The following is a 57,671-nucleotide window of genomic DNA, read 5'->3' on the forward strand; positions in this document are numbered from 1 at the left end:
TTATAACTTCCTTTCTATTTTTCATTTAAACTCCAATTATTTACCTGCGGAATTGTATGGTGGGCGGTAAGGTCAAATTGTGTTGGTACAACAGAAACATAGCCCTGAGCCAACGCCCATTCATCTGTGTCCTCACCTTTATCCAGTAATTCAAATTCTCCAGTTAACCAATAATAATCTTTTCCTGTAGGACTTATACGCTTATCAAATTTCTCCTTCCAATTGGCTCTTGCCTGTCTGCAAACTTTTATCCCTTTAGGCTCATCATCCGTTTTGGGAATATTTACATTGAGCACTATACCTTTTGGAATACCATGAAGCAACGCTTCGGTCACTATAGTTTTTATGGATTTGGAAGCATGGCTAAAATCAGCTTCCCAAGAATAATCACAAAGCGAAAAACCAATTGCAGGAATACCCTCGATACCCGCTTCAATTGCTGCACTCATGGTTCCTGAGTAAATCACATTTATTGATGCATTGGAGCCATGATTGATTCCGCTAACACAGATGTCAGGTTTTCTATCCAATATTTCTTGCAGGCCCAATTTTACACAGTCGGCAGGGGTTCCGCTACAACTGTACTCACTTGGAGCGCCCTCTTCTTGATCTATGATTACTTTTTTTGAATATAATGTATTGTCTATAGTTATTGCATGCCCCATACCAGATTGCGGACTGTCAGGAGCCACAACAATGACCTCACCAATTTCCTTCATTATCCGTATTAATTCTCTAAGTCCCGGGGCAGTTATCCCATCATCGTTAGTAACTAGGATGAGTGGTTTTTTCATTTTGCATAATTAATGGCATAAAAATACGTTTTTCATAAGGATATGATGCTCTGATCGTTTAACAAAAAATTAAAAGCCCTGCACTAAACTGGCACGGTTTTTTCAGTATCTTAGGGAATTCATATCAATTGAAACGGAGGATGACGTAATGAAGGTTTGACAAAAACTGTCAAATGATTTCGCTCCCAATAAAAACCCATTTATGAAAAAGAATTTCACCTTGGCGCTTTTGGTAATTCTTGTTGCTGTAGCCTCATGTAGTTTTACAAATAAGTCTTTTGAAAACGATGATAAGGATAAGCTGTTGTTAGATTTAATAACATATGTCCTGGAACGTGGTCATTATGAGCCCAAAGATTTAAATGATGATTTTTCTTCAAACGTTTTTGATGATTTTATAGATATTCTAGATCCTACAAAAAGATACTTTTTATCTAGTGATATTAGAGAATTTGAAAAATATAGATTTCAGATTGACGATGAAATCAAGAATACGGACATCACTTTCTTCAATATTGTATACCAACGTTTAATGAAGCGAATGGATGAAGCTCAGGATTTATATGCCGAAGTGCTCTCACAACCATTTGATTATGCAATTGAGGAAAATATCAATATTGATTATAAAGATCAGGAATTTGCTTCAAACAAAAAGCAGCTTAAAGAACGGTGGAGAAAACAACTTAAATACAATACACTTGGTGTTTTTGACAATAAGATTGACAACAAACTTATGGAAGGCACCAACGCAGCCATAGGTGAAGGAGGTGATATCGCTTCCACTAACATAAATTTAAATCTGAAAAATGCCAATGGAGTTTTAAAGGATGTAACCATTGAGGAGATAGAAATTGCCTCTAGGGAGAACACTAAAAACACTCTGGATGAATTTTTCGACTTTATTGATGATTTGGAACGCAAAGATTGGTTTGTACAATATATCAATACCATTGTAGATGAATTTGATCCACATACATTCTATTTTGCTCCGGACGACAAAGAGAAATTTGATATTGGTATGTCTGGTAAGTTCGAAGGAATTGGGGCTAGACTACAAAAGAAACCAGAAGGAGCCAGAATTATGGAAATTATTTCTGGAGGCCCAGTTTGGAAAGAGCAAAGCTTGGAAGTTGGCGATGAGATATTAAAAGTTGGGCAAGATGGAGCAGAACCTACTGATATTGTGGGCATGCGTTTAGATGATGCCATTAAATTGATAAAAGGACCAAAGGGAACAATAGTTGACTTAACGGTTAGAAGAGTGGATGGCACTGTTGAAGAAGTTTCCATAAAAAGAGATGTGGTTTTATTGGAGGAATCCTATGCAAAATCTGCTACAGTTAAGAGTGAGGAAAATAAATACGGACTTATTAACCTTCCTAAGTTTTATGTGGACTTTGAGGATTATACGGAGCGCAATGCTGCAACAGATGTTGCCAAAGAAGTAGAGCGTCTAAAACAAGAAGGAGTTGAAGGTATTGTTTTGGATTTAAGAGACAATGGAGGAGGATCCCTAAAAACAGTAGTAGAAATGGCTGGTCTGTTTATTAAAGATGGGCCAATTGTTCAGGTTCGTTCCTCAGGCCAAAGAAAAGAAGTACATGAAGATAAAGATGAACGTATTCAATGGGATGGCCCATTGGTTATTTTGGTGAATGAATTATCCGCTTCTGCCTCTGAAATTTTGGCAGCGGCTATGCAGGATTATAAGCGAGCTGTTGTTATCGGTAGCAAACAAACCTTTGGTAAAGGAACCGTTCAAAATGTAATTCCTTTGGATAATATAGTAAGAAGCAATGAGCACGGAGATTTAGGTGCCATTAAGCTTACCACCCAAAAGTTTTATAGAATCAACGGAGGTTCAACACAGTTGGAAGGTGTTAAAAGTGATATTGTAGTTCCGGATAGATATAGTTATATTGATTTAGGGGAAAGAGATCAAGAAAACCCATTGGGTTGGGATAAGATCACCCCAGCAGAATATAAGATTTGGGATGGTTACATCGATTTTGAAACTACGGTTGCCAATAGTAAAAAAAGAATGGAAGGCAATCAGCAAATCAAGTTGATAGAAGACAATGCCAAATGGCTTAAAGAGCAACAAGATGAAACTATTGTTTCTTTAAGTTACGATGCCTACAAAAAAAGGGAAGAACAAGCCAAAAAACGTTCGGATCAATTTAAGAGTCTAAGAGAATACGATTCAAAATTGACATTTGAATCTTTAAAGTATGAAACCGAGCTGTTTACACAAGATTCTGTGCTAAGAGAGAAAAGAAATAGATGGCACAAGAATTTGGCAAAAGACATCTATGTAGAAGAAGCTGTGAATGTATTAAGGGATTTGAAGTTAAACAATATTAAGAACAGTGAAAGAAAATTGGCAAGCGTAAAAGGATAGATAATTTTCAATTATAAAATAGAAAGCCGACTTCTTAGGAGTCGGCTTTTTTATTGCATAATCTGAACGTTCTGAACAAATACCAACCTAGGCATTGGTTACCTTTTCTTTCTTCGGAAACCAGGATTTTGAGAACCTCTTTTTTTGTTGCGATTGGCAAAAAATTCTTGCTTCTGTCGTTGCTTTTCCTTCTGTAATGCCTTCTTTTCAGTGGCATTCATAGGTCTGTCTGTCTGCGGAAAGGGATTGTCACTCACAACTTCGATTTTTTGTTTGATGAGCTTTTCAATATCCCTTATATATGCGTTTTCTTCTGGCTCACAGATTGAAATGGAAGTGCCTTCCTCACCAGCACGTCCACAGCGCCCAATTCTATGCACATACGTTTCAGGCTCATTGGGTATATCATAGTTGATCACGTAACGAAGCTTGTCTATGTCAATACCACGAGCTGCAATATCAGTAGCCACCAATACTCTGATGCTATCAGCTTTGAAGTTTTTTAGTGCTTTTTGCCGTTGGTTTTGAGACTTGTCGCCATGAATGGCTGCACATTCAATTTTTTTCTTCTGGAGATTGCGCACAATACGATTTGCCCCGTGCTTCGTCCTTGAAAAAAGCAGCACTTGCTCCAATTCAGGATTCTCTAGAATATGCAAAAGCAGTTTGCCTTTGTCTTGTTTGTTGGTGGTATATAAAAACTGTTGAATTGTATCTGCTGTAGAAGAAACAGGGTTTACGGCAACCTTCTTTGGATTGATCAAGATTTGTTGGGACAGGCTCAAAATATTTTTGGGCATGGTGGCCGAGAAAAATAAGGACTGTCTTTGTTTGGGTAATTTGGCCAAGATTTTTTTAATGTCGTGTATAAAGCCCATATCCAGCATACGGTCAGCTTCATCCAGTACAAAATACTTGACATCCCGTAAAGAGATATATCCTTGGTTCATTAAATCCAGTAGACGGCCAGGAGTGGCAATTAAGACATCTACACCTTGTTTCAATACATTGGTTTGAGCCCTTTGATTTACGCCTCCAAATATGACTGTATTGGTGATTGTGGTGTATTTGCCATAGGCTGTAAAGCTTTCTCCAATTTGTATGGCAAGCTCACGGGTAGGAGTAATCACCAGTGTGGAAATCCTTCGTTTACCATTTTTATTTTGTTGATCATTCACCAAGTGTTGAATAATGGGAATGGCAAAAGCCGCAGTCTTTCCTGTACCAGTTTGAGCACTGCCCAAGACATCTTCTTTGTTTAAAACCAGTGGAATGGATTTAGCTTGAATAGATGTGGGCTCTGTATAGTTTTCATCTCTCAAAGCTTTGAGTAAGGAAGGAATCAATTTTAAATCTTGGAATGTCATGTTGTTTTCAATGGGTTACAGCGGCTAGTGGGTAATTGGAATTGAAAGCCCTTACTGTTTTTTAATATGGACCAAAGGTAATTGAATACAAGGGTTTCTTGTTCAGAAATCTATGAGCAATTGTTTATGAGCAGTGTTGTAAAATATTTTATTTGTCAATTCGGTATTTCTTATATTTAATAATTAATCCTTCGGCTGCTCTTATCATCATGGGTTCCGCTGAAGTAGTCCAATTGAGGGCACCATCTTTCTTGAAATCTGAATGCCTTTCGGTGTCTATTCCATTTGCGTTTGAAGAAGATATTATTACGCCATTTTTCAAATCATATATTTTGATTGAGACAGAGGATCTGTTGCTGGTATTATAATTAGAGGCTTGATTGTTGGTGTAAAGGTTGCTTGCACTATTTGATACAATTTGTCCTTTAAGGTTGATTAAAAAATCACAATTAGAATTTTCGTACAACTTTTTTAGTTCTGACTGAGAAGGTTCAAACTTTATTTCTGGTTCTATCAATGCAATATTTCTCAATGAACCTAGGGTGATTAAAGAATCTCCGAGTATTTTTTTAAATTCCTCGTAGGTTTCCTCATAAAGCCTTTTATGGTTTCTGAGTTTTGAATTAGAACGAACGTCATTAAGAATCCATTTGCCATTGCCAAAGTCCAAATTCTTTCCAGTATCGAATTCATAGGTATATTTCCCGCCAACACAAGAAAAACTAAGGATAACAATTGAAATATAGAGTAGATTCTTAAAGTTTCGAGTTCCCATTTCAAAATGTTGTATAATAAATGTAAATAGTTTAATAACCAATATAAGAATATATAGACAATGATTATATATTTCACTAAACTTGAAAAAGAAAGCTGCAGCTAAATGAAAAACAAAACCATTTATACGCTTCTCTTTATTGTTTGTGTGGTGGGTTTTTGGGTATTTGAGAATTTTTATACCCCAGATACGTATTCCAATCCAAACAGTAAGGCTGATTCAGCATTAAAGGATTCAAGATTACTGCCAGGCTCAACGACTGGAGCGATTGTGCAACATGAACATTTTATGCTTTCTTACAATGAGCCTTATGAGCAGGCGGAATGGGTGGCATATGAACTTAAAAAAAGTCATTTAACACAAGATGATAGAAGAAGACCCTACTTTATTGAAGACCCAAAAGTAAAAACCAAATCTGCGGATTGGAGGAATTATAAAGGCTCTGGTTATGACAGGGGTCATCTTTGCCCAGCGGGAGATAGGCGATTTTCAGAATATGCGTACAATGAGACTTTTTACACGAGCAATATAAGTCCCCAGGACAGGGAATTCAACGCCGGAGTGTGGAACCGACTGGAACAACAAGTACGCTATTGGTGTAAAAAAAATGGAAACCTTGTTGTGATTACTGGAGGTGTTTTAGAAAATGGATTGGAAGAAATTGGGGAAGAAGATGTGGATGTTCCAGATGCATTCTATAAAGTGGTTTTCAAGAAAAATGGAGATTCTGTGGACGTTCTTGCTTTTTTAATGCCAAATAAAGAAAGTAAGGCGAAGTTGGACAGTTTTTTGGTTCCCATTGATGAATTGGAAAGAATAACATCCATCGATTTTTTTGAAAAGCAGTCCAAAGCTTGGCAAGAAAAGGTGGAAGGAAAAGTAAATGTTTCTGGTTGGCAGTTTTAAATACCATCTTTTAGACGATTGGAGTCTAGCTTTAAAAAAATAAAAAGTAGCATCGTAAAGAATATCAATCCAGAACCTCCATAACTAAAAAATGGCAGTGGAACTCCAATGGTAGGGAGCAACCCAATCACCATTCCAATATTGATAAAATAATGGATTAACAATATGGAAATAACTCCATAACCGAACATTCGGCTAAAATCATTTTTCTGTCTTTCCGCAATAAAAATCAACCGTAAAAAGAAAAAGGAAAAAAGCAGAATTACGGTAACCGTTCCCATAAAGCCCCATTCTTCCCCCACAGAACTAAAAATATAATCCGTATGTTGTTCTGGAACAAAGTCTCCTTTGGTCCGCGTACCTTCCAAAAACCCTTTTCCAAAGAATCCACCAGATTCTATTGCCTTTTCAGATTGATACGTATTATAACCAATAGTTTTTCTAATTTCTTCTAATTTCTTCTCGTCTTTTTCCAAGCTAAGCCATAGAGCAAAACGATCACGGTGTCGTTGTTCAAAAACATTTTCATAAACAAAGCCAACAGACAATGAAAATAGAACAGAAGCTACAATGCCCCCTACTAGTGGCAAAATGGGAATCTTTGTGGACTTTCTTTTAAAAATAAAGATTAAGATGGTCAGTGTTACCAGCCCAATGGCCACCCAAACCGTTCCAAACATTAATGTAGCGGCAAACAAAATGACAATGGTCAACAAAATCCCAAAATAGTACAATGGAAACCCTTCTCTAAAAAGCACAAAAAAGAGAGAGAAATAGATGAGGGAGCTTCCAGGATCTGGTTGAGGTAAAATAAGAAGTGCCGGTAATAAAATGATTAGCAATGCGTATAATTGATGCTTTCTATTCTTTATATCTGTCTGAATATCACTTAGATATTTGGCCAATGCCAGCGCAGTGGCAACCTTTGCCAGCTCCGAAGGTTGCAGGTTAAAGAACCCCAAATCATACCAAGATGTAGCTCCCGCAATGGTTTTCCCAAAGACAAAAAGTCCTAGTAGCAAGACCATTGATATAATGTAGAAAATGGATGAGAAACGTTCAAAAAAATTGGTTTCGATAAAAAGGACGAGAACAACTCCTGCAAGGGCCAATCCTATGAAGAATAGTTGTTTTCCATAAAGCGTGGAAAAATCAAAAATTGAAGCGTTGGGGTCACTTAGTGTTGTGGAATAAATATTGATCCAACCAATAAGAACCAAACACGCATAAAGAAAAACCGTAAGCCAATCTATTCTACCAAAAAGCCCTTTACCAGACATATTCATTTATCTTGAAAGGTTCTCCACTATATGGCTTTGCATATTCGTGTTCCAATGTCTTTTCTAGCATGCGTTTTTCTAAATCTTTTCTGGTGATTTCACCTTTTATGTATTTCTCAATGAGCAGGGAAGCAATGTGGCCGGCGTATCTAGAACCATAATATCCGTTTTCAATATACACAGCTAAAGCTATTTTTGGGTTTTCAACAGGAGCGAAAGCTACAAAAACAGAATGATCCGTAAGTTGCATACGTTCTCCATTAACTCTCACAAAATTTTCAACAGTACCTGTTTTTCCAGCTATTTCAATTCCTGGTATTTGTACCCATCTTCCAGTTCCATATTTATAAACATTGGCCATACCTTTAATTACTGGCTCAAAATGTTCCTTGTCTATTGTAGTTTGATGTGGCTCTGTATACTTGGGGTCTATGGCTACAGTGTTTCCTATATTTTTAATGATGTGTGGGGTATAAAAATATCCTCTATTTGCAATTGCAGCGGTCATGTTGGCCAATTGTAAAGGGGTTGCGGCAACTTCACCTTGACCAATAGCATTGGAGATAATTGTTGAAGAGGCCCAGCTTCCATTACCATACCATTTATCATAAAAAGCTTTACCAGGAATTCTGCCCGGTGCTCCCGTAGGAATATCGGTGCCTAAGTAACTCCCAAGTCCAAAACTTTTCATATGTTTTTCCCAAACATCCATACCTTCATCCGTGGTTGGATATTTTTCATAAATTTTTCTGAAAGTACCCGCAAAATAGGCGTTGCAGGATTGATAGATACCTGAATTCATATCACGCACACCGCCTCCACAGTGACATCCTTTCTTTTGGCTGCCTACATAAAAACCGTTGTAGCATCTAAATTTTGTGCTTGGATCAATAACACCTTCTTGCAGGGCAACTAAGGCATTCATCGTTTTAAAAGGAGAGCCGGGGGAAGGTTGGGCTAGTATAGAACGATCCCAAGTGGGTTTGGAAATAGTATCATAATGTAGCTTACTGTAGTTTTTAGAACGTTCTCTTCCGACCAATAAGGCAGGATCATATGTGGGACCTGATATCATGGCCAAAATTTCACCAGATTTAGGGTCAAGGGCCACAATTCCTCCTCTTTTTCCATGCATTAACCTTTCTCCATATTCCTGTAGCTTTTTGTCCAAGGTGATATGGATTTCTTTCCCTTGTTCAGGTAGCGTATCCAACTTACCGTTTTTGTAAGGCCCTATATCTCTATTAAAACGGTCTTTCTGGATAAACTTGACCCCTTTTCTTCCTCTAAGGATTTCTTCGTACTGTTTTTCAATACCTGTGCGCCCTTTTAATTCTCCGGCTACGTAATAAGGGTTGTTTTGCAAATCTCCTTCATTTACCTCACTTATATACCCCAATACATTTGCTGCGCTGTTTGTAGTGTAATAACGCAAAGATCTCTTTTGAATATAAAAACCAACGTAGTGCCTCATCTTTTCTTGAAGTCTTGCATAATCTTCTTTTGAAAGTTGGGGTACAAGAACAGATGGGAGTCTCGGTGAGTATATTCTGGCCCTCCTCATCTTCTCAATAAAAGCTGGTTTGTCAATACCAAGGAGATTACAGAATTCCAAAGTGTCTAATGGTTTAACTTCACGAGGTATGAACATAACGTCATAAGCTGGTTGGTTTCCCACCATAAGTTCACCGTTTCTATCGTATACGTAACCCCTTTCCGGGTAATCATAAATTGCTTTAATTGCCGGGTCTTCCAAAGTTTGATCAGGAGAAAAACTAAAAAGTTGTAAATAGGAAAGCCTGCCTATAAAGGTGAATCCTATCACGACAATAATGGAAGATAACAGCAGTTTTTTCATAGACGATAAAATTAGACAAGCGTAGTCTTATGTATTTCAACGAAATAGTAGTCTTTTTATTCGCTTTGCGGGCTAAAAAGTGAACTAAACAACGTACATAGAATCAAAGTTACAACACCAGTGGCAAAAACCTTTTTCAAAATTAAAAGGAAGTGTGATATACTTAAAATTTCCAATGAAAAGAAAACCACTTGATGTATTAATACTAAAAGGCCCAAAAACGTGATGCGCTGTACTTTGGTGGTATTCTTAAAGCTAAAGTTTTGAAATTCATAATTTACTCCAAAACAAAAACGCATTATCACTGGCCTTATGTAGGCTACGGTCAATGAGGCAATGGCGTGTAATGCCAAGGAATCCGAAAAAATATCAATCATAAACCCTAGGAAAAATGCAGCTAGCATAAAAACAGCCCTATTTCCTTTAATGGGAAACCAGTAAAGAAAAATAACATAGACCAAAGGGTTTATAAAGCCAAGGAAGTTTAAGGTGTTAAAAATTAATACTTGGGTAAGGACAAGTAATATAAATCGAAAACCGTTTAAGATCAAGCTGCTATTCATCCGTCGTTTTTGCCTCCAATTCTTTAATCTCTTCCTTGTTCATATTCTTTATGAGATAGACATTTTTAATATTGGCCATATCGTTGAATAACTCAACATCAATATTATAAAAGCTTCTGGAAGCATTTAGGTCATATTTTTTGATAACACCAATAGGAATGTTTTCAGGGAAAATACTGGACATTGCCCCTGTAACAATAGTATCACCAACAACCAAAGGAACCAGTCTAGGGATATCAATGAGCTGTACAACCCTATAATCTTGCACGTCCCAAATTAGTGAACCAAAGTAATTAGTGTTCTTTATCTTGGCGTTAATATTGGATTTTGTATTGAGTACGCTCTGTACTGTAGCAAATTTTGAAGAAGTATTTTCAACAATGCCCAAAATTCCTTTAGTGGTAATTACACCCATATCCTGCGCTATACCATGTATTTCTCCTTTGTCTATGGTGACGTAGTTCCTTGGAGAGGAAAAACTATTTTTTATTAGATTGGCAGTAATTACTTCATAGTTTTTGAAAATACTGTCTTTCTCTTGAACGGATTCTTCAGAAGGATTAAAAAGTAATTTTCGCAGTTGTTCATTTTCTTCAACAAGCCTATTGTTTTCTTCTCGTAATCCAAAGTAAGATGAAATATTAGCAGATGTGCCATACACATTGCCCATTACCCATTTTGAAGAATTGAAAAACTTGGATTGATGATATGAATGGGTTCTAATGGTTAGTGTAAGGGAAATAACCATAAGAAAGCCATAGAGAAATGCATTTCTGTAACTTAGAATAAAATTGATGATGCGCTGCATGCAATCGTATCATTAGGAAAGTTAATAAACTTTCAAATGGCCATTAAACGGTATAAAAACCGAACTACTTTATTAATATACTTTTATATCGCTCTAAATTTTTGAGGGCTATACCCGTACCTCTTACAACAGCCCTTAATGGGTCTTCAGCAATATAAACAGGTAAATCAGTTTTTTGCGAAAGTCTTCTGTCCAAGCCTCTTAACATAGATCCTCCACCAGCTAAGTAAATACCGGTATTGTATATATCCGCAGCCAATTCAGGAGGCGTTTGTGATAAGGTTTCCATTACGGCATCTTCTACCCTTAAAATACTTTTGTCAAGTGCTTTAGCAATTTCTCTGTATGAAACTTGAACTTGCTTTGGTTTTCCGGTTAATAAGTCTCTTCCTTGGATTGACTTGTCGTCTGGCGGAGATTTTAAATCTTCTGTTGCGGAACCAATTTCAATTTTTATAGCTTCTGCTGTGCTTTCTCCAACATACAAATTGTGTTGGGTTCTCATGTAATAGATAATATCATTGGTGAAAACATCACCTGCAATCTTAACGGATTTATCACAAACAATTCCTCCAAGTGCAATCACCGCAATTTCTGTGGTACCACCACCTATATCCACAATCATGTTTCCTTTGGGCTGCATAATATCCAATCCAATACCAATAGCTGCTGCCATAGGTTCATGGATTAAATAAACTTCCTTGCCATTTACCCTTTCAGCTGACTCTCTTACGGCCCGCATTTCCACTTCGGTAATACCGGAAGGAATACAGATGACCATTCTAAGGGCAGGCGGGAACCATTTTTTCTTTAAAGCCGGAATATTTTTGATGAACATGTTGATCATCTTTTCCGAAGCGTCAAAGTCGGCAATTACGCCATCTTTTAGAGGTCGTATGGTCTTAATGTTCTCATGGGTTTTCCCCTGCATCATATTGGCTTCCCTACCAACTGCTATAATTTTTCCAGAGACTCGGTCTCGGGCAACAATGGACGGGCTGTCAACTACTACTTTGTCTAAATGAATTATCAGGGTGTTTGCAGTACCAAGGTCGATGGCGATTTCCTCGGTCATGAAATCAAAAAATCCCATAAAAAGTGTCGGTTTTTTGGATTAAAAGTAAATTTTATCGGCTAAAGTACTAAAATTAATGCTTAAAATGTCTAGTGCCAGTCATTACCATAGCCAGCCCATTTTCATTGCAATAATCTATGCTCAGTTGGTCTTTTATGGAACCTCCTGGTTGTATCACACTTTTTACACCCGCTTTATCCGCAATTTCTACGCAATCTGGAAAAGGAAAAAAGGCATCACTGGCCATTACAGCACCATCCAATTCAAAATTAAAAGACCTGGCTTTGTTTATAGCTTGGTTTAAAGCATCTACTCTGGAAGTCTGCCCTGTGCCACTGGCACAAAGCTGCTTGTTTTTTGCCAGGACAATGGTGTTACTTTTAGTATGCTTACATAGTTTGGAGGCAAATATTAAATCTTCTATTTCTTCAGAAGAAGGTTTTTTATCTGTTACAGGGGTCAAGCCATCAGATGTATCGGTCTTAAAATCCTTGTCTTGAACCAAAACTCCGTTAAGACAGGTTCTTACCAAAGTATCAGGCAGATCCACTTCATTTTGAATAAGTATGATTCTATTCTTTTTGCCTTTAAGGATCTCCAAAGCATCAGCAGAGTAACTAGGGGCTATTACTACTTCACAGAATAATTTATGAATCTCTTCCGCTGTTGATGCATCAATTTCAACATTGGAAATAAGAATGCCCCCAAAGGCAGAAACTGGGTCACCAGCAAGGGCATCAACATACGCCTGGCTTATAGTATCTCTTGTTGCCAGACCACAAGCATTGTTATGTTTTAAAATGGCGAAAGTGGGCGCATCATTTTTAAACTCTCCCATTAAATTTACCGCAGCATCAACATCCAAAAGATTATTATAGGATAGTTCTTTTCCGTGAAGTTTGGTAAACATAGCTTCAAAATCTCCAAAGAAAAAACCTTTTTGGTGTGGGTTTTCACCATAACGAAGCACTCTCCCTTTTTGTTCGCTTATCTTCAATACGGCCTCATCATGATTTTGATTGAAGTAGTTAAAGATAGCGGTATCATAGTGAGAGGAGACATTGAATGCTTTAGAAGCAAAGCGTTTGCGGTCTTCAAGTGTGGTTATACCATCACTTTCAGAAATAACATTAAGGAAATCTCCATAATCTTCCATTGATGAAACACACAACACATCTTTAAAGTTTTTGGCGGCAGCACGTATCAATGATATGCCACCAATATCTATTTTTTCAATGATATCTTGTTCAGAAGCACCACTGGCAACAGTTTTTTCAAAAGGGTACAGATCTACGATGACAATATCTAGTTGAGGTATTTCAAATTCCTCCATTTGGGCAACATCACTATCATTGTCCTGTCTATTTAAGATTCCCCCAAAAACCTTGGGATGTAATGTTTTTACACGACCTCCCAAAATAGAAGGGTAGCTGGTTACATCTTCGACCGGGACTACGTTTATTCCCAAATCTCGAATGAATTTTTCTGTTCCCCCTGTGGAATACAAGGTTACTCCAAGTTCGTCTAGTTTTTTAACAATAGGTTCCAGTCCGTCTTTGTGGAAAACCGAAATAAGTGCAGCCGAGGCTTTTTTGGCAGTGTTCATTTTGTGTCTTAAAAATCAATTTCTTAAGCACACAAAAGTAAATTTTTTGTTACTAAAAAGTTAGAAGGGTTATCAACAAAATGGCACTAGTTTTAAAGAATTTCAGCCACTTTTTCATTTACAAATTCCAAAAAGCGTTCATCTTCTTCCGTGAACGGATCAGGAGTATTGGAATCTATATCGATTTGGCCTATATTTTTGCCATCTTTAAATAATGGGACAACGATTTCAGACTTGACGGTAATACTGCAAGCAATGTAATTGTCTTGAGCTGCAACATCCGGTACAACAAAATTCTCATTGCTTACGGCTACTTGGCCACAAATACCTTTTCCAAACGGAATAATTGTGTGGTCTGTAGGTGCACCTACATATGGGCCAAGCTTCAATTCGTCCTTATCGCCATTTTTAAAATAGAACCCTACCCAATTGTAATACGTTATGGAGTCTTTTAGCAATTGACAAACTTCGGTTAAACGGGTTTCTATGCTTTTTTCTTTTTCCGCTAGGATGGAAGTTACTTTGGGTTTTAGGGACAATAACATGAAATTATTTTTTTACAAATTTATTTTAATTGAAAGTTTTTTGTCTTCTTAAAAGACTAAAAATTACACAATAAGGTAACCTAAAGTTTAGTTAATGAAAAGGGGTTAAAATCCTTTAAAGTGAAATAAATCGTAATTTTGCTCTTGTGAAAACAGTTTTTCATCATACCGTTTCAGTGTTACTTGCCATCATGGTATTGCTTTCCACCCTTTCATGGACCGTGGACAAGCATTTTTGCATGGGGAGGGTTATGGACATTTCACTGTTTGTTGCTGCAGAGGAATGTGGTATGGAGGCCGCAATGTCCTTAATGAAAGACAAAGTGGCGGAAAACCATTGTTGCGACGATGAGTCCTTTACTTTTTTTGGTCAGGATGACCTTAAATTTTCGTTGGATGATTTGGAGCTAGAGCATCAACAGTTTCTAGTTGCTTTTACATGTTCTTATCTTGATAGATTTGTTCCGGTTGATAAGCTTCCGGTTCCTAACGAAAAATACCCGCCACCTCTTTTGGTCAAAGACATAACTGTTTTGGACCAGGTCTTTTTGATTTGATGTTTTTGAATTTTTGGAATGAAGTCCCAAATGGACTGAAATCGACACATCGTACTGTGTCAAGTCAAAATTCAATACATATCAATGAAACAAATAATATTATTACTTTTTTGCCTTCCAATGATGGTGGGCGCCCAAAAGAAAATTCAGGGTATGGTCATGGAGGCCAATACCGAAAATAAACATATAGGACTTGGTGGTGCCAACGTCTATTGGTTAAATTCTCAAACAGGTACCATTACTAAAAATGATGGGACTTTCAGTATACCTTATCTGGAAGAATACAATAAACTGATCATAAGTTTTGTAGGTTTTAGAACAGATACCTTGATTATAGATGAACCAAAAATGGTGCATCATTGGTTACAACCTTCCAATCAGTTGGATGAGGTGGTAGTGCGTAAAGAGAGAGATGCCGTACAAAAGACATTTTTTGCCACGCAAAACGTAATTACGGTCAATAGTGCTGAACTTTTGAAGGCGGCATGCTGTAATCTATCTGAAAGTTTTGAAACTAATCCGGCAATAGATGTCAATTTCAATGATGCGCTTACTGGAACAAAACAAATTCAGATGTTGGGGCTTACCAGTCCTTATTTATTAATTACCCAAGAGAACATTCCAATGGTAAGAGGCGCCTCCCAAACATATGGGCTCACTTTTACCCCTGGTACTTGGGTAGAAAGCATTCAAATTACCAAAGGAGGCGGGAGTGTGGTGAATGGATACGAGAGCATTTCAGGTCAAATCAATACCGAGTTACAAAAACCGATGACAGATAACCCGGTATTTGTTAATGGGTATGGAAATTTAAATGGGCGTTTGGAATTGAATACCCATTTAAATACCAAATTGTCTGATAAATGGAGCACTGGATTATTTATCCATGGCAATAGAAGGGATATTGAAGTGGATAATAATGACGATGGATTTTTGGATACGCCTCTGGCCAATCAAATTAATATCATGAACCGATGGCAGTATCAAAACCCAGAGAAAGGATGGGTGACCTTCTTTAACCTTAGATTCCTTAATGATGAAAAACAAGTAGGGGAGACTAATTTCAATCCGGATACAGATCGTTTCACTACGAATGCCTGGGGTAGCGAAATTGATACACAAAGATTTGATGGCTCAGTAAAATTAGGATATGTTTTCCCGGAATTACCATTTCAAAGCTTCGGTTTTCAAGCTTCCTATAGCAGTCATCAACAGGATTCTTATTATGGCTTCAATGTGTACGATATAGACCACGAAAGTATCTATTCAAACTTTTTGTTCAATTCAATTATAGGGAATACAAAGAACAAATTTAAAACTGGATTGACCTTTGCATATGATGGCTATGATGAACTGGTAAATAATCAGGATTTTGAAAGAGTGGACAGGTCTGTTGGTGCTTTTTTTGAATACAGTTATACCAGTTTGGAGAAGGTGAGCTTAACAGCTGGTCTAAGATTGGATTCTCATAACCGATTGGGAACTTTTTTTACACCAAGATTCCATATTCGATATACTCCTTGGGAAAAAGCCAGTATAAGAGGGTCTTTTGGCATAGGAAGAAGGGCTGCGAATATTTTTGCTGAGAACCAAAGGTTGTTTGCTTCGGCAAGAACTATTCAACTTAATGGCAATGGTGGTGATATTTATGGTTTTGATGCAGAAAAGGCGATGAATTTTGGCATAAGCTTTTTACAGGGGTTTACATGGTTGGAAAGGCCAGGGAACTTTTCTGTGGACTTTTACAGGACCGATTTTGACAATCAAATTGTAGTTGATTGGGAAAACCCGGGAGAAGTCAGTTTTTCAAACTTGGAAGGAAAGAGTTTCGCGAATAGTTTACAGGTAGAATTGAACCATGAAATACTTCCCAATTTAGAAGTTAGGACCGCCTATAAGTTTTATGATGTAAAAACAGATTTTCAGACAGGGCTCTTGCAAAAACCCTTACAGGCTCGCCACAGGTATTTTGCCAATGTTGGTTACAATACAACAGAAACAGAGAATGGCGGTCAATGGCGATTTGATTATACACTTCACGCTTTGGGTGAGCAACGCTTGCCAAATACTTCTGCAAATCCTGTAGGTTTTCAACTTGGTGATTTTGCGGAAGGTTACAGCTTAATGAATGCCCAAATTACTAAAGTGTTTTCAAAAAAGTTTGAAGTATATGTAGGAGGTGAGAATTTGACTAATTTTAGACAAAACAACCCAGTTTTGGGAGCAGAAGACCCATTTGGTACAAATTTTGACACAACAATTATATACGCTCCCATTTTTGGAAGAATGCTCTATGCGGGCTTTAGATTTAAATCGTAACACCTAAAAAATAGATAAAAATGAGAAACATAGTATTGACCATAACGTGCATATTGATTTCGGCAATTGGTTTTGCGCAGGACAAAAATAAAAAGGTCGCTTTTGAGGTAGATGGCAAATGTGAAATGTGCAAAATGCGGATAGAAAAAGCGGCCTTGAATGTTACGGGGGTCAAATATGCCACATGGGATATTCCCTCGCACCAGTTGTCTTTAGTGGTAGATGAAAGAAAGACAGATCCTATGAAGATTAAAACGGCTTTGGTTGCAGCTGGGCATGATACCAAAGAACTTAAGGCAACAGAAGAAGCCTATGATAAGATTCATCCTTGTTGCAAATACAGGGAAGATAATTCAGACGACAGTGATAAGCATTAAATGGAACAAACGTATTCAATCATTGGAATGACCTGCGAAGGTTGTGTTGCTTCAGTGTCAAATAAGCTTTCTAAAACAAAGGGAGTTAAAGGAGTTAAGGTAAGCTTAGAAGATGCGCAGGCAAGAATTGTGTCCAGACACCACCTTTCTACCAGTGCATTGCAGGCCGCTTTGGGAGGTAAATATGCTATTGAGGAAGAACATTCAGTTATTTCGATGGTAACGGTAGAGGAAAAGTCGAAATGGGTGCAATTAAAGCCTTTGTTCTTGATTTTTGCTTATTTGTTTGGAGGCTCCATTCTTTTGCATTTTAAAAACTGGGATACTGGTGAGGCAATGTTGGATTTTATGGGCTTGTTCTATGTAGTCTTCAGCTTTTTTAAATTCTTGGATTTGAAAGGTTTTCCAGAAAGTTTTGCAATGTACGATCCTTTGGCAAAACTAATTCCAGCCTATGGTTGGCTATATCCTTTTATAGAGTTGGGATTGGGATTACTTTTCTTAATGCGATTGAAGATAACCTTTGCACTAATTGTGACCATCGTTATTCTGGGAATTACAACTATTGGTGTTACCAAAACCTTGTTGGACAAAAAAAGTATTAGATGCGCGTGTTTGGGCACGGCTCTAAAACTGCCAATGACAGAAGCAACGTTTATCGAAAATGCCATTATGTTGGTTATGGCTGGTTTGATGCTTGCGGGCTAAATAAAAATGGAATTAACCCTTTTTCATGTTCTTTGTTTTAAGTCTTGAAAAAGGGTTTCTTGTTTATTTCAATTTTATCACAAAAGCATTTGTACCCAATAGTTTTGGTTTTAGATTGTTGGGTATTTTTATGGTTAATCCATCCTTGGAAGATGTGCATTTTAATTTTGTATTAAAACCAAGAATTCTTGCTCTAACATTTTTTTGAGGAACGTATCCTGAAAACTTTATCTCAGAAGGCAGGTCGTTCTGACCCTTTTCTGTGAGGTAGATAAGATAAATGGAACCATCGGGTTTAGACGTAATACAGATATTATCAAACTTATAAGGTGCCATAGATCTAGTGCCATAAATTGCTTCGTTGTTTATGTTCATCCAATCTGCCATTTCTTGGAGTAATTGATAAGCACCATCGTCCCATTCTCCTTCTGGACTTGGGGCAATGTTTAATAACAAATTACCTCCTTTGGCCACAATATCCACAAGAGTATGCACAGCTTCGCGACCAGACATATACTTTGCATTAAAAGAATATGACCAGGAACCACCAGCAATAATACATGACTCCCATGGGTAGGGCAATGGTTTTTCAGGAACTCTATTTTCCGGAGTTAAATAGTTTTGGTTAATACCGTGAACTGCGCGGTCTACAACAATTAACCCCGGTTGTTTGATTCTGGCCTTTTTGACCAATGCATCCATTTTAATGTCTTGGTTGATGATTCTATGTTTTAGATAACCATTTTCGTTGTCTTTCAATTGCTGATCGTACCAGCTGGTTATTGAAGATTTGGGGGTTTTAGCGACCCAACCGCCATCCAGCCAAAGAATATCCACTTTACCATAGTCTGTAAGTAATTCTAAAATTTGATTATGGGTGAAATCAACAAATTCCTGCCATTTTTTTGGATTGGCCTCAGGTTCATAATTTACATTACGGTCTCTAGGAGGGTAATAAGGGTCCCAATAAGATGGCTCGTGCCAGTCCGGTTTTGAAAAATATGCCCCTGCCCAAAAACCTTCCGCTCTAAAAGAATCAAAAATCTCCTTTGTTATATTCGCTTTGGGATGTGTTGAAAATGGAGTTTCCGAATCTGTTATTTTGTAGTCCGTATATTTTGAATCGAACATAGAAAAACCATCATGATGTTTGGTTGTAAAAACCACATATTTCATTCCTGCATTCTTTGCTGCGTTTGCCCATTTATCTGGATTGAATTTAGTTGGATTAAATGTTTTCTTTAGATCCTCATATTCCTGCTTATAAGTATAATAATCCATGGGGTTAGATCCCTTCGTGCGTTCACACCATCCATATTCTTCAGGACAGAGTGACCATGATTCCACAATTCCCCATTGGCTGTAGGTTCCCCAGTGCATTAATAACCCAAATTTTAAATCTTGCCATTGCTCCAGCTTCTTCAGTACCAAGGGGTCTGTTTCGGGAACGTAGCGCTCATCTTCATAAATAGCCTGGGCATTTAAAACACCAATGTTTATAATTAATAAGAATAGGCACCATTCTAATTGTTTTTTTATTGATTGATTTACTCTCATTACTGTTTTATTAAAATTAGATATTGATAATTGAGTTGGTTTATTCTATTACACTGAATTGAGAAGATATAGATGCTTCGGAGTTTCCACCTACCATAACCTCAAATACACCCGGTTCTACCGTTCTTTTCATCTCACGGTTCCATATGGCTAGTTCATCTTTGGTAAGTTCAAATTTCAGCTTTTTCTTTTGTCCTTTTTTGAGCATGACCCGTTTGAACCCTTTTAATGTTTTGTTGGGAGTGGTAACACTTCCATGTAAATCATTTAAATATAATTGTACCACTTCTTCACCATCTTGCTTTCCAATGTTTTCAACTTCTACAGTAACTATAATTCTTTCACCTGGTCTAATTGTTTCCGAGGATACTTCAATACTATTGTAAGCAAAGTGTGTATAGCTAAGACCAAATCCGAATGGATAAAGAGGATCTTGACTTTCACTCACGTACCTGTGTATTGCAGAGGGCTTTTGATTGTAATAAATGGGTAGCTGTCCAGTTGATTTTGGAAAGGTAATTGGAATTCTTCCTGCAGGATTATAGTCGCCGAACAGAACATCTGCTACAGCTCTACCTCCAAGTTCACCTGGAAACCATGCCTCAATGATTCCATCTACATTATCATTGATCCAATTAATAGACAGAGGTCTTCCGTTTACTAGCACACATACCACGGGAGTTCCTGTGTTCACAATAGATTTCACCAGTTTTCTTTGGGCTCCATATAAATCCAAACTGGCTACATCTCTGTTTTCTTCAACCAATTGACTGGATTCGCCAACTACAACAATGGCTATATCAGAGCTCTTGGCCAATTCGATGGCTGGCGCAAGGTCAATTTTTTTTAAATTCCACCTTAGATGAGCTCTGGCTCCCCAGCCTCCTTCCCACATTTCGATCCGTATTTTGTACTTTTTTGCAGCATTTAAAACAACGGGATATGTAACTATGTTGGTTGACCCCTTTGACCAGTTGTCAATAACAAGTTGGTCATCTATCCACATTCGTATTCCGTCATCAGAGCTTAAGCCTAACCATCCATCAAAATTTTGATTCGTTTTTAGATATCCCGTCCATCGAATTGAAAAATTGTCATCATTTATGCCAGGTCCAGGGAACCAAGGCCAATCAAACTCTAATTCTTCATCAATTCTTTTAAGTACTGCTTTTCCTTCAAGATTTCTATTGTTGAAATACTCTCCAATAAGCCCATTTTGCTTTTCATCTGGGGTAAAAAGATTTTGTTTTTGTATTATCTGACCTTTATTGATAAGGGGTACACCTTCTTCATATGCAATGGTGGCTTTATTGCCAACTACCTGTTTTATGCCCTCCAAAACTGTTAATGCTTTTTTGTTTCGAACTGAATATCCACCCAAACGACTTGCATCTGCATTAGGGCCAATAACGGCAATACGTCCATTTTTTTTCAATGGGAGTATATCGGAATTGTTTTTTAATAGACAAATTGATTTTCTTCCAGCTTCAAGAGCTATTTCTTGATGTTCTTGTGTGTGTGTACTCTTGGCGATAATTCCTTTTTCGATATATGGATTTTCAAAAAGGCCCAAAACAAATTTCAACCGCAAGACCCCTTTTACCGCTCGGTCGATAGCTTTTATGCTCAATTTATCCTCATTTATCAATTCAATAAGGCTTTTTTGCCAAAACTGATTTTCGAAGTCATAAAACTGCATATCAACTCCGGCATCAACAGCTTGTCTTATGGCTTCTTTTGGAGAATCAGATACAAAATGTACGGTTTGTCCATATTTTATGGCCCCCAAATCAGAAATCACAATTCCTTTAAAACCCCATTCTTTTCGAAGCACGTCGGTCAATAGCCAATTGTTAACCACACAGGGGATGCCGTCCAGTTCGGAATATGCACACATTGCACCAAGTGCACCTCCTTTTGTGTAGGCCTTTTCAAAAACCGGCAAAAAGTCTTCACGAGCGGTTCGTTCTCCCACAATGACAGGTGAGGAGTTACCGCCGGCTTGAGGGTAGCTGTGTACTGCAAAATGCTTAGGTTCAGAGATTACACTATTGGATGCTGCCAAAGTATCCCCTTGCATTCCTTTTATCATGGCAAGCCCTAGTTCACTTGCTAAATACGTGTCTTCTCCAAAAGTTTCGGCAACTCTTCCCCAACGGGGTTCACGTCCAATACCAAGTACGGGACCTAAAGCAAAGTGCACACCATGACCCCGAGCTTCTGTACCAATGGTTTTCCCCACCCTTTGCATTAAATCTGTATCCCAGGTTGCTCCCAACCCTATGTTCATGGGGAAAGCTGTACTTCCATCATCAACATATCCATGCAATGCTTCGGCCATAATTAGTGCAGGGATGCCCCATCTATTATTTTTTATAATATACTTTTGAAGGTCGTTAATCATTTTTTCAGACTTAGGATATAGATCATGGATAGCACCTACTCCTAAATCTTTGATAGTATTGGCTGCCTTTTGTTTGTCGAATTTTTGGTTCGTTTTAAAAAAATCACCTTTATACATGTCCATTTGGCGAACCTTTTCTTCCAAGGACATTCTTGAAAGTAAATCGGATACTCGCTCTTCAATTGTTAAAGTAGAATTTTGATAAGGGTAAGACTGTGCGGCTATAGCAGTTTGAAATAGCAAAACAATTCCAATCATAATTTGAATTCTGGACATAACAACTTTTTTTCTTCCTGTTTTCACAATCTTTCTTTTTTTGATTTACTAGTGCGTTCAAATTAATTTATGATGATTTCATCTGCAAAAACCCAGGATGGAAGCCCAGCGGCATGATGCCAATAGGGTGTCTCAGTATTTTTTGCATGTACTTTTAGATATCTAACCTCTCTGGGCTCAAAGGCCAAATCAAAACGTTTGATATCATTTACCTTGCTTGTTTTTTGCAAGGGAACAGGATTCTTTATGTTGCCCAATGATGTAAAATTTCTATTATCAATAGATGCAGAATAGCTTACTGAAGAAGGAAGAAAGACCACATGATTGGTTACCTGCAAAAAAGCTAGTGATATAGTGCTTATGTTTTGAGATTCTCCCAAATCAATAATCACTTCCATATCATTGCCTTCGTACCCGAGCCAATTTGCATAGAAACTACTGCCGCCCAATGCGCCATCTGTTAATATTAAAGGATCTTCATTGGCATATTTCTTGGGCTTTGTCAACGTAACAACTTTTTTGCCTTTAGCCTTATTTGGTTTTTGTGCGATTTTTAGGGCCGACATATAATTAGAAGCATATTCGTTCACAGTAAAACCCATTTCGTTCATCAAGGTGATATTGTTTTTTCTGGCAGTATTTATAAAGTTATCCAGTAGGGAAGCAACCATGGGGTTGATTGTTTTTTTGGATTCTTGATTATTTACCAATAAACTATATTCTGTAGTTATGTTTTTTCTGCAAGCTTCTAAAATTGCATAATCAATGCCCAGGCGCGCCATTTTAACTCTTTCCATTACTTCGGGTCTGTGAGCCACCGCTTTTTCTGCTTCATCAAACAATTGTGCATATTCGCTAAGCAATTCTGGGTTTAAATAAGATGAAAATGCTTCTGATGGATCACCGTACAAGAAGAGGAGAAAATCATTGTCCTCTTGAATTTTAGTATGTATTAAATCAATATATTTCTTTACAAATGGACCGGCTTCCTGATAATATCCTGTGGTGAATTCTTTCAATAGTTCATCCATATCCAAATCAGGGTTCCAGAGCAATCTAGCAGTTACATATGAGCGCAGTTCAAAAAGTTCACTAGGATTATGGCTATGTTGCTCAAAAACCCACTTGGCATTATTGCCCCTAAACAATTGAATATTGGGTTGTAAAGTATGGATATTAGGGAATGGGGAAAGGAAATTGGTAAACTGTGTGGTATAGTCCCAAATACGAATGTTATTGGTCAGTTTTCCCCAACCAATAAGATCGCTTGCAAAATCTGTGCACTTTTCTGAGATAGGGGCACTGCGGTCGCATTCTATGGAGCATAGGGTAATCAATACATTTGGTTCCGGATGTGTTTTTGGAGGTTTGCGAGTGTACTGATAAGCCAAGGTAGAAATGGTCTTATCTGGAAAAGATTTGGCGACTTGATTTACAAAATGAATCATTGTCCCGGAAGGACTTCCTTCTTTTTCATCGATTATACTGCAGTTATTGCATTGACAGTGCTGTTGGTTATCATCTTGACTCACTGAAATTACTGAAGCTGTTGGATTTCTTTTAAAAAGCGAAGCAACAGAGTCCTTGACTATTTGAAGTACTTTTTCATTGGTAAGACAGAGTTGGGTAGGCAGTCTTTTTTCGCCTCTTAAGGCATAGTATTCTGGATGCGATTCGTAGAATTCCTCTTCGGGCACAAATCTATGAAAGGTATGTACTTTGGCTTCAGGCACATATTTTGGGAAGGCTTCATAGGTAACCTTCTGTTGATCCGCAAATTCATGGTTTTCATAAAATAGTTTAGAATGTACGGTTCTGGTGGTGATTTCTGGAATATAGCTGTAATCAATAGGTTTGAGAGAGACAGTCTTGGATAGCGGGACTTCTTCAACTCCGGGAGCATACCATTTACATCCTAAATAATTACCCAAAAATTCAAAAACTGCATTTTTTAAGGCTTTATCAGAACCACCTGAAATAAATATATTTTCGTTTTCTGTTTTGATTCTTAGTTCGTGTGGTTGTAAATCCTCTTCTTTGATATTTCCAATGTAAATCTTTTTCTTGCCAATGGTCTGTGAACTTTCATCAACAATCTCCAATTTAGCGTTACCTATCTGGTTGAGGTATTGCTGCAGGGTTTCAGCCGAACTATATTGACTTTGTGTAGCACTATCTATGAAGACGATTTCATATGCTGAGCTTCCATTTTTGATTAAAGTGAGCTCATCTGTGGAACATGAATTGAAAAGTAGCGTGAAGCTCAATAAAACTACAAAGATGTTATTTTGCATTGGTAAACTGATAAGCGGTTTATTTACTGGTTGTTATTTTATGGAAGCATCATACATCGCTTTCAGAAGGCTGCTTTTTTCTTTGGTATCGTTCCCAAGTTGCCAGAACATTATACCTCCCAATTTCTTTTTTAATGCATACTCTGTTTTTAGTCTAACAGAGACCGTATCATCATAACTTATAAAAATGCTATCCTTTTCGCTATAGAGGTAGGGTGCTTTTGCAATGGAATCCCAATATCTTTTGTAGTTTGTATCGACCTCAAATTCTTTCCTGATTTGACTATAGCCGCTCCATCCAATATGGGCGCCCGTATTTGATTGATAAAGTCCATTGTTCACAGGCGGGACTCCTTTCCATGCTCTGCCATAAAATGCCGAACCTATAACAAGCTGTTCCGGTTTGACTCCATTTTCAATACAAAAATTGATAATTTTTTGAGCTGATCTTGGTCCATAATCACCGTTACCGCCTTTCTGTGATTTCCTATAATTCTCAATAAATTCAGCTGCAGGAGTATCTTTAATGTCTTCTTCTTTTATGTATCCCAATGGGGTATGATGCCCTGTAAAAGGTGAGCTTCCACCTACCTGATCATATGTCATCACATTCATAAAATCAGCATATTTCATGACTTCCGTAATCTCAATGTTGTTGTAATAGCGTTTCCATCCTGCGGATGCAAACGTTAGTATCTGTTCTCTTTCTAAGGTATTTAGAGCTTCGCGCAATTCTTTCATCAACAAGGTGAAGTTCTGCTTGTCTTCCGGCCTTGCCCCTGTATTTGCCGCTGGTATAGCGGGATACTCCCAATCAACATCAAGTCCATCAAGCTGATATTCTTTATTGAAATTTACTACACTTTCCACGAATTTCTTTCGATTCTCTGCGGTATGGGCCATATCTGAAAAGCCATCCGCCCCCCATCCGCCGCAGGCTATCATTACCTTTAAATGCGGGTGTTTTTCGCGATGGGCAACCAGTTCATGAAGTTTTTTGCCATTTTCTGCATGCCTAAACTTCATCTCACCATCAATAACATTGGTGAAAGAAAATATGATATGTGTTAATTGCTCTAAGGGAAGTTGATCCGGGCTATAGTTTTTTTCCGGAACATAATATCCCATTACCACAATTGAATCTTCTTTTTGTTTTTTGCTATTTACAAAAGAAACAACAAGGAATACAACAAGGAAGGCGGTGAGGAGTTTAATGTATTTCATGAGAAAGGTGTTTTGTATTCAAAAATTAATCAATTAACTCCCTTTGCTCTAAACTATTAGTCAGAAAACATTTGAGAAAGTATAGACGACTGATTTAGAGCTAAAAAATCTATTGAGATGTGCTACTTCCAATTACTTCAATAAAAAAACCGCTCCAAATTTGGAGCGGTTTTTTTAAAAAATATTTGAGTCCCTAAAGGGATTACATCATGCCAGGCATTCCACCGCCGCCGCCCATTGGAGGCATAGCTGGAGCATCTTCTTTAATATCTGTCAATGCACATTCCGTAGTCAATATCATTCCAGCAACAGAAGCTGCATTTTCCAAAGCAACACGAGTTACTTTAGTAGGATCTATGATACCTGCTTTCATCATTTCAACATACTTGTCAGATTTGGCATCAAAACCAAAATCCCCTTTACCTTCCATAACTTTAGCAACAACAACAGAACCTTCACCACCTGCGTTTTCAACAATGGTGCGCAATGGAGACTCAATAGCTCTAGCAACAATTTGAAGTCCGGTTTCTTCATCAGCATTTATTGCATCTACTTTAGAAAGAACAGATTTTGCTCTTACCAATGCAACACCACCACCTGCTACAATACCTTCTTCAACTGCAGCTCTTGTCGCATGCAATGCGTCATCTACACGGTCTTTCTTTTCCTTCATTTCTACTTCAGAGGCAGCACCAACATATAGTACGGCAACACCACCGGCCAATTTTGCTAAACGCTCTTGCAGTTTTTCCTTGTCGTAATCTGAGGTAGTAGTCTCAATCTGAGCCTTGATTTGGTTTACACGAGTTTTGATGTTTTTAGCAACACCACCACCATTGACAATTGTAGTATTGTCTTTGTCAATAGTTACTCTTTCTGTAGTACCCAACATATCAATGGTTGCAGTTTCTAAAGAGAAACCTCTTTCTTCAGAAATAACAGTTCCGTTAGTTAGAATAGCAATGTCCTCTAGCATAGCTTTTCTTCTGTCACCAAAACCTGGAGCTTTTACTGCTGCAATTTTTAGAGAACCTCTTAGTTTGTTTACAACTAAAGTCGCCAATGCTTCACCATCAACATCTTCTGCAATAATCAATAAAGGTTTTCCAGATTGTGCCACTGGCTCCAATACAGGAAGCAAATCCTTCATTGAAGAGATTTTCTTATCGAACAAAAGGATGTATGGATTGTCCAAATCGGCAATCATTTTCTCTGAATCGGTAACAAAATATGGAGAAAGGTATCCTCTGTCAAACTGCATTCCTTCCACAACGTCAACGTAAGTATCCGTTCCTTTTGCTTCTTCTACAGTGATAACGCCTTCTTTTCCAACTTTTCCAAAAGCTTGAGCAATCAAATCTCCGATTGTTCCATCGTTGTTTGCGGAAATAGCGGCTACTTGCTTAATTTTTTCTGAGGAATCTCCAACTTTTTTGGATTGCTTTGAAAGGTTTTCAACGATAGACTCTACAGCCTTGTCAATACCTCTTTTCAAATCCATTGGGTTGGCACCTGCAGCAACATTTTTAAGCCCTTCTTTTACAATAGCCTGCGCAAGAACGGTTGCGGTAGTGGTTCCATCACCTGCTAAATCGTTGGTTTTAGAAGCAACTTCTTTTACCATTTGAGCACCCATGTTTTCAAGAGGGTTCTCTAATTCAATTTCTTTTGCAACGGTAACACCATCTTTGGTTACTTGAGGAGCACCAAATGATTTACTGATGATAACGTTTCTTCCTTTAGGACCTAAGGTAACTTTTACCGCGTTGGCCAAGGCGTCTACACCTTTTTTTAAACCATCACGTGCGTCTATATCAAACTTAATATCTTTTGCCATTTTTCTTTAGTTTTAATTAAACAATTGCTAAAATGTCGCTTTCACGCATCATCAAATAATCTGAGCCATCTAATTTTAACTCTGTACCGGCATATTTGCCATAAAGAACAGTGTCTCCTACCTTAACCGTGATTGCTTCATCTTTAGTTCCTGGGCCAACAGCTACTACTTTTCCTTTTTGTGGTTTTTCTTTTGCAGTATCTGGAATTATGATACCAGAAGCCGTTTTTGTTTCAGCTTCAACAGGTTCTATAAGAACTCTGTCTGCCAATGGTTTGATGTTAACTTTAGCCATATTTTTGTTTTTTAGGTATTTGTTTTAAAAATTCTGGAAACTTTTGGACAGAAATTATGCCATTGCAAAAAAACTGACATTTTTAGAAAACAAAAATGCCAGCTTGTCATTGAAGCTGGCATTTTGTATTTATTTTGTCATTAATTTTAATTAATGGTATCCGCTGGATTGCTATTGTCAGTTGCTGGAACCTGTTCCGGAACTTCCTCTGGAACCGTTTCAGGAATTGTAGTCTCAATATCATCTCCTTGTAACAACTTAGAATCTGCTTGGCTGTAGCTTCCTTTAAGGGAAACATTGGAGAGCAGAATCAGTACAATTAACAACGAAGCAAGGGTCCAAGTACTTTTATCTAAAAAGTCCCCTGTTTTCTTTACTCCACCCACAACTTGGTTGCCACTGCCGCCAAAAGAGGAAGATAACCCACCCCCTTTTGGATTTTGAACCATAATGACCAAAACCAACAAAAGGCAAACAACAATAATCAATATTAAAAAAATCGCAAACGTACTCATTGTCTCTATCTTATTCGTTTTCTTTCTGAAGCTTCTTCACCGCCCGAATTTGGTCTGCAAAGAAACCATTTTTTTCTGGATATTTCAAACTCAATATTTTAAAGGCTTGAATGGCTTTTTTATACTTTTTTTGTTCCAAATATACTTTGGCCAAAGTCTCGGTCATCAACTCATTTTTATCCATTTTTGTGGACTCCTTTATGTTGACTTTTGACTTTACATGTTCATTTGGAGTTATTTTTGGTTTATTCTCAATAAACTTGTCCAGCAGGTCGAATTTCTTCTTTTTTTCTAGCTCATCATTTACTGAATTGATGGTTTCTTCATCTGAATTTTTGGAAGCCAACTGTAGCCATTCTTTGAAAGAATGCTTCTCCTTTTTGGTGAAAGGAATAGGTTTTCCCAATTCCAAATTTGTCTCAGAGACAGGTTCTTCTACTTCCTTGATAGAAGATTCTTCAGGTTTTGTTTTTTTGTTTTTAAAAAGTGCAGGGTTTAATATCTGTTCTGCATCTTGAATGTTCTGGGGCAGTGCACTTTCTTCAGATTCTCCTAGTATGATTTCTGTATCTGGGTTGGGTTCAATCTCTTCAGATACTGCTTTTTTATCTTCAAGCTTAGTTGTTCTTCCTGCAATGGTATCCGCAATATTGTTTTGGATAAACTCTTTGGAGGTGACAAAATCAAAAAGGACATCTCTATCAGCAGTGTGGGCAGCCGTGACTTTTAGTGCATTGTTGTATTTATAACTGTCCAGATTTTTAAGCCCTTTCAAATGCAGTGCTCTGGCTGCCTGAAAATACGGGTATTCTTCAATAATATCTTCCAATGCCCGTGTTTGTTTTGGGGAAAGGATGGTATTAGATTTTTGAAGAATTTGTATGAAATCCGATACATTCATATTTACTACCAATTGCCTAAAGATGCATTAAAAATATCTTGAGTAATACGTTCAAAAATTTCTTCGTGTGCTGCACTTTGCACTGAATTTAAAGCAGCGGCGGCATCAAAATCAAAAAAGAACGAGAAGCGACGTTCAAAATCCGCATCCTCTTTTGTTGTGTTGAAGAATCTGACATTCACACTCATGGTAAGTCGGTTCTGTGCGGTCAGTTGATCTGCTGTTGCTGTCATGGGGGTAACTCTGTACTCCACAATTTCTCCTTCGTACAGCAAATCTCCGTTGCTACCTGTAAGGGACAAACTAGTAAGATTATTGATTAAATCCTGGAGGGCCAAGGTGAAATCCCGATCTAATCCAGGTTCAATTGTTGATCCTGGACTCTGATCCGCATAATTTTGGAAGAAATTCACTTGAAAGCTTTGAGCAGTGCCGATATCGGCTCCGGAAAAATTATAGGCTCCACAACCATAAAAACTAAGTGCTAAAGCAAAGAGTCCAATTGTTACACTACTTTTTTTTATCAAAATATTCAAATGCTTTAATCCCATAATCTATAAATCGTACTGCTTAATTTTTCTATATAATGTTCGTTCTGAAATCCCAAGTTCTGAAGCAGCGGCTTTTCGCTTACCGCGATTTCGCTCCAATGACTTCTTGATCAGTTCAATTTCCTTTTCCTGTAAAGATAAAGTTTCTTCCTCTTGGATCTCTTCGGCAAAATGATAACGGTCCTCTTGTGGTTGGGCAGCAGTCGAGGTTGTTTCAACAATTGGTTCTGGCAAGTGCAAAACTTCCGCTACATTGTTTTCTTGTGGCCGAGCTTCTTCATCCTTATTTCCATAAATTTTACGGATCAAAGTCTCATTTTCTTCCTGTACTTTTTCAGAATCATTGTTTTTTAATAACTCCAAAGTAAGTTTTTTAAGATCGTTAAGATCTCCCTTCATATCAAACAAGACTTTGTAAAGAATTTCCCGTTCATTGCTAAAATCTCCTTCTTTCTTTGTTTGGCCTATAACTGCTGGTAAATTGGTATTGCTAGAGTTGGGCAAATAGCCATTCAACGTTCCTGCAGTAATGGTCCTGTTTTTTTCGAGAACAGAAACCTGCTCTGCAATGTTTCGCAATTGCCTAATGTTTCCAGGCCATCTGTACTTTATTAGTAATTGTACTGCTTGCTCTTCCAACCGAATCGTTGGCATTTTGTATTTCTGACCAAAATCTGAAGCAAATTTCCTGAACAACAAATGAATATCTTCCTGACGTTCACGTAGTGGAGGAATATTAATTTCTACAGTACTTAATCTGTAGTATAGATCTTCCCTGAACTTTTCTTTTTCAATAGCCTCAAACATATTGATGTTAGTGGCCGCCACAATCCTGACATCGGTTTTTTGTACTTGTGAAGAACCAACTTTTAAGAACTCACCGTTTTCCAATACCCGAAGCAATCTCACTTGGGTTGTTAATGGTAATTCCCCAACTTCATCTAAAAAAATTGTTCCACCATCGGCTACTTCAAAATACCCACTTCGGGTTTGGGTAGCACCGGTAAATGCTCCTTTTTCATGTCCAAACAATTCACTGTCAATAGTTCCTTCTGGAATTGCACCACAGTTTACCGCAATATATTTGGCATGTTTACGGTGTGATAATGAATGTATGATTTTAGGAACAGCCTCTTTACCTACACCACTTTCTCCGGTTACCAAAACCGAAATATCCGTGGGAGCCACCTGTATAGCTTTTTCAATAGCACGATTTAACTTTATATCGTTGCCAATAAGCTCAAAACGTTGTTTTATGGATTGAACACCTTCCATATTTTAATTATTCTTTGAATATTCAACAGCTTCACCAATAAGTGTGGCTGAGGTACATTCGTTTATTTTTACGTGAACAAAATCGCCCACTTTATAATTTTCCTTTGGAAAGACCACAACCGTATTTTGTGAATTCCTTCCCATCCAATGATCATCTGATTTTTTTGAAACACCCTCAATAAGAATTTCTTCAGTTTTGCCTACATGCTGTTGCGTTCTATAGAAACTGTGTTTTCTTTGCATTTCGATGATTTCTTGCAGGCGTCTCTTTTTTATCTGTTCTGGAATATCATCATCCAGTTTTCTTTCAGCTAAAGTGCCCGGTCTTTCGGAATAAGCGAACATAAAACCAAAATCATATTTCACATATTCCATTAAACTTAGAGTGTCTTGGTGATCTTCTTCTGTTTCTGTAGGAAAACCAGCAATCATGTCTTGACTTATACCACAGTCGGGAATAATTTTTCGAATATTATCAATCAACTCAAAATACTCTTCTCTTGTGTGCAAGCGGTTCATCGCTTTTAAAACACGGTTACTTCCACTTTGAACGGGTAAATGGATAGAATTGCAGATGTTCTCATATTTTGCCATTGATTCAATGACATCCAAAGTCATATCCTGCGGATTTGAAGTGGAAAAACGAATCCTCATTTTGGGCTGTGCTTTTGCTACCTGCTCTAAAAGGTTGGCAAAATTTACAGAAGTGGCCTTTTGCATTTCCGTAGCTTTTTCAAAATCTTTTTTCATTCCTCCGCCGTACCAGAGATAGCTGTCTACATTTTGTCCTAAAAGGGTAATTTCTTTAAACCCTCTTTCCCAAAGATCATTAACTTCTTCTAGAATGGATTGTGGGTCGCGGCTTCGTTCACGACCGCGGGTAAACGGTACTACGCAGAATGTGCACATATTATCGCAACCACGGGTAATGGAAACTAAAGCGGTAACCCCATTGGAATTTAAACGAACGGGAGCAATATCACCATAGGTTTCATCTTTAGAGAGTATAACATTTACTGCGTTTCTGCCCTCATCAATTTCTTGGACAAGGTTGGGCAAATCTTTGTAGGCATCTGGTCCTACCACCATATCCACAATCTTTTCCTCTTCTAGAAACTTACTTTTTAAACGTTCTGCCATACAGCCCAATACCCCTACTTTCATTCTGGGATTGATTCTCTTGACTGCATTAAACTTTTCTAAACGTTTTCTAACGGTCAACTCAGCCTTCTCCCTAATGGAACATGTGTTGACCAAGACCAAATCCGCTTCCTCTAGTTTCTGTGTAGTATTAAACCCTTCTTTTGCTAAGATAGAAGCAACAATTTCACTATCGGAAAAATTCATGTGACAGCCGTAACTTTCTATATAAAGCTTTCTGCTGTTCTTTTCATTTTTCTCCAAAGTCAGGGAATTGCCTTGTTGGCTTTCATCAATAATCTTTTCTATGCCTGCGTTTTTGATCATTTCTCCTAGAATGGGCTGCAAAGATAATGCTTATTCCACTTTAGTGACAATTTGGCAGTAGTATTTAATACTATATTTATGAATTCTTTAGTTATTGTATGCTCAAAACAAAACAACAACTTAATCAATCATGAATTTGAGTGTCTTGTCCCAAAAAATCAGCGAAAGTAAATCTGTAGATTTTGGTAGTGTTTTTAACAATTCAATCGAGCTTTTTAAAAAAGTATGGTTACAAGGGTTTATAACCATCCTCTTAACTTTTGTGGCCATTGTTCCGTTTTACATTTTGCTTTATGCCCCCATGATTGCCTTTGGTATTGCGGATCCAGAGTCTTTTAATAATGAAGAAATGCCGCCAGTCGCAGTGATTCTTATGCTTTTGTTGATGCCAATAATTTATGTGGGAATCATGATGGTTGCGCTATGCTTAAATGCTGCGTTTTTGAGAATTTGTAAGTTGAAAGATTTGAATGAATTGGGTTCTGATGATTACTTTTTTTATCTCAAAAAGGAACATCTACAAAAAGCGGCTTTATTATCACTTTTAATGATTGGATTGGCTTTGTTGGGAATGTTGACCTGTGGATTGGGAATGTTTTATCTGATGGTCCCCATGTCTTTGTTCCCTGCGTTTTTTGCGTTTGACAAAGAGTTAACCGCAATGGAAATTTTAAAGGCAAGTTTTGCATTGGGCAATAAAAATTGGGGAGTCATTTTTGGTTTGATATTGGTGACAGGGCTATTTGCTCAACTTGGGGTACTGTTATGTTTTATAGGTGTTCTTTTTACCGCAATGTTGAGTAAGATTCCGGTGTATTTTATCTACAAGGATAGCATTGGGTTTTCTCCCAATTCTTAAATTTTCACAGAACTTGGCGCAACTTTGTTTAAGACTTACTATCTAAAGGGTGTTATTCTACCCAAAAAACTTAAACAATAATGAAAAAGAAAGTCTTATTAATTCTATCCTTGATCACACTGGTATTTGTATCGTGTGATAGCAATGATGATAATGACGGTTACGCAGATTATCAGGTAGCCAGGGCATTGGTCATGAGTAAAGCAGAATTTGCCAATAGCGTGGATATTATCGCACCACGCCCAATAGACGAATCTGGTAAAATTTATACCTATCAGGATTACATTTTTATTAATGATAAATATGAAGGTGTACATGTCATTGATAACAGTAATCCGCAGCAACCGAAAAAGATTTCATTCATTAAAATTCCTGGGAATGTAGATGTTTCTGTGAAGGATGATTTTTTGTTCGCAGATAGTTTGATGGATTTGGTTGTTTTGGATATATCGGACATCAACAATATACAACAGGTCAACAGACTGGAAAGTGTTCTCTACAACAATGTTTTCTTCCCTTTCGAAGCTGATATTGTGGAATATGAGGAATACAATTATGAAACTGAAATCCTAATAGGATGGGAAACGGTTACAGAGCGCAGGTTGATTGAAGAAGTTGAACAAACCAGAATCGATTTTTTCAATGATATTGCTGTAGCCGAATCAGCCAATGGAGGTGATACTGGACAAGGAGGTTCTTTGGCGCGATTTAAAATAGTAGATGAGTATTTGTATGCAGTGGACAGCCATAATATTAATATATTCAATATTTCTGATTTAGAGAACCCGGAAAGTTTAGAAGATGTTTACGCAGGGTTCGATATTGAAACCATCTTCAATAGAGGTAATCACCTGTTCTTGGGAAGTATGCGCGGTATGTACATATATGATATTTCATCACCAGCTACGCCAACATTTGTTTCGGAATTTCAACACGGTACGGCCTGCGATCCAGTTGTGGTAGATGGAGATTATGCTTATGTAACCCTTAGGGGTGGGAATGAATGTGGAGCTTTGGAAAGCGGTTTGTTCATTGTTGACATCTCCAATATAGAAGACCCAAAGTTGGCTGTTGATTATCCTATGGATGAGCCTTATGGGTTAGGTATAAAAGATGAAAAGCTATTTGTTTGTGATGGAAGCTCAGGCCTAAAAGTGTATGACAAGACGGACGTTGAGGATATAAAAATATTAAACCATTTTAAAGATATTGTTACGTTTGATGTTATTCCATTGGAAAGTCACTTAATAATGGTTGGGGACGAAGTCTTGTACCAATATGAATATTTGGATGATGAAATAAAACTCATAAGCCAAATAGGACTCAATTAACATGGGAGGCAATATATATAAAGGTATTCTCTGTATTGTGTTACTGGCAATACATCTAAGCTCCTGTTCTAATGATGATGACAATGAAATACCGGCGGCCTGTCGGCTAGGACCAGATCCAGGTGAATGTCTAGCTGCAATTCCCAGATACTATTTTGACAAAGAAGAGCAAAAATGTAAGGAGTTTACATGGGGAGGGTGTAATGGAGTAGTTCCTTTTGAAACAATGGAGGATTGTCTGGAATGTGAAAGAAATTAAATGCCATAGTATTGGATTTATAGAAAGGTGCTAAGACTAGACCTCACAATCAGAATAAACCTTTTAACTTAGATCATACGATATTGATAAACCTTGTAATTTTCTTAGACAAATCAAGTGTGAAGTTTATATGAAATATCCTGTTTTTAACAGGATATTTTTTTTAAATGTATTTTTCAAAAAATCTAAAATCGAAAAATTCATATACTTTTGTTACCCAAAACTAATTGCATGCCAAAGAATTTAGTTATTGTTGAGTCCCCAGCAAAAGCAAAAACCATAGAACGTTTTTTAGGAAAAGATTACCAAGTAGAATCAAGTTTTGGTCATATAGCGGATCTCCCATCCAAAGAGCTTGGTGTAGATGTAGAAAACGATTTTAAGCCAAAATATACTGTAGATAAGGAGAAGAAAGCCTTGGTCAAAAAATTAAAAGATTTGGCCAAAAAAGCAGATACTATATGGTTGGCCAGTGATGAGGACCGAGAAGGAGAGGCTATTTCTTGGCATTTGGCGGAAGAGTTGGGCTTAGAGAAAAGTAGAACTAAACGTATTGTTTTCAATTCCATTACTAAATCTGCAATCCAAAAAGCCATTGAAAACCCAAGAGAAATCAACTACAATTTAGTAAATGCGCAACAGGCAAGAAGAGTTTTAGATAGATTGGTGGGGTATGAGTTATCACCCGTACTTTGGAAAAAAATAAAACCAGGTCTTTCTGCAGGTAGAGTACAATCTGTAGCGGTAAGATTAATAGTAGAAAGGGAAAGGGAAATTGAGGCTTTTAAACCAGAAGCGTCCTTCAGAATAAAAGCAGAATTTAAAACATCCAATGGAAATGTTTTTGCCGCTAAACTGCATAAGACTTTTGCCACGAAAGAAGCAGCAGAAGCATTTTTAAAGCAGAACATTGGTTCGGATTTTTCAGTTGCCAATCTCGATAAAAAACCAGCAAAAAAATCCCCTGCAGCACCTTTTACGACATCAACCTTGCAACAAGAAGCTTCCAGAAAACTATATTTTTCGGTTGGTAGAACTATGCAGGTTGCACAACGCTTGTATGAGGCCGGCCTTATTACATATATGAGAACAGACAGTGTTAACCTTTCCAAAGAAGCATTGAATGCGGCCAAAGATGCAATCATTCAAAACTATGGGGAGTCTTATAGCAAGGTGAGAAGCTTTACAGGGAAATCCAAAGGTGCTCAAGAAGCACACGAAGCTGTCCGTCCTACTGATATGAAATTACAATCTCCGCAAATAGAACGTGATCAAGCAAAACTTTATGAACTTATATGGAAACGTACCTTGGCTTCACAGATGAGCGATGCAGAGTTGGAACGAACTAATGTGAAAATAAAAGCAAGTTCTCATTCGGAAGAATTTACTGCAAATGGAGAAGTGGTAAAGTTTGATGGTTTCCTTAAGGTGTATTTGGAAGGTACGGATGAAGAGGATAAAGCAGAAGAACAAGAAGGAATGTTGCCGGCAATGAGCGTTGGTGAAGCCTTGCAAAATAATTTTATTACAGCTACGGAACGTTTTTCAAGACCACCATACCGTTATACAGAAGCTTCCTTGGTCAAAAAGTTGGAGGAACTTGGTATAGGAAGACCATCAACATATGCCCCTACAATTTCTACCATACAGAACAGGGGTTATGCAGAGAAGGGAACGGTAGATGGAACAGAAAGAAATTATGTGCAGTTAGTTTTGGAATCTGGTCAATTTGCTGAAAAGAATTTATCGGAAATGGTAGGTTCTGACAAAGGGAAGTTGGTTCCCACAGATATTGGAATGATTGTGAATGACTTTTTGGTCAGTAATTTCACAACCATTCTTGATTACAATTTTACAGCCAAGGTTGAAGAGAATTTTGATGAAATTGCCTCTGGAGATGAAGATTGGCAAAAGATGATGAAAGATTTTTATAAAGATTTTCATCCCAAAGTTTTAGATGTTGAAGAAAATGCAGAACGAGCAAGTGGAGAACGTATACTAGGTACTGATCCAAAATCTGGAAGACAGGTGGCTGCAAGACTAGGACGTTTTGGCCCAATGGTGCAGATAGGGACAGTAGATGAAGAAGAAAAACCGCTCTTTGCAAGTTTGTTGCCTGAACAATCTATTACATCAATAACATTTGATGAGGCCATGGAGCTTTTTCAATTGCCAAGAAAGTTAGGAACATATGCAGGTGAAGAAGTTGAGGCCAGCGTAGGAAGATTTGGTCCTTATGTTAGGTTTGGCAAAAAATTTATATCCTTGGCACAAGGAGAAAGTGCTTTTGATGTAGATATGGAACGTGCCATAGAATTGATAAAAGAAAAAGAGAAAGCGGACGCTCCCATTGCTCATTACGAGGATAAAGAGGTTACCAAAGGTAAAGGTAGGTTTGGACCATTCATAAAATGGGATGGTATGTTTATCAACGTAAACAAGAAATACGATTTTGATAATCTTTCTCAAGCTGATATCATTGAACTCATTGAAGCAAAGAAAATAAAGGAGATTGAAAAGCTGATTCAAGAATGGCCAGAAGAGAAAATTCGAATTGAAAAAGCAAGATGGGGAAGGCATAATATTATAAAGGGAAAAATTAAGGTTGAGTTGTCTAAAGATGTAGATGCAACTAAAATTTCTTTAGAAGAAGCACAAGCCTTGTTAGAAAAGAAAGCACCTAAGAAAAAAACCAAAGCAAAGGCTAAGAAGTAGTATGGCATTCGATTTTTTGGTCCCTATTAAGGATAGGGTCCTAGCATTCTCAGAGTTATTGCCTCCACAGGCATTGGGTAAAAACATCTTCAAGCATACCGAGAAAAAAGGATTACCTGTTTTCGCAAATGCAACCGTAGCTATTTTTGGGGTTCTAGAATCCAGAAATGGATTTGAAAAGAAACCAGAGCGATTGAATATTGATGAAATACGTATTCAGTTGTACCGCCTAATGGCCGGTAATTGGAATTCCACCATACTGGATATTGGAGATATAGAGGAAGGGAATACGGTAGAGGACACCTATTTTGTGGTCAAAGAAATTGTAGCGGGCCTGTTGGAAGAAAATATTATACCTATTGTAATAGGTGCAACCCAAGACATTACATTTCCCACGTACAGAGCTTTTGATAATATAAGGGATATGGTCAATTTGGTATCCATAGATAGCCGTTTTGATTTTGGTGAAGATGAAGAACTCATTTCTTCTCATTCCTATATGAGTAAAATTATCACGGACAAACCCAATAACCTATTTAACTTTTCCAATATAGGTTACCAAAGTTATTTTAATGCTCAGGAAGAGATTGATTTAATGGAGCGCCTTTTCTTCGATGCTTATCGGTTGGGAGAAATAGCTGCTAATCTGGAATTGGCAGAACCGGTATTGAGAAGTTCTCATATTGTAAGTTTGGATTTACGTGCAATTCGCGCTAGCGAAATGGGTTCTTTTAAAAACTTTTCCCCCAATGGTTTTACCGGTAGGGAGATTTGTGCCATTGCAAGATATGCCGGTATTAGTGATAAAGTATCATTGTTTGGTATCTATGAAGGAGAGAATTCTCCACAGGCATTTCAAATGATAGCTCAAATTATTTGGTACTTCATAGAGGGTATTAGTTTTAGAATAAAAGAATTCCCAAGTTCCAAAAGTGAAGATTTTACAAAGTTCACAGTTCCTACAGATACAGAAGAACTGGTATTCTACAAGAGCCATGTAACAGAACGTTGGTGGGTAGAGGTTCCATCAATTTTACCCGAACATACTAAAACAAATTCGGCGGCGTTATTACCTTGCACCGAGGAAGACTATCTGGATGCTTGCAACCAGAAGATTCCGGAAAGGTGGTTCAAGGCCTATAGAAAGGGCTTTAACTAAACAAATTAAATTTTAAGCATTAATTGTTTTTACACAATAATTTATTCAAAAAACAGTTTTGAGAATAATGAATTTGTGTTATACAGTTTATAATCTTAAATCGAAAATTTAACCTAAAGTATGAGAAAGCTATTCTTTTCATCTCTAGCACTTGTTTTTTTACTTAGCAGTTGCGGTTCAAAATCAAAGTCAAAAGGTGAACTCGTTGGAGCCCAAGGAAAAAAGTGGTATCCAGAGAAACCCTACGGAATGGAACTGATTCCCCGCGGCTCCTTTGTAATGGGTAAAGCTGAAGAGGATCAGGCGAAAGTATTGAACGCTCCCACCAGAACAGTTACCGTACGTTCTTTTTACATGGACGATACGGAAATCACTAATAGTGAGTACCGACAGTTTGTGGAGTGGGTAAAAGATTCCATTACCAGAACCAAATTGGCCATTCTTGCCGATGAACTGGGCATTAGCCCAGAAGATGAAGGTATTGGAGAGTATGCTTTTAAAGATACTGACACGACCAGAATTTCAGTTTATGACAAATATATGCTCGATAACTATGCCGGTTTAGGTGAAACCGGTTATGAAGGAAGAGCATTAAATACCGATGTTGATTTGGTATGGGACACATCAGAATACCCAGATGAATATTATGCTGAGGTAATGGATTCATTGTACATTCCAGAAGAGGAAAGCTATAATGGACTAAGAACCATTGATGTAACCCAATTAAAATATAAGTACAATTGGATGGATATTGAAGCTGCTGCCCGTGCTAAAAGTGGTAGAAGAAAAGATTTCATCAAACAAGAGGAATTGGAAATTTATCCAGATACTACAGTTTGGATTCGTGATTTTGAATATTCCTATAATGAACCTATGCACAATGACTATTTTTGGCATGATGCTTACAGCGATTATCCTGTTGTTGGGGTAAACTGGCAACAAGCAAAAGCGTTTTGTTCCTGGAGAACAAAATTCAAAAACGATGACCAGAAAAGTCGTGGAAGACAATTTGTAAATCAATTTAGATTGCCTACCGAAGCCGAATGGGAATATGCCGCTAGAGGAGGTATTGAAGGAGGGACTTACCCTTGGGGTGGACCTTATGTTATAAGTGATACAGGTTGTTTTATGGCAAACTTTAAGCCTCAACGTGGAGATTATGCTGCAGATGCCGCATTGTACACTGTAGAAGCAAAGTCTTATGAGCCAAATGAATACAATCTTTACAATATGGCGGGTAACGTATCTGAGTGGACTAGCTCCAGTTTTGATCAAGGCGCCTATGAATATCTGTCTACGATGAACCCAAATATTGGTTCAGGACAGAATAAGAGAAAAGTAATCCGCGGTGGATCTTGGAAAGACGTTGCTTACTTCTTACAAGTAAGTACTAGAGACTATGAATACCAAGATTCAGCAAGAAGTTACATAGGTTTCCGAACTGTCCAAGATTATATGGGCGAAGAGGATTCTACAAAGGGGCAAGGGCTTCCAAACTAAATACAATAAATTAAACGAGAGAACATTATATAAACCAGTAACCAAATACTTATTTATATAACTTAATTAAAACTAGAATTATGGCACAGTCAAAATCAACAAAAAAGCTGTTTAACATGGCCTACGGGCTTGGAGCATCGGTAGTAATTATTGGTGCATTATTTAAAATCCTTCACTGGGAATTTGGACCACTGACCGGTGGATTACTTCTTGCAGTAGGACTTATTACTGAAGCATTAATTTTTGCTATTAGTGCATTTGAACCAGTAGACGATGAATACGATTGGTCTTTGGTGTATCCCGAATTGAACAACGGTCAGGCTAAAGGAAACAAGAATGACGCTAAGCAAGCTCAAGAAGCTGAAGGTCTTCTTTCTAGAAAACTTGACGATCTTTTAAAAGAGGCTAATATTGATTCTGAGCTTTTCACAAGTTTGGGCGATAGCATCAAGAATTTTGAAGGTGCAGCTAAAGGTATTGCTCCAACTACAGATGCTATTCAGCATACTAAAAAGTATTCTGAAGAATTGTCTCATGCTGCAGCTCAAATGGAATCTTTGAACAGCTTGTACAAAGTACAATTGGAAAGCGCAAGCAGACAGGCCTCTATTAATGAGGAAGTAGTACAAAATGCCGGTGCATTAAAAGATCAAATGGAATCTTTGGCAACTAACCTTTCTTCATTAAATGGAGTATATGGTGGTATGTTAACCGCTATGGCCAAAAACTAATTAGGGATTTGATTGATATACCAAACCCAAATCAAATTAATTATTAATTCTAATTAGAAAAACATGGCAGGAGGAAAACAAACACCACGTCAGAAGATGATCAACCTTATGTATTTGATCTTCATCGCGATGTTGGCCTTAAATATGAGCAAGGAAGTTCTTGCAGCGTTCGGTATAATGAACGAAAAGCTTCAGACTTCCAATGAAAAGACTGCAGAAAGTAATGATAACTTTTTAGCAAGTCTTGAAACAAAAGCGTCTGAAGATGCTGAGAAATATGGCGAATTATATCAAAATGCCCAAAAGATAAAAAGCTTATCGCAAGAGTATTTTGATTACTTGGAGACCCTTAAGAAAGGTATGACCGAAAAACTTGAAGATCCTAAGGATTACGCAAGAATGGACAACTCTGATTATTTAGATCAGAAACTTTTCCAGGGTGATAACTTGTCTAAAGACGGTAAGGAATTCATGAAAAGAATTACCGATTATAAGACGCAAGTTGCTGCTATTGCACCTGCAGCTCTAAAAGAAGCTGTGAACACTCGTTTTCAAACTGGAGACAAGAATGGTAAAGTAGAGAAAAGAGATGGTACTAAGCAAGATTGGATCAACTATCATTATGAAGGTTATCCATTAGTAGCTTCTTTGGCTAAGTTAACAGCGTTACAAGCAGATGTTAAGGCAACTGAAGAAGATGCTTTGAAATCAATGTTGGAAGGTGAACTTACAAATCAAGTTTCATTGACAAACTTTGCGACTTCTTTATTGGCTTCTAAATCGGCTTTCTATAACGGAGATAAGTATGATGGTAAAATTATCATCAGTAAGACAGATAAAACATCTACACCTGTAAAGGCTGAGTTGACTTTGGACGGTAGAAAACTGACTGAAGGAAAAGACTATAAGCTAGAAGCTGGTGGTGTTCAAATGTTGATTGGTGCCGGTAACCCGGGTGACCATGACATTGTTGGAACAATGTTCTTTATGCAAGATGGAGAGGAAATTCCTGTAGAGGTTAAAAATTCTTTTGCTACAATTTCTAAACCTAATGCTGCTGTAATTGCTGCTGATAAAATGAATGTGGTATACCGTGGGGTTGCTAACCCTATGACCATATCTATTCCTGGTATTCCAGATAACAAAGTTTCTGCTTCTGCTCCTGGACTTTCCAAGAGAAGTGGAAGCAAGTATGTTATGAACCCAGGTAAAGGTAGAGAAGTTACCATTAGTGCTTCTGGTATTTTGCCTGATGGCCAAAGAATTAGTACGCCTGCTACTTTCCGTATCAAGGATATTCCAAGACCAGGAGGTACCGTTCGTGGAGAAGCTGGAAGTGCTAAAATGCCTAGAAAAAACCTAGAAATATCTACTGTTGGAGCTATGTTGGAAGATTTTGATTTTGATTTGAACCTTGCTGTGAGCGGATTTAAATTCAAAGTACCAGGTCAGCCTACCATAGTTGTAAACGGAAACAAATTGAATGGAAGAGCTAAGTCCGCTTTGAAAAGAGCCAAGAGAGGTGAAGCTGTTCAGATATTCGATATCAAAGCTTACATTACAAATAACAAGAGTTACAAGTTGAAGAAAGTTTCTCCTGTTGTAGTAGAGCTTACAAACTAAAAAGTATACAGAAAATCATGAATTGGAAAAATGCATTTTTAATTGGAGCTTTAAGCTTAATGCCCATTTCAATAATGGCACAGGCAAACATTTTGAATGCCAAGCTGCCTGAGGAAATCGGCAAAAAGACTGAAGCTCAAATAGAGCAGGACAATGATGCCCCTTTGGAATATGGATATACAGATGATAGAGATATCCTTTGGTCCAAAACCATATGGGAGGTAATTGACCTAGACGAGCGTGTTAACTTTCCATTATACTACCCAACCGATACCATAGGTATTGGTGCGGACAGAAGGTCTTTGTACCATGTTTTGATGAAAAACATCAAAAATGGAAACTTGACTGAAGTATATACGGACTCTTATTTTACTGAAAAGCGAAAGTTTGAGGATTTAAGCGCTACATTGAGCAAAGTGGATACCACGGACCTTGGATACGAGCAAATCAATGCAGGAGAAGAGCTTTCGGCTGAGTTTATCAACCAGAGAGATTTAACTGCTGCTGATATTGAAGAGTATCGTATTAAAGGAATATGGTATTTTGATAAGCGTCAAGGAGAGTTGAAATACCGCCTATTGGGTATTGCACCAGTAGCTCCAGATGTAAACTTTGTAGATGATGAGTCTGTAGATCCAGGTGAGAATAAAGTTGAGTTGTTTTGGGTATGGTATCCAGCAGCAAGACAAGTTCTACACGAAGCCAAGGTCTACAATCAACGTAATTCTGCACGTCCCATAACTTATGATATGCTGTTGAACGCAAGGCGTTTTAATGCAGTAATCTATAAAGAGGACAATGTTCACGGTGACCGTGAAATTGACGATTACGTTTTTGATAATGCACTGTTCCAGTTATTGGAGTCCAAGAGGATTAAAGAGGTTATCCGAGACAGGGAACAGGATATGTGGGCTTACTAAGCCTTAGTGATTAAATTTTCCAATTCAATTCATATAGACGCCGCACATTTGTGCGGCGTTTTTTATTTGTTTTCATTGCTCATTTCCTACGGAGTAGAGAAATCCAATTCAGGATGTTTACTTTTGCCAAATGTTGGATTATGTAATAGTGGGCCTTGGTTTGGCCGGAATCTCATTTTGTGAGATTCTGGAAAAAGAAGGTAAGTCCTTTAAGGTAATTTCAGATGATTCCCAACAGGCTTCCCTAGTGGCTGGGGGGCTCTATAACCCAGTTATCTTAAAAAGATTTACCATGGCTTGGAATGCCAAGGAACAAATGGATTTGGCGTTACCATTTTATGCAGGCTTAGAACAAAAACTAGATGTAAAACTGGATTACACCATTCCAGTGCTCCGCAGATTTGCATCCATTGAAGAACAAAATGGCTGGTTTGAGGCGGCCGATCGCCCAGGGCTTGATTCTTTTTTGTCCACTACCATCATAGAAAATACAAACCCAAGCATAGATGCCCCATTTGGTTTTGGTGAAGTAAGGCATACAGGAAGAATAGATACCAAGACCTTGCTTACCTCTTATTCAGAATATTTAGGGCAGCATGGACTTTTGGATAAGGAATCCTTCGATTTTTCTTGTTTGGAGACGTTTAAAGAGCATGTTTCTTATAAAACTACTACGGCAAAGCAAATTGTTTTTGCCTGTGGTTATGGGCTTAAAAACAACCCGTTTTTCAATTACCTACCATTAAATGGCACCAAAGGAGAACTATTGACCATTAAAGCTCCAGAATATAAAGAGAAGAACGTTATTAAATCTTCAGTTTTTACAATTCCTCTTGGAGGTGATATGTATAGTGTAGGAGCAACTTATAAATGGAAAGATAAAACCAATGAACCCACAGAAGACTCAAAAAATGAACTTTTAGAAAAATTGAAGACTTTTCTAAACTGTGATTTTGAAATTGTTAAACATGTTGCAGGAATTAGGCCAACTGTAGTGGATAGAAGACCTTTGGTGGGACAGCATCCCACACACAAAAATTTATATGTATTAAATGGTTTTGGCTCTAGAGGCGTGCTAATAGCTCCAGATGTTTCAAGACAGCTGTTCAATACTATTGAAAAGGGAACAGTACTTGACCCGGAAATCAATATTCAAAGATTTACAAAAAAGTATTATTCTAATTGACTCTTCGCAGACTTGGGTTCGTACTTAACAAAAATGTTGATCCAAATATTTCGTGATAAACGGATAATAAAGGGCATAAAAACAACCATGGTAAGTACTATCGCAATAAAGGTGTTTACAAGAGAGGCCCCTATAAAAAGGAATGCTATTACAAAGGCTGCCACAGCAAAGGCAATACCCACACCGTAACTTACATACATAGAACCATAGAAGAATGAAGGCTCAATTTTATATTTGGTGCCGCAATGGGAACAACGTTCATGCATTTTAAAGATTTGCGAAATTGCATATGGATTATTGTTGAGATACATGCTCTCTTTATGACATTTGGGACAACTTCCTGTTAAAATACTGTAGAGTTTGTTTCCTTTTTTTAACATTTGCAGCAATTTTGAACAAAAATACGGATTCACCCACATTTGTTTTGTAATTCAGGTTACATAAGATGCTAAACATTCATAACCTTTCTGTCGCTTTTGGAGGCGAATATCTTTTTGAGGAAATCGCCTTTCGCTTAAACGGGGGGGACAGGGTTGGCCTAATTGGAAAGAATGGAGCGGGAAAATCCACTTTGTTGAAATTGCTTTCCAAAGAAATGGCTCCGGATTCGGGAACCATAGCCATGGAGAAAGATGTGAAAATTGGTTTTTTAAAGCAGGATATTGATTTTGAACAAGGCAGAACGGTATTGGAAGAATCATACCAGGCATTTTTTGAGCTTAAATCTTTGGAAGCAAAACTGGATGAAATAAATCAGGGACTCGCGGAAAGAACCGATTATGAAAGTGAGGCGTATCATCAATTGATGATTGACTTGACTGATGTTACCCACCGATATGAAATTCTGGGAGGTTATAACTATCAAGGCGAAACCGAAAAAGTTTTGTTGGGACTAGGATTCAAGAGGAATGATTTTGACAAAGCTACCGATACCTTTTCAGGTGGCTGGCGTATGCGAATTGAATTGGCAAAGCTGCTGCTCCAGAGCAATGATGTATTGCTCTTGGATGAGCCTACCAACCATTTGGATATAGAATCCATTATTTGGTTGGAACAGTTTCTCAACAATTATTCAGGAGCGGTGGTAATCGTTTCTCACGATAAAATGTTTTTGGATAATGTAACGAATAGGACCATAGAGATTTCTCTTGGGAGAATTTATGATTACAACAAGCCCTATTCTAAATTTCTAGTGCTTAGAAAAGAAATCAAGGAACAACAATTAAGTGCACAAAAGAACCAAGAGAAACAAATACAACAGACCGAAAAACTAATCGAAAAATTTAGGGCCAAGGCGAGTAAAGCTTCCATGGCCCAATCCCTAATAAAAAAACTGGATAAGATCGATCGTATAGAAGTTGATGAGGACGATAACAGTTCTATGAACGTAAAATTTCCAGTGTCAATAACTCCTGGTAAAGTGGTTGCCGAACTTGAGAATCTATCTAAGAACTATGGAGAAAAACAGGTCCTAGAGGGGATAGACCTTTTAGTGGAACGCAGCAGCAAAACGGCCTTTGTTGGTCAAAATGGGCAAGGAAAAACCACATTGGCCAAGATAATGGTAGGCGAATTGGAGTATACAGGTGGGCTTAAGATCGGACACAATGTGCAGATTGGTTATTTCGCACAAAACCAGGCCGAATATCTAGATGGCAAAAAAACGGTCTTAGATACAATGATAGATGCTGCAAATGAAACCAATCGTAGCAAAGTCAGAGATATTTTAGGTTCTTTTTTATTCCGGGGAGATGAAGTGGAGAAATACGTTAAGGTTTTATCTGGTGGAGAACGTAATCGTTTGGCACTCGCCAAAATGTTATTACAACCCTTTAACGTATTGGTAATGGATGAGCCTACCAACCATTTAGATATAAAATCTAAAAACGTACTTAAAAAGGCTTTGCAAAATTTTGAAGGAACGTTGATTTTGGTTTCCCATGACAGGGATTTTCTTCAGGGATTAACGGATAGGGTTTATGAGTTTAAGGATGGCAACATCAAGGAATATTTAGGGGATATTGACTTTTACTTGGAACAGCGAAAAGCTGAGGATTTTAGAAAGATTGAAAAAGGTGAAAAGAAAATTCGAGTTGAAAAGGAACAACCCAAAGAGAATGACTATCAAACCCAAAAGAAACTGAAATCCCTAAAGAATAAATTAAGCAACGTGGAAAGCAAAATTTCTCAATTGGAAAAAGACATTGCCGAAATAGATCATAAAATGTTGTTGGATTATGATGCCACTATCGCTGCTCCGGGCTTTTTTGATGACTATCAAGGAAAAAAGGATGTTTTGGAAGCTTTGATGTTGGACTGGGAAAAATTGTCCAATGAACTTGAAGTATTGAGTTAACAGCCTTCAAAATAATCGCTCACCACGCTTTTTGTCCCTTTTACAACATATTTCTCTTGATTCACCTATTTAATTTGTAGGTATTTTCTTTCTATTCGTAATTTGTAGGTAAATTCCTATGAATTGATTTATAATGACTAGACTAACCATTTTCTTCCTAGTACTTTTTTCTGCTACAAGTCAGGTATTTTATGCTGTTGAAATTTCGCAGAAAGAAAAAAGTGCACTCATTGATCTGTTCAATAACACAAATGGTAAAGAATGGAGTACTCCTTGGGATTTGAACAAACCAGTTCATACGTGGAAAGGAATTGAGCTGAAGGATAATCATGTTGTTGTAATAAATCTATTTAGAAACAATTTAGAAGGCGTTCTTCCAGAGAGCCTTGGAAAATTAAAATATCTAACTCATTTAAATCTTGCTTTTAACAGTATAACCGGGGTCTTACCTAAGGATATTGTTAAGCTTAAAAATCTAAAAGTATTGCGGTTAGAGATGAATAGAATAAAAGGTTCGTTGCCAATTGGAATTGGGCAGCTTCAAGAACTGAGAGTGTTTTCTATGTTCAACAACTTTTTGAGTGGATCAATACCATCAACTTTTGGGGAGTTAAAAAACTTGAAAGAACTTAATTTATCTAGCAATAACCTTAAAGGTCTAATACCCAATTCCATAGGAAATCTTACCAAGTTGGAAGCATTGGGACTTTTTGAAAACAATTTGGAAGGATCAATTCCAGAGGAAATGGGAAAACTAGGTGAACTACGAGAATTGGTGCTTGCCAATAATCAACTGGGTGGAGAGATTCCTTCAGAATTTAGTCAATTGGCCAGTCTGAAAATATTACAGTTACAAAACAATAGATTCAATTCCTATAAAGGTCTAAGAGAGATGGATACAAAACAGTTTCTGGTCTTCGATACCGATGAAAAAACATTAAATCCAAAATTCAACGAAATACAATTACAACGTACACGGATGGCGGATACAAAATTTGAAGATGTTGACGAGAATGAGTAGTTAGTTATACTTTAGTTTGTTTGGTTTGGGGATGCAGGCGTGTATCCCCTTTTTTGTTTAGAAAAGGCTAGTATTCCCTAAACAATTTATGAAATTTTTAACCTTACAACGTCAAGGAAGCTAATAGCTTTGCAAAGCTAATTCTCACCAACACATGCGTAAGCTTATTTTATCGGCTGTTGCTGGCGGCCTAATTATATTCCTGTCCATTTTTCTTGCAAGAATGATTGCAGGAAGTAAGAAAAACCGAAGACTCCCTTCCCAGAAAGTTGTGAAAACCGTATTTGTAGATACGGTAAAAAATACTACAATACCTATTGTAGTTCCTGCAAATGGCAATTTGCGTGCTAAGAAAAGGGTTGAACTTTATTCTGAAGTCCAAGGTGTATTTAGATCAGGAAGCAAACTGTTTCGAACAGGTCAAGAGTATACTACGGGCCAAACATTGATTCGAATTGATGCTAATGAATACTATGCTAGTGTTCAATCTGCAAAAAGTAATTTGTACAATTTGCTTACCTCAATAATGCCAGATTTACGATTGGATTATCCAGAAATTTATCCAAAATGGCAAGATTATCAGAATGGTTTTGACTTACAGAAAACGACTCCACCGTTACCAGAGCTGGGTACTGAAAAAGAAAAATTCTTTATTTCCGGTCGTGGAGTAATATCCAACTATTACAATGTCAAAAATTTGGAACAGCGCCTATCAAAATATACCATTTCGGCGCCGTTTAAAGGAGTATTGACTGAGGCCCTAGTTACTGAAGGAACATTGATTAGGGTAGGACAAAAATTAGGAGAGTTCATAAATATAGGTACCTATGAATTGGAAGTTTCAGTAAGTAAGACTTATGGCGATTATCTAACCGTTGGCAAGCAGGTAGAACTTTCAAACTTGGAAAATACCCAAACATTCATGGGTAAAGTAATCCGCGTTAATGGAAGTGTGGACCAAAATTCACAGACGATTACTGTATACATTGAGGTTCAAGGAGAAAATCTGAAAGAAGGTCAGTATCTAGAGGCAAATTTAGAGGCCAAGGATGAACCAAATGCAATTGAAGTAGATCGTTCCCTTTTGTTGGAAAACAATCAAATCTTTGTAGTCCGCGATACCATTTTAGATGTTATCGACGTAAAACCGGTGTATTTCACGAACAAAACCGTAGTGCTAAAGGATGTTCCAGATGATGCAGTTATAGTTTCTAAAGCGGTTTCGGGAGCATACACAGGTATGGAAGTCAAGGTATTTGATGCTACAAAAAGAACGAAGTCGTGAGAAAGGTCATTTCCTATTTTATAAAGTATCATGTTGCGGTCAATGTTATCATTCTAGCTTTTTTCATCTTTGGAATCGTAGGAGCTCTTTCTTTGAAATCATCCTTTTTTCCACTAGTAGATTCTCAAAATATATTGATAAGCATTGCTTATCCAGGTGCTTCTCCGCAAGAAGTTGAAGAGGGAATCGTGCTTAAAATCGAGGATAACCTCAAAGGTTTACAGGGCGTTGAGCGAGTAACATCTACATCGCGAGAGAATAGTGGGAGTATCAATGTAGAGATTGAAAAAGGTCGAGATATTGACTTTATGCTCCTGGAAGTTAAAAATGCGGTAGATCGTGTACCTACTTTTCCAACGGGAATGGAACCTTTGGTTGTATCCAAATTAGAGGCGGTAAGACCTACAATAAGCTTTGCTGTTAGCGGCGAGAACATTACACTTTCTAACCTAAAACAAATCGGCCGTCAAATAGAAAATGATTTAAGGGGTATTGAAGGAATCTCTCAAATTCAAATCTCTGGATATCCAGAGGAAGAAATTGAAATAGCGGTTGATGAAAATAGTTTGTTAGCCTATAATTTATCCTTTAGCGAGGTATCTCGAGCCGTTACCAATGCAAATATTTTAGTTACTGGTGGAAATATAAAGACCAATTCCGAAGAGTATTTGATACGCGCAAATAATCGTTCTTATTACGGAGATGAGCTTTCAAACTTAGTGGTTCGGGCAGATGCGTCAGGTAGAACGGTAAGACTGAAAGATGTTGCAACAATTCGTGATCGTTTTTCGGAAACACCTAATGCTTCATTTCTTAATGGAGAACTCTCAGTAAATGTTACGGTAACCAGCACCAATACTGAAGACCTTATTGGATCCGCGGAGAATGTAAAGGAATATATTGCAGAGTTTAATAAAAATTATAGCAATGCTCAATTGGAAGTGATTAGCGATCAGTCCAAAACCTTGACACAGCGAACGGATTTACTCACGGAAAATGCCATCATAGGAATGGCATTGGTATTATTGTTCCTTTCTTTATTTCTGAATACACGTTTAGCGTTTTGGGTTGCATTCGGATTACCTATTGCATTTTTGGGAATGTTTGTTTTCGCTCCAATGCTCAATGTAACGATTAATGTCCTTTCCTTATTCGGAATGATCATTGTAATCGGGATTTTGGTGGATGACGGAATAGTAATTGCCGAAAATATTTATCAACACTATGAAAAAGGAAAAACTCCCATAAGGGCTGCAATAGATGGGACTATGGAAGTGATACCGCCAATTTTATCGGCAATAATCACAACCATACTGGCATTTTCCCTGTTTCTATTCTTGGACGGACGTATTGGCGATTTCTTTAGTGAGGTTTCCGTTGTTGTGATTTTAACATTGGTAGTTTCCTTGGTGGAAGCATTGATAATATTACCCGCCCACTTGGCGCATTCCAAAGCTTTGAGACCAAAAAGCCAAGATCCAACTTCCGGATTGGGCAAAGTATTCGCTAAGCTTAGAGTCATCAATAAACTGGGAGATCAAGCCATGGGATATATGCGTGATAAATGGTATAGTCCGACTCTAAAGTTTGCCTTGGATTATAAGTTCTTGACGTTCTCCTTGTTTTTCATGGCATTGGTGTTGACGTTTGGATCTATTGGTGGTGGTATAGTAAGAACTGCATTTTTTCCACGGATTGCCAGTGATAGGATAGCCGTTGAACTACAAATGCCAAATGGTACCAACGAACAGATTACGGATTCAATTATTACCTTGATTCAGGAGAAGGCTCAAATCGTAAACGAACAACTTACAGACGAGTATCTTCAAGGAAGCGATAAGATGCTGTATGAAAACATGTTGAAAACGCTCGGGCCCGGTTCTTCATCCGCAACCTTAATTATTAACTTATTACCTGGCGAAGAACGTCCCGATGAAATTGTTTCCAGCATGGTAACCGGCAGACTTCGGGAACTTGTGGGACCGGTTATAGGTGTTGAAAGTTTGATATATGGATCCGGTGGAAATTTTGGAGGTGATCCGGTTTCAGTCTCTTTATTGGGCAATAATATCGATGAGCTCAAAGCGGTCAAGGAAGAGTTGAAAACCGCTATGTTGAACAATGCATTGCTTAAGGATGTGGCCGACAACGACCCGGCTGGAATCAAGGAAATCAGATTGGAACTTAAAGAAAATGCCTATTTGTTAGGACTAGATCTTAGGACTGTGATGAATCAAGTCAGGTCCGGATTCTTTGGAGCTCAAGCGCAACGTTTTCAGCGTGGGCAGGACGAAATAAGGGTGTGGGTTCGATATGATCGCGATAACCGCTCATCCATAACAGATTTGGATGATATGCGAATCTTGACCCCATCTGGAGATAGAGTTCCTTTAAAAGAAATTGCTTCATATTCAATTGAACGTGGAGATGTGGCAGTAAATCATTTGGATGGACAGCGTGAAATCCAAATTTCATCAGACCTAGCTGACCCTGAAACTACTAGTGGCACCGATGCCATGGCTTGGATTCGTAATGAAATTATGCCAGATATCTTGTCAAGATATCCTTCCGTCACTCCGTCTTATGAAGGGCAGAATAGAGAGTTCAACAAGTTCAATAATTCTTTGAGATTTGCTGGTTTAACGGTGTTGATATTGATTTTCATTACAATAGCCTTTACGTTTAGGAGTTTTAGTCAGCCGTTGTTACTCTTGTTTTTGGTTCCTTTTAGTTTAACTGCTGTCGCTTGGGGACATTGGATACACAACTTTCCCATAAATATTTTGTCGTTGTTGGGAATAATTGCCCTAATCGGAATTATGGTCAATGACGGACTCGTACTCATTGGTAAATTCAACAACAACCTTAAAAGCGGACTTAAATTTGACGAGGCAATCTATGAAGCAGGACGCTCCCGTTTCAGGGCTATATTTTTGACATCAATAACTACAATTGCAGGATTGGCGCCGCTCTTATTGGAAAAAAGTAGGCAGGCACAGTTCCTTAAACCAATGGCCTTATCAATTGCCTACGGTATTGGTTTTGCTACGGTATTGACACTTATAATGCTTCCAATATTTTTATCATTTGGGAATAATGTAAAAGTGTTCATTAAGCAATTATGGACGGGTGAAAAAGCTACAAGAGAAGAAGTGGAACGGTCCATCCGTGAACGAAATGAGGAAGAACACATGATGCAAGATGGGCTATACGGTCAGAATGGAAGTGTTAATCATATAAATGAAAATAAGGGTTCAAAAGTTTTAGAAGGAACAACATGATTAAAAGTATATTTTATACACTACCCCTTTTCTTATTGGTTTCTATAAGTACAGCGCAAGCTCAAGAGAAAGTACTTTCCAAAGAAGAGGCCATTGATTTAGCATTGGAAAACAACTTGGGTATTCAAGTTGCGCGGAATACCAAAAAAATTGATGATAACAATGCCAGTATCTTAAATTCTGGTTATTTGCCTACAGTAACAGGGAATGCTGGTGGAAGTATTGATAAACAGAATACAGAAGGGCAACTTGCAAGTGGGGATACCCGAACGGCAGATGGGGCAGAAACAAGGCGCTACAATGCTTCTGTAGATGTAAACTACACCTTGTTTGATGGATTGAACAGATACTACAGTTACAAAAGTTTTAAGGAACGTTCTCAACAGTCAGAATTAGAAGTAAAACAGACTATTGAGAATACCATTTTACAGTTGTTTACCGTGTATTATGAAGTGGCCCGCCTAACGGAGAATACCAAAAATTTGGAACAGGCCTTGGGAATTTCAAAAGACAGGCTAAAACGGGCAAGGTATCAATTTGAATATGGACAGAATACTGGGTTGGATGTATTGAATGCTGAGGTGGATATTAATACAGACAGTATCAATCTTTTGAATTCAAGACAGCAATTACGAAATACAATGCGTGACTTAAACCTTGTACTGAACCAAGATCTTTCTTCGCAGTTCCTAGCAGATACCACTGTTAATTTTGTACCTGGTCTTCAAATGGAAAATATGCACAATGAGGCCAAAACAAATAACATCAGGCTTCAGCTTGTAGAAAAGGATATGAACATTACCATGTATAATGTAAAAGCGGCAAAGAGTGTTTTTCTACCTACAATTGGTCTAACAGGGACATACGGATGGAATGAGTCGAGCAACAATAGTCCACTTGCATTTTTAATTCAAAACACGTCTACTGGTGTCACAGGTTCCGTCAACCTTTCATGGAATCTTTTTGATGGAGGAAGAGGCATTACGGGCATCAAAAATGTTAAAATTGGTTATGAAAATCAAGAATTGCTCAAAAAACAGATAGAGTTGGAAGTAGAGCGTGATATTCGAAATGCTTGGGATAGCTATACCAATGCGCTGTACGTGCTAGAAGTACAAGAAAAGAATTTGCAGACCAATCAAAATAACTTTAATCGTACGGATGAGCGCTATAAATTGGGGCAAGTTACTTCTATAGAATTTAGGCAGGCACAATTGAATCTATTGAATGCGGAATTGGCACAAAGCCAAGCTAAGTACAGTGCTAAATTGGCCGAACTACAGATGCTCCAAATAAGCGGTCAACTACTGAATGTAGATTTTTAATTGGCGAATTGATGTGTTGAATCATATCGAGCGAGTAGAGCTACAGGATTCTTTAGCGTTGTTTTTTGAATAAGGTATGCACGAACATTTCTTTCAATGCCCATATTGTTGGGAAGAGATTTCTTTTCTTTTGGATACTTCTGTATCAAACCAAACCTATGTAGAAGATTGTGAAGTATGCTGCAACCCCATTGAAGCAAATACGGCTTTTGAAAATCAGGAATTGACACATTTTGAAGCTAGGGAATTGGGGCAATAATTTAATTTTTATTCATCACTTTATTCTATATCTTAGAAAAAAAACTCAGTATGCTCAAAAAACTTAGCCTTGGAATTACCTTTCTTGTTTTTTTATTCTCTTGTAGTTCTGAAGATTCATCAACGGAGAATACCAACCCACCTAATAATGAAGATCCAGTTGGAGAAACAGACACAACGGCTCCATTGATTTCTATTATGGGTGTTGATGAGGCTATTGAAGTACTTACATCAATAGATATCTTAATTAGTGATAACTCTTCTAATGTTTCGACCAAAATCTTTATAGATGATTTAGAGGTTTTTAGCTCTCAAGAAAAACAATTTTCTTATGAAATAGACCCATTTGATTTTCAAATAGGAGATAGAGTACTAAAAGTGGTTTCTGAGGATGATAGCGAAAATGAAACAACGGAAATGGTTTCTTTTACTCTTAATAAATTACTGTTTGGGCTCAGCGATTTACAGGGAAGACCTTTGAACGGCACTATCGATTATTATTTAGCTTTAAATGCGATGGATGGAAGTTTAATTGCTTCACAAAAAATTGAATCTGATGAAGAGTCACTATTTTATGCTGATGATAATTTTGAACGTCAAGATATCATCGCTACCTTGTTTTTGATTTTTTCCAATCCGAATACTGTTCCAAGAAGCTTTGTGTTATCATACGGAGATATTCCGGCAGGAACACGTACGTTGAATAATACTGAACTCATGACTTCTAGGAATCAACGTGTTTTAACAAGTAATTTCCAAATGGAAATGACAGATGCTGCTAGTGACACTAATTTTTTTATGAATGGAAAGGATTATGAACTTATTTCAGGTTTTAGCTTTGCAGAAGGTAATTTTAATGAATCTGGAAGGTATAACCCAAATAATTCTAGTTCTGTTTTTATTTATTCAAGCCCTGAGAATACTAATAGTATCGAAAGCTATAAATATTTATTTTTCAATGATTTAAATGAAAATACTACTATTTCTTTCAATGATTTTCAATCCATACAACAAACAGATGAGATAATAGTACCAGACGAAGTAACTGACTTTACTTTCCAGTTAAGAGCATTTGAAGATACAAACGCATTTAATTCTGGTGAATTTAATACAGTACTTCGATTTAGTGGCAACAAAGAAGATATAAATGGAGTGATAAATATTCCCATGTTTGATGAATTTGCCCTTTACCAGCAAGAATACAATGCAAACTTGACAGAAAATATCGGATGGGTTAGTTTTTTATCAGGATTATCCACACCTCAAATTCCTAACTGGTCAGCTGAATTACAAAATAGAGAGGTGATAACTTCTGGAAATTATGATTTCCTACAGACAATAGCGACGTTCACAGGCTTTGATCCTAATAATAGGATTACATGGATTTTCAATTCTGATAAGAAGGAAAGCTTTATTATGCCATTTGAAACTTTTGAGTTGCCAGATGAAATCAGCACTTTCCTTAATAACATTCAAATTAATATTGCCGATTATGGACAAATTACATTTTACAGAGCTGATTTATTTGAGTACGAACAAAAGTTTGATATTATAGAAGGGTTGTTCTCAGGCTTCCCTAGCCTAAATGCCAAAGGAGATCAACAAGCATTGGGTTTTACTTTGATTAATTAATAACCATGACTCAAAATAAATCCATTGTTAGTATTATTGTATTCGATTCGTAATATTTTCTACCTTTAAATACAACCGATTCCAGTTTTACTTATGAAGCTTTCAAAACTGATAGCACCTAAAATTTTCCCGATTTTACTAGTAAATTTTATCGGTATTTTAGGATATAGTATTGTAATTCCAATTCTCATTTTCATAGTAACGGATATGGGAGGGAATGGTTTTATATATGGTATTTTAGGAGCTACATACCCATTCTTTCAATTCATTGGAGCTCCTATTTTAGGAAGGCTTTCGGATAAAATTGGGAGAAAAAAGGTGTTGGTTATCAGTCAGTTGGGAACATTCATTGCCTGGACGCTTTTTTTATTGGCCTTTATCCTTCCAGAAACAGAGCTTTGGACTCAAAATACAACGCTTACCGGGAGTTACGCGATGACTTTGCCTTTAATCATTATTTTTTTAGCTCGAATTTTTGACGGTTTTACCGGAGGTAATGTATCAGTAGCCAATGCATATTTATCCGATATTTCTACTGATGAGGATAGAAATTCGAATTTTGGAAAGATGGGAGCTTCCACAAGCTTGGGTTTTGTATTGGGACCGGCTTTTGCAGGAGTCTTGGCTTCGACCATCTTGGGAGAAATATTACCGCTAATATTGGCCGCATTAATTTCTCTTGTTGCGATTTTTGTTATTAATACGCAATTAAAAGAGAGTGTACCTTGTGTAGTAAATACAGGGAAGATTCGCCTACGTTCTTTGCGGAGATTTTTTCAGGTAGAGCATAAGAATTGTTATCAAGAAGGTGAATTGCAGGCCAATCCCGAAAAAACGGGATTAAAAAGAATTTTGAAAGAACCAGGTATTCCGCTTCTATACATGGTCTATTTTTTAACCTTTTTAGGATTTAGTCTCTTTTATGCTGGCCTACCTATATATGCCAATACCATCTTAGATTGGTCATCATCGGAACTGGGTATTTTCCTTGCTTATTCCAGTCTTATTATGATTGTAGTACAAGGCCCCGTTCTGACCAGATTACAAGGGAAAATAACCAATGAAAGACTAATACTTGTTGGATCTTTCATTTTAGCATCTTCATTTTTACTTTTGTCCTTTAAAAGTTTGATAATCATTTATTTGGCCAATACACTATTATCCATAGGGAACGGTTTAATGTGGCCAAGTTTTATGGCGTTATTGTCCAGAACCGGAAGCTCTAAGATGCAGGGAGCCATACAGGGTTATGGTAATAGTATGGGCAGCATTGCTAGTATGTTTGGTCTTATTTTAGGAGGTGTTTTGTTTGAGTTCTTAGCAACTACTGTTTTTGCTATTGGCGGAATAATCTTTTTGATTATCACAATATTGATGGGTTTCAATTTTATGCAAGGAAAGAAGCGGGTGCAACTAGCTACCTAAGGTTATTAAAACTCTATTTGAAAGTTCAGAAAAACATATATCTAACATATACCAAATTCTACAAAAAACTCAAATAGGAGTTTTTGTATGCTTATCTTTAATTTTCAAGGTTGTCTTGTTCAGTCAGTATCTTCTTAATCCAATCCTTTAATGACCTTAAATCTTATCGTCATCCTTTTTTTAGTAGGTCTTGCAAATGGTTTTTATTCTGGATTAATGGGGACGGGAGGCAATGTTATCCTTATTCCGGCGTTGGATCTGGTTCTGGCG

The 57,671-nt window shown here is 37.5% G+C and carries 48 protein-coding genes (2 of these 48 running past the window's edge); 25 read left to right on the top strand and 23 right to left on the bottom strand.

Annotated features, from left to right (window positions below):
• On the bottom strand, positions 1-25 hold the 5' portion of the coding sequence (locus tag LV704_RS11370; protein WP_163420021.1) for a hypothetical protein. Its footprint begins 260 nt before the window's first position; 25 of the gene's 285 nt are visible here — the first part of the coding sequence; it begins with the start codon at positions 23-25; its stop codon lies beyond the left edge, outside the window.
• A complete protein-coding gene (gene surE, locus LV704_RS11375; protein WP_163420019.1) occupies positions 15-794 on the bottom strand; it encodes a 5'/3'-nucleotidase SurE in 780 nt (259 codons plus the stop codon). The genes LV704_RS11370 and surE overlap by 11 nt, the downstream gene beginning before the upstream one ends.
• Before the next feature lie 202 nt (positions 795-996).
• On the opposite strand from surE, the gene LV704_RS11380 reads away from it, so the two are divergent.
• Complete coding sequence (locus LV704_RS11380) at positions 997-3,195, top strand: carboxy terminal-processing peptidase (protein WP_163420017.1); 2,199 nt, start codon at positions 997-999, stop codon at positions 3,193-3,195.
• 98 nt (positions 3,196-3,293) lie between these two features.
• Here LV704_RS11380 and LV704_RS11385 read toward each other — a convergent pair whose 3' ends face one another.
• Positions 3,294-4,562: a DEAD/DEAH box helicase gene (locus LV704_RS11385; RefSeq protein WP_163420015.1), complete on the bottom strand. Its 1,269-nt coding sequence runs from the start codon at positions 4,560-4,562 to the stop codon at positions 3,294-3,296.
• A 148-nt stretch (positions 4,563-4,710) separates the two neighbouring features.
• Positions 4,711-5,337, bottom strand: coding sequence for a hypothetical protein (locus LV704_RS11390; RefSeq protein WP_163420013.1), 627 nt, complete (start codon positions 5,335-5,337; stop codon positions 4,711-4,713).
• 105 nt (positions 5,338-5,442) lie between these two features.
• Here LV704_RS11390 and LV704_RS11395 point away from each other — a divergent pair, with 105 nt between their 5' ends.
• Entirely contained in the window at positions 5,443-6,243 is an 801-nt protein-coding gene (locus LV704_RS11395; RefSeq protein ID WP_163420011.1) for a DNA/RNA non-specific endonuclease, read from the top strand.
• Here the strand turns inward: LV704_RS11395 and rodA are convergent.
• From rodA to LV704_RS11430, 7 genes are all read right to left on the bottom strand, one after another.
• A complete protein-coding gene (gene rodA, locus LV704_RS11400) occupies positions 6,240-7,523 on the bottom strand; it encodes a rod shape-determining protein RodA (RefSeq protein ID WP_163420010.1) in 1,284 nt (427 codons plus the stop codon). The genes LV704_RS11395 and rodA overlap by 4 nt on opposite strands.
• Positions 7,513-9,381, bottom strand: coding sequence for a penicillin-binding protein 2 (locus tag LV704_RS11405; protein ID WP_163420008.1), 1,869 nt, complete (start codon positions 9,379-9,381; stop codon positions 7,513-7,515). The genes rodA and LV704_RS11405 overlap by 11 nt, the downstream gene beginning before the upstream one ends.
• Positions 9,382-9,437: 56 nt before the next feature.
• Positions 9,438-9,944 carry a rod shape-determining protein MreD gene (locus LV704_RS11410; protein ID WP_163420006.1) on the bottom strand — a complete coding sequence of 169 codons (507 nt, stop codon included), beginning with the start codon at positions 9,942-9,944 and terminating at the stop codon, positions 9,438-9,440.
• Positions 9,937-10,752: a rod shape-determining protein MreC gene (gene mreC / locus LV704_RS11415; RefSeq protein WP_163420004.1), complete on the bottom strand. Its 816-nt coding sequence runs from the start codon at positions 10,750-10,752 to the stop codon at positions 9,937-9,939. The genes LV704_RS11410 and mreC overlap by 8 nt, the downstream gene beginning before the upstream one ends.
• A gap of 64 nt (positions 10,753-10,816) precedes the next feature.
• Positions 10,817-11,845: a rod shape-determining protein gene (locus LV704_RS11420; RefSeq protein ID WP_036380166.1), complete on the bottom strand. Its 1,029-nt coding sequence runs from the start codon at positions 11,843-11,845 to the stop codon at positions 10,817-10,819.
• 55 nt (positions 11,846-11,900) lie between these two features.
• On the bottom strand, positions 11,901-13,433 hold the full coding sequence (purH, locus tag LV704_RS11425) for a bifunctional phosphoribosylaminoimidazolecarboxamide formyltransferase/IMP cyclohydrolase (protein ID WP_163420002.1): 1,533 nt from the start codon (positions 13,431-13,433) through the stop codon (positions 11,901-11,903).
• 92 nt (positions 13,434-13,525) lie between these two features.
• Positions 13,526-13,978: a GAF domain-containing protein gene (locus tag LV704_RS11430; protein ID WP_163420000.1), complete on the bottom strand. Its 453-nt coding sequence runs from the start codon at positions 13,976-13,978 to the stop codon at positions 13,526-13,528.
• A 146-nt stretch (positions 13,979-14,124) separates the two neighbouring features.
• On the opposite strand from LV704_RS11430, the gene LV704_RS11435 reads away from it, so the two are divergent.
• The 4 genes from LV704_RS11435 to LV704_RS11450 all read left to right on the top strand — a co-directional run bounded on the left by LV704_RS11435 (position 14,125) and on the right by LV704_RS11450 (position 17,939).
• On the top strand, positions 14,125-14,535 hold the full coding sequence (locus LV704_RS11435) for a hypothetical protein (protein ID WP_233782027.1): 411 nt from the start codon (positions 14,125-14,127) through the stop codon (positions 14,533-14,535).
• A gap of 84 nt (positions 14,536-14,619) precedes the next feature.
• Complete coding sequence (locus LV704_RS11440) at positions 14,620-16,854, top strand: TonB-dependent receptor (RefSeq protein WP_163419998.1); 2,235 nt, start codon at positions 14,620-14,622, stop codon at positions 16,852-16,854.
• Between the two features lie 20 nt (positions 16,855-16,874).
• Positions 16,875-17,231: a heavy-metal-associated domain-containing protein gene (locus LV704_RS11445; RefSeq protein ID WP_163419996.1), complete on the top strand. Its 357-nt coding sequence runs from the start codon at positions 16,875-16,877 to the stop codon at positions 17,229-17,231.
• Positions 17,232-17,939 carry a heavy metal-associated domain-containing protein gene (locus LV704_RS11450; RefSeq protein WP_163419994.1) on the top strand — a complete coding sequence of 236 codons (708 nt, stop codon included), beginning with the start codon at positions 17,232-17,234 and terminating at the stop codon, positions 17,937-17,939.
• Between the two features lie 63 nt (positions 17,940-18,002).
• Here LV704_RS11450 and LV704_RS11455 read toward each other — a convergent pair whose 3' ends face one another.
• From LV704_RS11455 to miaB, 11 genes are all read right to left on the bottom strand, one after another.
• Positions 18,003-19,496 (bottom strand): alpha-L-fucosidase, encoded by a 1,494-nt coding sequence (locus LV704_RS11455; RefSeq protein ID WP_163419992.1) that lies wholly within the window; start codon positions 19,494-19,496, stop codon positions 18,003-18,005.
• A 40-nt stretch (positions 19,497-19,536) separates the two neighbouring features.
• On the bottom strand, positions 19,537-22,176 hold the full coding sequence (locus tag LV704_RS11460) for a glycoside hydrolase family 3 protein (protein WP_163419990.1): 2,640 nt from the start codon (positions 22,174-22,176) through the stop codon (positions 19,537-19,539).
• 62 nt (positions 22,177-22,238) lie between these two features.
• Entirely contained in the window at positions 22,239-24,470 is a 2,232-nt protein-coding gene (locus LV704_RS11465; RefSeq protein ID WP_163419988.1) for a DUF4838 domain-containing protein, read from the bottom strand.
• Between the two features lie 33 nt (positions 24,471-24,503).
• Entirely contained in the window at positions 24,504-25,694 is a 1,191-nt protein-coding gene (locus tag LV704_RS11470) for a glycoside hydrolase family 18 protein (RefSeq protein ID WP_163419986.1), read from the bottom strand.
• 202 nt (positions 25,695-25,896) lie between these two features.
• On the bottom strand, positions 25,897-27,531 hold the full coding sequence (gene groL, locus LV704_RS11475) for a chaperonin GroEL (protein ID WP_163419984.1): 1,635 nt from the start codon (positions 27,529-27,531) through the stop codon (positions 25,897-25,899).
• A 16-nt stretch (positions 27,532-27,547) separates the two neighbouring features.
• Positions 27,548-27,826 carry a co-chaperone GroES gene (gene groES / locus LV704_RS11480; RefSeq protein WP_055396737.1) on the bottom strand — a complete coding sequence of 93 codons (279 nt, stop codon included), beginning with the start codon at positions 27,824-27,826 and terminating at the stop codon, positions 27,548-27,550.
• Positions 27,827-27,972: 146 nt separating this feature from the next.
• Positions 27,973-28,341, bottom strand: coding sequence for a preprotein translocase subunit SecG (gene secG / locus LV704_RS11485; RefSeq protein WP_163419982.1), 369 nt, complete (start codon positions 28,339-28,341; stop codon positions 27,973-27,975).
• 10 nt (positions 28,342-28,351) lie between these two features.
• Complete coding sequence (locus LV704_RS11490; RefSeq protein ID WP_163419980.1) at positions 28,352-29,242, bottom strand: hypothetical protein; 891 nt, start codon at positions 29,240-29,242, stop codon at positions 28,352-28,354.
• A gap of 5 nt (positions 29,243-29,247) precedes the next feature.
• Positions 29,248-29,793, bottom strand: a complete 546-nt coding sequence (locus tag LV704_RS11495) for an LptE family protein (RefSeq protein WP_163419978.1) — start codon at positions 29,791-29,793, stop codon at positions 29,248-29,250.
• Positions 29,794-29,796: 3 nt separating this feature from the next.
• Positions 29,797-31,068 (bottom strand): sigma-54-dependent Fis family transcriptional regulator, encoded by a 1,272-nt coding sequence (locus tag LV704_RS11500; RefSeq protein WP_163419977.1) that lies wholly within the window; start codon positions 31,066-31,068, stop codon positions 29,797-29,799.
• Positions 31,069-31,071: 3 nt separating this feature from the next.
• A complete protein-coding gene (miaB, locus tag LV704_RS11505; RefSeq protein WP_233782028.1) occupies positions 31,072-32,535 on the bottom strand; it encodes a tRNA (N6-isopentenyl adenosine(37)-C2)-methylthiotransferase MiaB in 1,464 nt (487 codons plus the stop codon).
• 130 nt (positions 32,536-32,665) lie between these two features.
• Here miaB and LV704_RS11510 point away from each other — a divergent pair, with 130 nt between their 5' ends.
• From LV704_RS11510 to LV704_RS11555, 10 genes are all read left to right on the top strand, one after another.
• Positions 32,666-33,394 (top strand): hypothetical protein, encoded by a 729-nt coding sequence (locus tag LV704_RS11510; protein ID WP_163419975.1) that lies wholly within the window; start codon positions 32,666-32,668, stop codon positions 33,392-33,394.
• Between the two features lie 80 nt (positions 33,395-33,474).
• A complete protein-coding gene (locus LV704_RS11515) occupies positions 33,475-34,725 on the top strand; it encodes an LVIVD repeat-containing protein (protein WP_163419973.1) in 1,251 nt (416 codons plus the stop codon).
• Position 34,726: 1 nt separating this feature from the next.
• Positions 34,727-34,984, top strand: a complete 258-nt coding sequence (locus tag LV704_RS11520) for a BPTI/Kunitz domain-containing protein (protein WP_163419971.1) — start codon at positions 34,727-34,729, stop codon at positions 34,982-34,984.
• A gap of 231 nt (positions 34,985-35,215) precedes the next feature.
• A complete protein-coding gene (gene topA / locus LV704_RS11525) occupies positions 35,216-37,699 on the top strand; it encodes a type I DNA topoisomerase (protein WP_163419969.1) in 2,484 nt (827 codons plus the stop codon).
• Position 37,700: 1 nt separating this feature from the next.
• The gene (locus LV704_RS11530; RefSeq protein WP_163419967.1) at positions 37,701-38,858 is read left to right on the top strand and encodes a formimidoylglutamase; all 1,158 of its coding nucleotides are present in this window, start codon (positions 37,701-37,703) and stop codon (positions 38,856-38,858) included.
• 120 nt (positions 38,859-38,978) lie between these two features.
• The gene (gene gldK / locus LV704_RS11535) at positions 38,979-40,358 is read left to right on the top strand and encodes a gliding motility lipoprotein GldK (protein WP_163419965.1); all 1,380 of its coding nucleotides are present in this window, start codon (positions 38,979-38,981) and stop codon (positions 40,356-40,358) included.
• 80 nt (positions 40,359-40,438) lie between these two features.
• On the top strand, positions 40,439-41,089 hold the full coding sequence (gldL, locus tag LV704_RS11540) for a gliding motility protein GldL (protein WP_163419963.1): 651 nt from the start codon (positions 40,439-40,441) through the stop codon (positions 41,087-41,089).
• Between the two features lie 63 nt (positions 41,090-41,152).
• Positions 41,153-42,712: a gliding motility protein GldM gene (gene gldM / locus LV704_RS11545; protein WP_163419961.1), complete on the top strand. Its 1,560-nt coding sequence runs from the start codon at positions 41,153-41,155 to the stop codon at positions 42,710-42,712.
• Positions 42,713-42,729: 17 nt separating this feature from the next.
• Positions 42,730-43,632, top strand: a complete 903-nt coding sequence (gldN, locus tag LV704_RS11550; protein ID WP_163419959.1) for a gliding motility protein GldN — start codon at positions 42,730-42,732, stop codon at positions 43,630-43,632.
• Between the two features lie 130 nt (positions 43,633-43,762).
• On the top strand, positions 43,763-44,818 hold the full coding sequence (locus LV704_RS11555) for an FAD-binding oxidoreductase (RefSeq protein ID WP_163419957.1): 1,056 nt from the start codon (positions 43,763-43,765) through the stop codon (positions 44,816-44,818).
• Here the strand turns inward: LV704_RS11555 and LV704_RS11560 are convergent.
• Positions 44,806-45,198 carry a DUF983 domain-containing protein gene (locus tag LV704_RS11560; protein ID WP_163419955.1) on the bottom strand — a complete coding sequence of 131 codons (393 nt, stop codon included), beginning with the start codon at positions 45,196-45,198 and terminating at the stop codon, positions 44,806-44,808. The genes LV704_RS11555 and LV704_RS11560 overlap by 13 nt on opposite strands.
• Positions 45,199-45,263: 65 nt before the next feature.
• Between LV704_RS11560 and LV704_RS11565 the strand changes: the two genes are divergently transcribed.
• The 9 genes from LV704_RS11565 to LV704_RS11605 form a co-directional block, all read left to right on the top strand.
• Positions 45,264-47,174, top strand: a complete 1,911-nt coding sequence (locus LV704_RS11565; RefSeq protein WP_163419953.1) for an ABC-F family ATP-binding cassette domain-containing protein — start codon at positions 45,264-45,266, stop codon at positions 47,172-47,174.
• A 133-nt stretch (positions 47,175-47,307) separates the two neighbouring features.
• Positions 47,308-48,195: a hypothetical protein gene (locus LV704_RS11570; RefSeq protein ID WP_163419951.1), complete on the top strand. Its 888-nt coding sequence runs from the start codon at positions 47,308-47,310 to the stop codon at positions 48,193-48,195.
• A gap of 154 nt (positions 48,196-48,349) precedes the next feature.
• On the top strand, positions 48,350-49,480 hold the full coding sequence (locus LV704_RS11575) for an efflux RND transporter periplasmic adaptor subunit (protein ID WP_163419950.1): 1,131 nt from the start codon (positions 48,350-48,352) through the stop codon (positions 49,478-49,480).
• On the top strand, positions 49,477-52,761 hold the full coding sequence (locus LV704_RS11580) for an efflux RND transporter permease subunit (RefSeq protein WP_163419948.1): 3,285 nt from the start codon (positions 49,477-49,479) through the stop codon (positions 52,759-52,761). Before LV704_RS11575 ends, LV704_RS11580 begins: the two co-directional genes overlap by 4 nt.
• Positions 52,758-54,086 carry a TolC family protein gene (locus LV704_RS11585; protein ID WP_163419946.1) on the top strand — a complete coding sequence of 443 codons (1,329 nt, stop codon included), beginning with the start codon at positions 52,758-52,760 and terminating at the stop codon, positions 54,084-54,086. Before LV704_RS11580 ends, LV704_RS11585 begins: the two co-directional genes overlap by 4 nt.
• A gap of 76 nt (positions 54,087-54,162) precedes the next feature.
• Entirely contained in the window at positions 54,163-54,345 is a 183-nt protein-coding gene (locus LV704_RS11590; RefSeq protein ID WP_163419944.1) for a CPXCG motif-containing cysteine-rich protein, read from the top strand.
• A gap of 50 nt (positions 54,346-54,395) precedes the next feature.
• Entirely contained in the window at positions 54,396-55,976 is a 1,581-nt protein-coding gene (locus LV704_RS11595) for a hypothetical protein (RefSeq protein WP_163419942.1), read from the top strand.
• A 93-nt stretch (positions 55,977-56,069) separates the two neighbouring features.
• Positions 56,070-57,401, top strand: coding sequence for an MFS transporter (locus tag LV704_RS11600; protein ID WP_163419941.1), 1,332 nt, complete (start codon positions 56,070-56,072; stop codon positions 57,399-57,401).
• A gap of 150 nt (positions 57,402-57,551) precedes the next feature.
• Positions 57,552-57,671, top strand: the start of a protein-coding gene (locus LV704_RS11605; protein WP_163419939.1) for a sulfite exporter TauE/SafE family protein. Its footprint extends 714 nt past the window's final position; only the first 120 of its 834 coding nucleotides appear in the window; its start codon is at positions 57,552-57,554; its stop codon lies off the right edge, out of view.

The organism is Flagellimonas sp. CMM7, assembly GCF_021390195.1.
GTDB lineage: Bacteria > Bacteroidota > Bacteroidia > Flavobacteriales > Flavobacteriaceae > Flagellimonas.

What these genes read in the sequence shown, in the direction of transcription:
- LV704_RS11585 (WP_163419946.1), top strand. Translation starts at nt 52,758, where the DNA reads ATGATTAAAAGTATATTTTATACACTACCCCTTTTCTTATTGGTTTCT.
- LV704_RS11515 (WP_163419973.1), top strand. Translation starts at nt 33,475, where the DNA reads ATGAAAAAGAAAGTCTTATTAATTCTATCCTTGATCACACTGGTATTT.
- LV704_RS11390 (WP_163420013.1), bottom strand. Translation starts at nt 5,337, where the DNA reads ATGGGAACTCGAAACTTTAAGAATCTACTCTATATTTCAATTGTTATC.
- mreC (WP_163420004.1), bottom strand. Translation starts at nt 10,752, where the DNA reads ATGCAGCGCATCATCAATTTTATTCTAAGTTACAGAAATGCATTTCTC.
- LV704_RS11460 (WP_163419990.1), bottom strand. Translation starts at nt 22,176, where the DNA reads ATGTCCAGAATTCAAATTATGATTGGAATTGTTTTGCTATTTCAAACT.
- LV704_RS11385 (WP_163420015.1), bottom strand. Translation starts at nt 4,562, where the DNA reads ATGACATTCCAAGATTTAAAATTGATTCCTTCCTTACTCAAAGCTTTG.
- gldN (WP_163419959.1), top strand. Translation starts at nt 42,730, where the DNA reads ATGAATTGGAAAAATGCATTTTTAATTGGAGCTTTAAGCTTAATGCCC.
- LV704_RS11565 (WP_163419953.1), top strand. Translation starts at nt 45,264, where the DNA reads ATGCTAAACATTCATAACCTTTCTGTCGCTTTTGGAGGCGAATATCTT.
- gldK (WP_163419965.1), top strand. Translation starts at nt 38,979, where the DNA reads ATGAGAAAGCTATTCTTTTCATCTCTAGCACTTGTTTTTTTACTTAGC.
- LV704_RS11570 (WP_163419951.1), top strand. Translation starts at nt 47,308, where the DNA reads ATGACTAGACTAACCATTTTCTTCCTAGTACTTTTTTCTGCTACAAGT.
- LV704_RS11600 (WP_163419941.1), top strand. Translation starts at nt 56,070, where the DNA reads ATGAAGCTTTCAAAACTGATAGCACCTAAAATTTTCCCGATTTTACTA.
- miaB (WP_233782028.1), bottom strand. Translation starts at nt 32,535, where the DNA reads ATGATCAAAAACGCAGGCATAGAAAAGATTATTGATGAAAGCCAACAA.
- LV704_RS11420 (WP_036380166.1), bottom strand. Translation starts at nt 11,845, where the DNA reads ATGGGATTTTTTGATTTCATGACCGAGGAAATCGCCATCGACCTTGGT.
- LV704_RS11495 (WP_163419978.1), bottom strand. Translation starts at nt 29,793, where the DNA reads ATGGGATTAAAGCATTTGAATATTTTGATAAAAAAAAGTAGTGTAACA.
- LV704_RS11380 (WP_163420017.1), top strand. Translation starts at nt 997, where the DNA reads ATGAAAAAGAATTTCACCTTGGCGCTTTTGGTAATTCTTGTTGCTGTA.
- LV704_RS11595 (WP_163419942.1), top strand. Translation starts at nt 54,396, where the DNA reads ATGCTCAAAAAACTTAGCCTTGGAATTACCTTTCTTGTTTTTTTATTC.
- LV704_RS11510 (WP_163419975.1), top strand. Translation starts at nt 32,666, where the DNA reads ATGAATTTGAGTGTCTTGTCCCAAAAAATCAGCGAAAGTAAATCTGTA.
- groES (WP_055396737.1), bottom strand. Translation starts at nt 27,826, where the DNA reads ATGGCTAAAGTTAACATCAAACCATTGGCAGACAGAGTTCTTATAGAA.
- LV704_RS11455 (WP_163419992.1), bottom strand. Translation starts at nt 19,496, where the DNA reads ATGAGAGTAAATCAATCAATAAAAAAACAATTAGAATGGTGCCTATTC.
- LV704_RS11575 (WP_163419950.1), top strand. Translation starts at nt 48,350, where the DNA reads ATGCGTAAGCTTATTTTATCGGCTGTTGCTGGCGGCCTAATTATATTC.
- topA (WP_163419969.1), top strand. Translation starts at nt 35,216, where the DNA reads ATGCCAAAGAATTTAGTTATTGTTGAGTCCCCAGCAAAAGCAAAAACC.
- rodA (WP_163420010.1), bottom strand. Translation starts at nt 7,523, where the DNA reads ATGTCTGGTAAAGGGCTTTTTGGTAGAATAGATTGGCTTACGGTTTTT.
- surE (WP_163420019.1), bottom strand. Translation starts at nt 794, where the DNA reads ATGAAAAAACCACTCATCCTAGTTACTAACGATGATGGGATAACTGCC.
- LV704_RS11450 (WP_163419994.1), top strand. Translation starts at nt 17,232, where the DNA reads ATGGAACAAACGTATTCAATCATTGGAATGACCTGCGAAGGTTGTGTT.
- LV704_RS11500 (WP_163419977.1), bottom strand. Translation starts at nt 31,068, where the DNA reads ATGGAAGGTGTTCAATCCATAAAACAACGTTTTGAGCTTATTGGCAAC.
- gldL (WP_163419963.1), top strand. Translation starts at nt 40,439, where the DNA reads ATGGCACAGTCAAAATCAACAAAAAAGCTGTTTAACATGGCCTACGGG.
- LV704_RS11560 (WP_163419955.1), bottom strand. Translation starts at nt 45,198, where the DNA reads ATGTTAAAAAAAGGAAACAAACTCTACAGTATTTTAACAGGAAGTTGT.
- LV704_RS11430 (WP_163420000.1), bottom strand. Translation starts at nt 13,978, where the DNA reads ATGTTATTGTCCCTAAAACCCAAAGTAACTTCCATCCTAGCGGAAAAA.
- secG (WP_163419982.1), bottom strand. Translation starts at nt 28,341, where the DNA reads ATGAGTACGTTTGCGATTTTTTTAATATTGATTATTGTTGTTTGCCTT.
- LV704_RS11395 (WP_163420011.1), top strand. Translation starts at nt 5,443, where the DNA reads ATGAAAAACAAAACCATTTATACGCTTCTCTTTATTGTTTGTGTGGTG.
- LV704_RS11470 (WP_163419986.1), bottom strand. Translation starts at nt 25,694, where the DNA reads ATGAAATACATTAAACTCCTCACCGCCTTCCTTGTTGTATTCCTTGTT.
- LV704_RS11440 (WP_163419998.1), top strand. Translation starts at nt 14,620, where the DNA reads ATGAAACAAATAATATTATTACTTTTTTGCCTTCCAATGATGGTGGGC.
- LV704_RS11490 (WP_163419980.1), bottom strand. Translation starts at nt 29,242, where the DNA reads ATGAATGTATCGGATTTCATACAAATTCTTCAAAAATCTAATACCATC.
- LV704_RS11520 (WP_163419971.1), top strand. Translation starts at nt 34,727, where the DNA reads ATGGGAGGCAATATATATAAAGGTATTCTCTGTATTGTGTTACTGGCA.
- groL (WP_163419984.1), bottom strand. Translation starts at nt 27,531, where the DNA reads ATGGCAAAAGATATTAAGTTTGATATAGACGCACGTGATGGTTTAAAA.
- LV704_RS11405 (WP_163420008.1), bottom strand. Translation starts at nt 9,381, where the DNA reads ATGAAAAAACTGCTGTTATCTTCCATTATTGTCGTGATAGGATTCACC.
- gldM (WP_163419961.1), top strand. Translation starts at nt 41,153, where the DNA reads ATGGCAGGAGGAAAACAAACACCACGTCAGAAGATGATCAACCTTATG.
- LV704_RS11465 (WP_163419988.1), bottom strand. Translation starts at nt 24,470, where the DNA reads ATGCAAAATAACATCTTTGTAGTTTTATTGAGCTTCACGCTACTTTTC.
- LV704_RS11530 (WP_163419967.1), top strand. Translation starts at nt 37,701, where the DNA reads ATGGCATTCGATTTTTTGGTCCCTATTAAGGATAGGGTCCTAGCATTC.
- LV704_RS11590 (WP_163419944.1), top strand. Translation starts at nt 54,163, where the DNA reads ATGCACGAACATTTCTTTCAATGCCCATATTGTTGGGAAGAGATTTCT.
- LV704_RS11410 (WP_163420006.1), bottom strand. Translation starts at nt 9,944, where the DNA reads ATGAATAGCAGCTTGATCTTAAACGGTTTTCGATTTATATTACTTGTC.
- purH (WP_163420002.1), bottom strand. Translation starts at nt 13,433, where the DNA reads ATGAACACTGCCAAAAAAGCCTCGGCTGCACTTATTTCGGTTTTCCAC.
- LV704_RS11555 (WP_163419957.1), top strand. Translation starts at nt 43,763, where the DNA reads ATGTTGGATTATGTAATAGTGGGCCTTGGTTTGGCCGGAATCTCATTT.
- LV704_RS11445 (WP_163419996.1), top strand. Translation starts at nt 16,875, where the DNA reads ATGAGAAACATAGTATTGACCATAACGTGCATATTGATTTCGGCAATT.